The organism is Paenibacillus sp. EC2-1, from assembly GCF_049311625.1.
Lineage (GTDB): Bacteria > Bacillota > Bacilli > Paenibacillales > Paenibacillaceae > Paenibacillus_AQ.
On the sequence record NZ_CP186006.1, the window covers coordinates 4,270,932 to 4,328,602 of the forward strand.

Below are 57,671 nucleotides of genomic sequence, written 5' to 3' on the forward strand. Positions count from 1 at the left end.
CTCTTCAAGCTTGGCAAGCTCCTGTTCATGACGACTGCGAAGTTCCTCCATCTCTTTGCGAAGAACCTCTGCCTTCCCACGCTCTGTTTCGGCCGCATGACGATTCTCCTCGAGGGAGGCAATCATATGTTCAACACGCTGATCCTCTTCCTTCACTTCACCACGCGCATAATCAAGGATCATCCCTGGAAGTCCAAGACGTTCTGCAATAGCAAAAGCATTGCTTCGTCCCGGAACCCCTATCAATAACCGGTAGGTCGGACTAAGCGTATTAATATCAAACTCCATGCTTGCATTAATTACACCTTTACGTTCGTAAGCATAAGCTTTAAGTTCAGAATAGTGAGTGGTTGCTATCATGCGGCATTCCATCCGGTGAATATGCTCCAAAATAGCAATAGCAAGTGCAGAGCCTTCTGCTGGGTCCGTTCCCGCACCAACTTCATCTAGAAGTACGAGACTTTTTGGCGTCATGTTCTTCAAGATACGAATGATATTCGTCATGTGACTAGAGAAGGTGCTAAGGCTTTGTTCGATACTTTGTTCATCACCGATGTCTGCATAAATCGCGTCAAACACGCACATCTGACTTCCTTCTTCTGCAGGAATGAACATTCCAGACATGGCCATCAGATTTAGTAAACCAATCGTTTTCAGTGTAACCGTCTTTCCTCCGGTATTCGGCCCCGTAACAATAATAGAGGTGTAGGAGTTACCCAATTCGACATCTGTCGGCACAACTTGCTCTATAGGTATAAGTGGATGGCGACCTTTTTTAAGCTTTAAGTAACCGCGATCATTCATCCGCGGCAAAGAGGCTTTCATGACATGAGCAAGGCGTGCTTTAGCAAAAATAAAATCCAGTTGGCCTGTAATATCGATGTCAATGGTTAACAAATCCGCTTGATCACCTACAAGAGCAGTTAACTTTTGCAAAATAATCTCGATCTCACGTTCTTCTTTCATACGTGTTTCACGCAGCTTATTATTCATAGCAACAATCGATTCCGGTTCGATGAATAGTGTCGCACCTGAACCAGACTGATCATGAACAATTCCACCGAAATAAGAACGGTATTCTGCTTTTACGGGAATAACAAACCGGTCACCACGAATCGTTATGAGCTGATCCTGGAGCATTTTAGCAACCGACTGTGAGCGGATCATACCATCGAGTTTTTCTCGAATACGTACTTCACCATTCCTCAGTTCCCTACGGATTTGAGCAAGCTCACTACTTGCGGAATCCATGACTTCTGCGCTCTCATCAATGCAAGCTTTGATCGCATCTTCCAGCGGCTTCTGCTCTGAGATCAGGTCACTAAGGTTATATAAAATTTCAACAGGTTCATCTTCATGAATCTGTGCTATAAAACGTTTTAACCGACGTGAACCCATGATTGTATTCGCAACGGATAGCAGTTCATGAGGGTTTAGCGTCCCGCCAATTCGAGCACGCTTCAATGAATCGTTAACATCCGTTATTCCGCCGAATGATGGACTTCCCTTCAGACGATCAACGGTATATGCTTGGTCGGTCGCTGCAAGCAGCTGTTTCACATCTTCCAGTTGAACGGATGGTTTTAGTTCTTCTACAGCTTTTTTACCCATGGAAGTCTGTGTATACTGTGACAATGTATTTAAAACTTTTCGATATTCCAACGTATGCAAAATCTTGTCATCCAAGAGTTCACAACTCCTCTCAATCAATGCCTTTATTATAGCCGACACCTTCAATTTTCGCCATTTTTCAAGCTCTTTAGCGATAAATCCTTCCAGACATAACTCCATGTACAACTGAACACACTAAATTTGCGGTCAATTGCAGTTTATAAGGAGGTGCAACCAATGCAGTTTCTCGGGCACGTTGTTCGATTTATTGTTTCCGCGCTCGTTCTTATGCTGGTCGGGTGGATCGTGCCTCAGTTCAGTGTTGGCGGATTCGGAAGCGCACTACTACTCGCTTTGGTTATTGCCGGTTTGGGTTGGATCATTGAAAGCGTCTTTGGAACGCGAGTGACACCTTTCGGACGCGGAATCGTGGGATTTCTGGTCAGTGCACTTGTGATTTATCTAGCTCAGTTCATTGTTACCGATGTTAGAGTAACGGTTCTTGGATCCCTACTCGCCGCACTCGTTATTGGTATCATTGACCTGTTCATCCCTCTCGCAGCTCCTTTTGATAAAACCCGAGCCAAGTAGTACTTTCTTCATTTACACCAAGAAAGGCCCCTGTCGCATGAACAGGGGCTTATTCATGCATCAATATTCACCAATTATACATATTCATTCCTACTCACAAACCATTTATTTGAGTTATCATATATAAGATATGACACAAAATATTAATAGTTGGGAGAGAATGTTATGAGAAAAACACTTGCATTAATCGCATCCTGTATGTTGCTCTTTGTTTTGGCGGCCTGCGGTGGAGATAAAGACGCGGCGCCTTCTAATGGGACTGGCGTAACCGATACTGGGGTTGCACCTGAAGCGGAACTAACGATTACTGGCTCCAACTATCATTTTGATCAAGAGACATACACACTGAAAAAAGGCGTACCTGTCAAAATCACTTACAAAAACGAACAAGGTAACCACGGGGTATTAATCCCAGCACTCAATTTACAACTCGATAGCAAGAACAACACAGCAGTTGTAACACCAGACAAAACAGGCGAATTCGATATTTCATGCTCTGTTATGTGTGGTACAGGTCATACCAAAATGATCTCCAAATTGATCATTGAAGAATAAGGATCTAGCATCAATCATGTGGTCTTAAAGACATAACAATAACCTCCAGGAATACAAGGGAAAAGTCACTTGTGAACCTGGAGGTTTTCTGTGTTACAAAAAAAAGGATTTCCTCACGATTAACGGTGATCTTGTTCTATTAATTCAATCCATTCATTATATTCAACCTGTAGCTTAGCATACTCTTCTTGAAGCTTCTTATGCTCCTCCTGCAGCTTATCCGACTTCTCAAGCTGGATTTCTCGTTCTGCTTGAAGCAATCGATACTGATGCATAACCATTTCATACTGCTCACCGAGCTGAGACAGTTGCTCTGATGCACTGTTCTTCTCATCTTCAAGCTGCTCACAAGTCTGACGAGATGCAGCGATTTCCTGGCGCCAAGAGTCCATCTCATCTTTCAAATTGCCTTCCAGCTGCTCCCACTTCTCCCGTTCTGCAACGAGAGTTTCATATTTACCTCGCCATTCTTCCATCTCTTCTTCTGCTAACTTTAACAGCTCGCCTTGTTCCTGTTCCCGGCTATCACGCTGAGCTGATGCCTTGCGCAGCTCCGCGAGCTGATTCGAAACTGTATCATACTCTTCTTCAAGCATCACGTATAGCTTACGAGTCTCTTCATCCCGAGCTACAGCTTCTCTGCTAACTTTCTCAAGCTCTTCAACTTTGAGTTGAAGCTCACGTCTCTCTGCCTCCAACGATTGCTGTCTACCTTTATTCTCTTTGGCTTCATCCTTGAGCACATTCAGTTCTTCTTGAAGATCCTTCATACCTTCTTCTAGTGTCTCTGAAATCTCAAGTGCCTCTACCATACGCATTTCAAGATCTCCAATTTCATCTTTGCGTTGTTCAGCAAGTGTACTCCATGACTTCACTTCATCATTAAGACGCTGAATATCATCATGCAACTTGCGGGAAGTCTGATTCGCATCTACAACGAGCTTCTGCAAGCGACGGCGCTCTTCTTCTGACTTCACCGCTTCCTGTGTAAGCCGCTCGCGCTCTTCTGTAAGCTGCAAGACATTCGCTTTAGACGTCCTCAGTTCCTTAGTCGTGTTATCAAGCTGCTGTCTTGTCTGCTGAAGCGTATCTTTTAATTTGGATGTCTCTCCCTTTAACGCGGCAAGCTCTTTCTCCGTTCCAGTCAGGCGAGTCTGTAGACTGTTCCCCGTACTCTGCAAATCTGCAATCTTTTTCTCCAGAGCTTGGACCGTCGTTTTGTGCTGCTGCTCCTGCTGTGCAGCGGACTGCTTGTAATTCTGCTCCAACTGCTGAACCACCTGACTCTGCTTCTGCTCCGACTGCTGGGAAGCCCGTTTATGATTCTGCTCCAGTTGGTCTGTCTTTTGCTTATAATTCTGCTCCAGCTGTTCTGTCTTTTGCTTGTGATTCTTCTGCAGCTGCTGAATTTGCCCTTCATGCTGACGTTTCAAATCCTCGATTTCCTGCTTATGACGCTGCTCAAAATCAGCTGTCTGCTTAGCAAGACGCTGCTCTAACTCTAGCTTCTCTTTCTGAATCTTAGCTACTTGCTCCAATTCTTTATGCAAGAGCTCCTTGCTGCGCTCCACTTCAGCGGTCAAATTCGTTTTGATTTCGCCAAGCTCAGTAGCAAGAGTTGTCTGCTCTTTCAACTTCGTTTCAAGCTCTTGTTTCTTCTCTTGATAAGTTTCTTGCTGTTCTGTTTGAAGTGCTTGAATACGCGCCAACTCAGAGCGAAGTTCACTTCGTTCGGCGGTTAATAGCTTAACTTCGTTCTGGAACTGCTGCATTTGAACAGCTTCTTCAGCCATATGTACAGCTGCAAGTACAGCTATCCGCGGTGTATCTAAGCGGTTATGAGCCTTTGAAATCGTTCGCATACGATCATCGACATAATTGGCTACCTGTTTCATATATTCGCCGCTGCTGCCTACTAGTTTATAGGAAGTTCCGTAGATTTCTACGGTAACACGTGTACGATCTGGTGTAGTCACAGTTGTGCCCTCCTTCAATTGTGTGTTGATTCTATGATGTCTTTACGATCGTGCTTCTTTCTACATTATATATGAGAAAGGCCCTCTAGACGAACTTCATGAACGCTCGACCGTAATTTTCCTGTATATGATCGATCAGGAAGTCTGCTCCCCTGACCATAACGTTATTCTGAACACCTAAAAAACCGCATCGAATGTGTATTCGATGCGGCTTTCCCCAATTCCTTCTATTTTCTCAATTCTGCCCCAAAACTTTGCTCAAGTGCTTGAACAGCTTTTTCATTGGCAGCTGCAACTTCTTCATCCGTAAGCGTCCGATCCTGATGACGATACGTTAATGAAATAGCTACACTCTTTTTACCCTCACCTAGCTTGCTTCCAGTAAAGACATCAAACACCTGTACATTTTGCAGAAGTTCTCCTGCATTCTCACGAATAACCCGAATCAGAGATCCAGCTTCAACCGTCTCATTAACCACGATTGCTAAATCACGCTCCATTGCAGGGAAACGCGGAAGATCGCGATACTGTACACGATTGTTTGCAAGAAGATAAAGAGGATCAAGTAAAATTTCAGCTACATACGTATCCTCAAGATCCTTATCCTGCTGAATCTGCGGATGAAGCTGACCAAGTGTACCCAGCTTTATTTTTTTCTCACCATCTTGTACATATACGGATGCGGAACGTCCAGGGTGGAAACCGTCAGGTTGATCAGCCTCATAAGTGATTTTCTCGCTATCCATACCAAGTACATCAAACACCGCTTCAAGCGCACCCTTCAGATCGAAGAAATCAACCTTCTCAGGCTGTACATTCCACTGCTTGTTTCCAAGGCGACCCGTCAATAACAAACCAAGTACTGGTCTTTCTAATGGCTGCTTAGTCAGTGTATCTTCATGCGTGTGGAATAGGTTACCGATCTCGAACAGGGCAAGATCTGAATGTTTGCGGTTAGCATTGTAAGCGGCAATATCAAGTAGCTGAGGGATCAGACTTGTACGAAGAACACCACGATCCTCACTCATAGGCATTGCCAGCTTCACGGCTTTTCCTCCATCACCAAGAGACGTGAATTCTTCTGCTTGTTGTGGATGAATGAATGAATATCCAAGCACTTCCTGCCATCCTGCATGTGTCATAAGATGACGGATACCACGGCGAAGAGCCTGTGACTTTGTCAATGCTCCCGGCGTTGTAGGACCTTCAATAGCTGTTGTCGGAATATTATCATAACCGTACAAACGAGCAATTTCCTCAATAAGATCTACATCAAATTGGATATCACCACGACGTGTTGGGACCTGTACTTCAATCATGCCCGTATCTAAATCTCCACAAGCGAAATGAAGACGAGCAAAGATTGTTTTCACTTCCAGCAGAGACAAGTCTGTGCCAAGATAACGGTTCAGTTTCTCAAGTGAAAGTTCAATTACTTTCGGCTTCGCAGTTTCTTCACCAGCCTCCACGATTCCTTGATGAACCTTACCTCCAGCATATTTCGCCATTAGAGCAGCCGCACGATTCAGTGCAGGGATGACCATTGCCGCATCCACTTCCTTCTCAAAGCGAGAGCTTGCTTCAGAACGAAGACCCAACTGACGTGATGTTTTCCGAACCGTTCCACCATCGAATTTAGCCGATTCAAGGAAGATATTAACGGTTCCATCTGTCACTTCGGAATCCAGACCACCCATGACACCAGCCAGTGCAACAGGCTTATCTCCTGCTGTAATGACAAGCATATGCGGCTCTAGGCGTCTCTCTTGACCATCAAGCGTAGTCATCGTCTCGCCTTCTTTAGCCATCCGAATGTGTATCGCTCCGTCAGCCAGTTGATCTGCATCAAATGCATGCAGCGGCTGTCCGTATTCAAGCATAACGTAGTTGGTGATATCTACAATATTGTTGATTGGGCGAACACCTGCGGCCATTAAACGATTCTGCATCCAGAGCGGAGACGCTCCTACTTTTACACCTGTAATATAACGGGCGGTGTAATGAGGGCATTGCTCAATGGCATCGATCGAAACCGACACATGATTTCCCGCTGCATCACTAACTTCTACTAATTCTTTATCTGGTTTAGGAAGGGAAATCTCCCGTCCCAAAATAGCACTTACTTCATACGCTGCCCCAATCATACTCAGACAGTCAGAACGGTTGGGTGTCAAGTCTAGCTCAAGCACTTTATCGTCAAGTCCAAGCACCTTGGTGATTGGTTCTCCAACTTCTGTATCTGCAGGCAGTACCAATATTCCCTCCTGCAAATCTTTTGGCAACAGCTTATCGTTCATGCCCAATTCTTTTGCAGAGCAGATCATGCCCTGGGAAAGAACACCACGCAACTTCGCCTTCTTGATGTCAAACCCGCTCGGGAGTTTTGCTCCGATCATGGCTACAGGTACCTTCTGACCTGCATCTACATTCTTTGCGCCGCATACGATCTGTAGATCTTCTTCTTGACCTGCATCCACGATACAAATGTTTAGTTTATCCGCATCAGGGTGCTTCTCCTTACTCTTCACATAACCGACAACCACTTTATTGATGCCTTGATTGCGATTCTCAATGACATCAATTTCGATACCTGCCGAGGTGATGCGGGTTGCCAGCTCTTCAGCTGATACACCTTCCAGGGAAATATACGTAGACAACCATTCCGTTGATACTCTCATGACCGTTCACTTCCTTCTTTTGTTTAAAGTTATATCCGTGCAAACTGCTTCAAGAATGACATATCGTTATTGTAGAAATGACGGATGTCGTCCACACCATATTTCAGCATCGCAATCCGCTCTACGCCCATACCAAATGCAAATCCGCTGTACTTCTCAGGATCATATCCGCCCATCTCGAGCACTTTCGGGTGAACCATTCCGCAACCCAAAATTTCGAGCCATCCTGTTTGTTTACATACACGACAGCCGCTGCCACCGCATCTTACACAAGATACATCAACTTCAGCACTCGGCTCTGTGAATGGGAAGAAACTCGGACGTAGTCTGATTTGGGTGTTATCACCGAACATCTCACGCACAAATTGCAGCAAAGTTCCCTTTAAATCGCTCATGCGAATGTTGCTACCGATCACAAGTCCTTCAATCTGGTGGAACTGAAAGGAGTGAGTTGCATCATCGTCATCACGGCGGAATACCCGTCCCGGACAGATAATCTTAACGGGTGTTTCCCCCTTCATATCAAGCATAGTCCGCGCCTGAACTGGCGAAGTCTGTGTACGCATGAGCAAATCATCCGTTAAATAGAAGGAGTCCTGCATATCACGAGCCGGATGATTTTTCGGCAGGTTGAGCGCTTCGAAGTTAAAATAATCCGTTTCTACCTCTGGTCCTTCAGCTACACGGTAACCCATACCGATAAAGATATCCTCGATATCCTGAATCACTCTACTCAGTGGGTGAATAGAACCTTGAGTCATTTTGCGTCCCGGTAGTGTAACGTCAACCTTCTCTGCACGAAGACGCTCTTCCGTCTCCTTCCGCTGAAAGTCCTCTTGTTTACTTGTGATCACGGATTCAATAGCTCCGCGTACTTCATTACCGATCTGTCCAATGACAGGACGTTCTTCAGCACTCAGCGATCCCATCCCTCTCAGAATTTCGGTCAGAGCACCTTTCTTCCCCAAATACTTAACACGCAGATCATTCAGTGCTTGCGGATCTGTAACCTCCTGCAGTTGGGCCAGTGCCTCCTGCTTTAGTGCTTCCAATTTTTCTTTCATGGCCTTTCATGCCCCCTTCAACAATCTCAATTAGACATACAAGTTCAACTCAACAAAAAAAGGCCTTTTCTCCCGAAAGGGACGAAAAGACCGTGGTACCACCCTTGTTAGCCTGCTTTAAATGACAAGAATAACGATTGTCATCAAGCAATATGCTCACTTTAACCGACATAACGTGTCGGAAGCCGATATCCCCTACTTGGACAGCAAGAGCTGTGTTCAAGGAACTGCTCCGGAGCGAACTTCAACAGCCTGTTTCTGTAGAGACGCTCTCAATCATTGACGTCTCCTCCCTGTAAAGAGGCACTGCCTACTCTTCTCCATCAACGCATTTACATTGTTCAACTTATATGCCTATATTATATTCAATTATGTCTTGTATGACAAGTTCATATGCCTAATTCACCGCCTGATAAAGCGCCATATTATTGATCAATAAGCGTCTCGGTTTCTTGAACAAGCTGTCGAAGAATATCTACACCCTGACGCGTGCTTTCTTCGTGTACTGAGAGAAGAGTTATAACCTGATCAATTCTAGACTTGTAATCCTTCGGTGCAATAAGAAAATCATTTACCAGTGCCACCGCTTTTTTCTCATTCACACAATATTGCTCATTCTTAGCAAATAACACTTGATTCAAACAAGATATTGTCCGGAAACAACAACCTGCAACATACGAACTATCATCTTTGTAAACATTGCTAATTGCATGTTGTAAAGAGAATGCGGCTTCAAACCCGAAATATCCAATTAACGCATTCTTCAAAGCTTCCGGATAGGGAGTTGTCTTGGATTTCAGTTGTGCTATCTGCCTCTTCGGGTCGGATAAAACTTTACATATCGATATTTCACCCATATACATTACATTCAGAAAACCGTGCGGATGGCCAGTATGATAATGTGTCGAAACCTCGCCTGTTATACAATCGCCTACCACCTGCGACACTCGATTGATGTCACGAAGAATCAAGTCCACATGATAGCCCTGTACAACTAACCATCCTCCCGCATTCACCCAAGGCCCCCATCCACCGATCGATGTAACTAAGCCTTCTCTTTGTTCATCATCCAGCTTGGAAGCGATACGATTAATATCTTCAATATTAAACCCTAAGGACATGTCGTAATATATGCCAATATCGATATCAGAATTTGGTCCGTGATTTCCTCGGGCCCTTGATCCACCCAGAACAATCCCTACAATACCTGGTAAGCCATTCAGTGCGTTTGCGATATGATGCACAACTTCATCTGCAACCATTTGGATCAACTCCTCAACTATTGGTTCAGGCTCAATGAACATTAGACCCCATGCTCAGATTCAGTCTGAGCATGGGGCGAAGTATCGTTAACCGCGCAACTGTTCCAGCTCCTGTCGAAGCGCCCTAATTTCCGATAATTGCTGGGCTTCTTGAGCACTGCTATCCGGTGTCCTTTCAAGAAGCTCCTGAATTCTGAACTCCAGCTCCATCCGTCGATTTTCTTTTTGGCTATCTCCTCTGATCACATGAACTCGGGAATTCTGCTCCTCTTCCTCTTCGACACTGCCTTCAAACCATACAGCTTGCTCCCCCTTAGTTAATGTAAGGAGACGATTCGCAAGCTTCCGCACCAGATAACGGTCATGGGAAACGAGCGCTATGGCGCCCGGATAATCTCCAAGGACCTGCTCAATCACCTCTCTCGTATCTACATCAAGGTAATTCGTCGGTTCATCAAGAACTAAGAGATGAGCTCCACTGAAATACAGTTTAAGAAAAGCAGCTCTGCACTTCTCCCCCATGCTTAAATCACCAATCTTCTTAAACACATCATCTCGGCTGAACAGAAAACAACCAAGAAGCGTTCTTGCGCGGCTCTGAGTCATATCCGGCAGAACCAACAAACTATCGATTAGTGTGCTATCCGTATTTAATCCGCTCAGTTCCTGCGAGAAATAACCAATTTTCAAGGCAGGATGTCTTACGATCTTGCCTTGATTCGGTTCAATCTCACCCATTAGTAGCTTAAGCAGTGTTGTCTTCCCACTTCCGTTCGGCCCTCGAATTGCCAATCGATCCCCACGAGATAATTGAAACTGAAGCTTAGTGAATAAAATTTGATCACCATAACCAAAACCCATATCTTCCACACGCATTAACATACGGGCGCCTAAGGCTTCCCCACTCAGCTTCATGTTCAGTTTTGGACCATTTCGCGGCTTATCCACCGCCTCTGCATCAAGACGTTCGAGTTCCTTTTGCTTGGCATGATAACGAGAAATGTTCTTTTTGGCTTTAGCCTTGTAGAAACTTGCTGTAATTTTCACTTCATTCTGATGACTCGCTGAATTATGTGCCTGATGAAACCATTCCTGATATCTGCGGATGGACTCTTCAAGCGCCTTTCGGGCTAATTCCTGCTTCCGGTTCAGCGCTTCCTGCTCTCGTAATTCTCGTTCTTTCTCTTGCCGATATGCAGAGTATCCTCCCTTATATCGCTTCAATCCCTCGGACGTTAATTCACACGTGGCTGTAGCCACCTTATCCATGAATTCACGATCATGGGAGACAAATAATACCGTCCCCTTGTAAGCCAACAGCCACTGCTCAAGCCATATTAAACTCTCGCTATCCAGATGGTTCGTTGGCTCATCTAGGATAAGGAGCTGAGGCTCTGATACAAGCAGGGAAGCTAAATGAGTACGCGTCTTTTGCCCTCCACTTAATTCCTTGAAAGGTATATGCCATAGCTGGGGACCGATCCCAAGCATACTCATCGCCTTCTCCACTTCAGTTTCCCACTGAAAACCATTTCTTGTCTCATATTGGTCCAATAAATTCCCATACTTCTCAAGCAGCTCTGCCCCTTCATCATGACTTGGAAGCTGCATAGACTGTTCCAGCTCAGCCATTTGATGCTTCATTCGCCACAACTGTTCATTACTCTCCCGCCGAACCGTTTGAAGGGCTGATAGACTATCCTCCGACTCGTCCTGCTGCCTAAGCCACCCGAAGCGATCGCGAGAAATTCTAACCTCTACATGCCCCGTGTTAGGATTGCGATCACCCGTCAAAATAGACAAAAGTGTTGATTTACCCGAACCATTTCTACCAAAGAGAGCTACACGCTCCCCCTCAGCAATTTCTAATTGAACATTCGAGAACAACTGAACTCCCTGCATTTCAATGCTTATATCTGATGCTTTTAATATAGTCGTCATATTCCTCATCCTTTCCAAGTGAAAACTCACAAAAAAACCGCAGACGGCTGTCTGCGGCGGATGATAGGAATTGTATACCTGAAAATAATTATGAGGCTCTAGAGAATATTTCAAAGGCTGCTCATTCCACACACAGCCGCTTCTTAGATGCATCAAAGAAGCAAAAATCCCCGAACAAGTCTCAATTGATTCATACGAAGTCACCGTATCATCTTTTTCAGACACACCAAATCTTCCTCTCTACCGCCGTAGAGAAAACGCCTGCATAACATCTCGCAGTTGTCGAAAGAAAAAGGTGTCTTACTTCATCGGATTCGGTTACCTCACATTTCTTGGAATGAATTGGCCCCATTATACAATATGCTCTCCACATTGTCTACCCGCTATTTCCTATATCAATTCAGATTGACGCCAATACCAAGCCTTTGTGCCTTACGCCAATAATAACCTGCAACGCCTATGTCAAAGATCGCCAAACCCATGGGATTGAAAAATACAGTCCCCTGTACTTCACTGTTCAAAAGCCCATCACGACATACCACATCAGCAAGCGTGATAACATCCGTAGACTGCAGCCCATATTTGAGATGAAGCTGTTCCACATCCGTATTCTCACGACATACTTCCTTCCAATCATCTACCACGATAGATTGAACGTCCACCATACAATCGGCAATATAATCCCGAAGGGATACGCCAAGCAGCAATGCTCCATTTTTTGGTGCTTCGTCAATATAGCGTTTATTCGAAACCGTGCAAGTAGCTATCACATCGGATTCCCGATATGCTGTTTGCCAACGATCTGCGATGACTGTAATATTCCTTAGTTCCGCTTTGACCGTCGACAGCTCAATCCCTCGGAGGTCGTATAAAGTAACACTCTCCAGCCTTTCTCCAAGGAGAGCGGCACACATATCAAGATGGAGCCGACCAATAGGTCCCCATCCGATAATACCTAGCTTGATTCTTTCAATCTGTCTAGCCTCAATATAGGCATCGAGCATGACTCCACTTACAGCCGCTGTGCGAAGTCCACTCAATAGCCCACTATTAAGAAATGCTAGCGGCTCACCTGTCGTTGCATCATTCAAAATGAGCGTGTTATGCGCTCTCGGCAGTCCGTGGAGATGATTATTCGGAAAGCTTGCAATCCATTTCATCCCGGCCAGATCATGTGCCCCTCCGACATAAGCAGGCATCGCAATTATCCGATTCTCTGGATTTTTGAATCTCAAATAAGGTTTTAAAGGGTGTACACACTCCCCCTCATCCTGCGTTCGCATGACATCCCGTATGATATCTGTTAACTCATGCCAGTTGATACCAAGCGTCTGAATATGTGTATCATTCAAGTACAACATACACTATTCCCCCTGCATCTTTCGAGGCGAGAAACCCAGCTTACGCTCTACCCAATCGTCATTAAACACCGTATCCAAATATCGCTCCCCCCGATCAGGCAAAATAGCGACGCATACAGCTCCTTTTGGAATATTAGCTTTCATGTTAAAGATTGCTGAGATCACTCCACCTGAGGATGCCCCCGCCATAATCGATTCCCTATCGATTAATTGTCGACAGCCCTCTATGCAATCCCGATCCGTTACATACTGCACTTTATCTGCAATCCCCTGCTCAAAAAGCCCAGGAACAATGCCTGCGCCCAGACCCGGGAATTGACGTGGCCCCTTCACCCCTCCAAATATAACGCTTCCTGAGGCGTCCACTGCGATAACCTTTGTTGGTAGCTGATTTGACTTGATATAATCCGAACATCCGCGAATCGTACCACAAGAACTCACACCACAAAACAAATAATCCACAGTGTGAAGAACATCGCAAATCTCCTTCATCGTCATCTCGTTATGAGCTAGACTGTTGTCTGTATTTCCATACTGATTCGTCCAATAAGCATGTGGAATTTGTTCAACTAGCTCTTGAACACGGCGTATACGAGCCGGAAGAAATTCTCCTGTCTGTTCGTCGGGTTCGCTTACAAGATCAATCTCTCCTCCGAAGCTGCGAATGATGCTCTTGTGCTGCTCTGTCGTCCGGGGATCTACAACACATATAAAGCGTAATCCCAAATAGCGACATAATTGCGCCAGACTAATGGCTAAGTTGCCTGAGCTAGATTCTACTACTACACTCTTCTCTGTAATTTCCCCTCTGCTTATCGCTTCTTTCAATAAGTAAAGTGCAGGTCGATCCTTCGCGCTACCTCCCGGATTCATCCCTTCTAACTTTCCGTAAACATCAAAAGACTCCCCTTGAAACAATCTAGACAATCGAATGAGCGGTGTGCGTCCAACGGCGTCAACAATTCCTCCTTCAAGCTTCATCTAAGACCCCTCAACTTTGTCATAATAAATTTTTTTGTGTTTAATTCTACTGCGCTGCTCATCATCATCAAAACTGCCCCTCACCACTTGAATATGGCCCAGTATTCCTGAATGAATCATGGACCCAATGGCAGGTATGCGTTCTTCCAACGCTTGCTTTAACGCTTCGAGAACCTCTTCGGAGCCGGAATGGATGGTATCCGGATTTATAGAATCATGACCTTCAGGATTATAAACAATCACCTTCAGCCTATTTCCTTCTACATGAACTCGTACACTACTCATCTGTCCCAAATGTTGATTAACAACATTTTCAATATCGTACACACTTATTTTCTCACCATGCTTCAAATCAGGTCCGATCCGCTTCACAATACTTTGAAAGCTCATTCTCTCCATGTCATCTACTAGGATCGGACGTAGATCACGCACTACATCATAGGTTACGTAACGAATGGCAGGAAAAGCCTCTCTTACAGATGAGGTTAGAACAAGCACTTGCTCATCATCAGGTAAAGGATCAAGCCCGTCTTCGAGCAACTCTGTCCCTATACCCTCAGCAATGAGTCCATCGGCAAACAAGTAACGCCCATATTCCGGTGAATAATATGCCAGCGTCCCAATTTCAATTGACCCATACGTATCCGTAATCTGATCTTCTGTAATCCCTAAGCGATCAGCAACTTGACGTATCCAACCCCGAGGGGCCATTTCACCAACGAGAATGACATGCTTGATCCCATACAATTCTGGACGTTCAGAGCGCAACAGAATACGCTCTAAAATAGAAGGCATCGTGTAGAGTACCTCTGGCTTAAAATGCTGTAACCGTGCTAAATGCCCCTCAATAGGAAGCGTAAAAGGAATAGAATCGACCTCAAACCCCAGCTGCCTGAACACTTCTAAAGCTGTCGCCTCTGCATGCCCCGTTCCCATATCAGCTAGTGCCTTTCGATAGCCCGATGATCCTAAAATAGTACGGAATACATCCAGCTTGATTCTCATGTACGACTCTTCATCTGCTTTAGAATAATAAATGCTCTTACGTCTCCCCGAGCTCGTGCCAGAGGTGCGATATTCATAAAGACCATTTAATCTAACAAGCGGGTTGTCTGAGGCATAGTAATGCTGTTCCAGAACAGACGCCGTCATAAGTGGAAGTTGTTTCAATTCGATCTCTTTGTCCTTCTCCATAGGTCCAAGCCATGAGATATACCAAGGGCAATAACTACCCATCCGCCCAACGATCTGATTAATACGATATGACGAGACCATAGCCTGGCCTCCTCTCCCATAAGGTACAGTTGCCTAAATATACAATTCACTGTATGCAAGAGATAAGCATCTTGTTCATACGTCGATATCCAGTAATAAAAAATATAAGCATTAATCATTCATGCGTAGGCTGCGAACCATACAACCCCATGGTTCCGACCGTATAATGGACTGTTAAGCTACTCACACGCCTATTACAAAAGAAAGGAGATCGATATGACTAAAAGAAATTTAGTAAGTAAAATGCTCAAAACTAAGCTTTTACTAATCAGTCCGGAACTTGCGAAACACATCCCACTCACAAAACATTTGAACCGGTCTATGCTATCCAGCATGCTTCATGAGTATAGTATGGTCTATGTGAAGCCCGATTCAGGTGCTCAAGGAAAAGGTGTTATCCGCGTTGATAAAATAAAACAAGGTTATCGTTATCAGCATGGTTTTGATGTACACACTTTCACAACTTTTGATTCCATGTATTCTTCCATCTCTAAACATTTTGGTAATAAACCATACCTTGTGCAAAAGGGGATCCATCTGCTCAAATATAAAGGGCGTCCGTTCGATTTTAGAGTTATGATCCAGCGTAATCCGAAGCGCATGTGGGAATGCACTGGCACACTCGCACGTCTTGCTCATCCAGGAAAAGCGGTCACCAATGGGAGCCAAGGAGGCACGATCTACGATCCTTCCATATTGCTAGCTTCTTTTGCTGACAAAAAAAAGACTGCAGCTGTGCTGCGAACGATGAATAAACTTGCACATATCACAGCGCTCAAGTTAAGCCAGACAGATCCTCGACTGAACGAGCTCGGTTTAGATATAGCTCTGGACCAGAAGCTTACGCCATGGATCTTGGAAGTAAACACCTCTCCTGATGCAGCGCCATTCTCCCTATTGCCCAATCCCCAAATCATTCGAACCATTGTGGCATACGGCAAAGCCTATGGGAAACAACATCGAACGAAATGCACGAAAGCAAAAAAAGCGCCTATAAGCGCAAAAGCATGAACATGAGATTTCACCCGTAATATTTAAGAACGACGGAAGGGGAATATCGAGTGTTCGATATTCCCCTTCCGTCGTTCTGGTATAACAAAAAAAAGCCTCCAATGCTATGCTTAGCATCTGGAGACTTGGTAGTTTAAGAATGGAGCGGGTGATGGGAATCGAACCCACGCTATCAGCTTGGAAGGCTGAAGTTCTACCATTGAACTACACCCGCATAAATAACAATCGGGATGACACGATTTGAACATGCGACCCCCTGGTCCCAAACCAGGTGCTCTACCAAGCTGAGCTACATCCCGTTAACATTTACGCTGTCCTGAAGACAAGAATTAATATACCATGCGATTAAAACATTTGCAACTGGTATTTTAATACAATCAAAAAAACAGGGGGAGTTTCCCTCCCCTATGTCTTCAAGAAATTAAAAATGCTCTTTCAAAATCCCATGCACCAATCGGACGACTAAAATAATATCCTTGGCCTTCGTGACATTGTTGAATTCGAAGGAAGCTCAGTTGATCCGCCGTTTCTACCCCTTCTGCTGTAACTTTCAGCTTTAGATGATGGGCCATGGTTGCAATGGTTGATACAATAGCCGCGTTATTGTTATCATCTAATATTTCATTAACAAAAGTTTTATCTATCTTTAAACGATCGATCGGAAGGTTCTTCAGATAATGTAGGGAGCTGTATCCCGTACCAAAGTCATCAATACTAATTCGGACCCCTAATTTTTTCAGCCTGTGCATTTGATCCAGTGCTGTATCTTTATCGAGTGTCATTGATTCCGTGATTTCGAGTTCTACATATTTAGGATCAAGTTGAATCTCATCCAAGATGGTTCCAATCTGCTCTGGTAAGTTAGGTTGTATAAATTGTCCTATAGAAAGATTGATTGATACACAAATCGGCTTGTAGCCTGCCTCTTGCCACTGCTTATTTTGCTGACATGCTTGTCTTAATACCCATTCCCCTAAAGGAACGATAAGCCCGATGTCCTCTGCAATGCTAATGAACTCGCCAGGATATACAATTCCTCTCTCAGGGTGATTCCATCTTACTAACGCTTCCATCCCAACCACTTGGTTGGTTTCCAACCAAACTAACGGTTGATACTCTAGGAAAAATTCTTCTCGCTCGAGTCCACGCCGTAATTCAGTCTCCATAACGAGCCTCTCCTGAGCCTTTAATTGCATGGAAGGCGTATACCGCTGTATATTAACCTGCTGTCCCTTAATGCCATGTACGGCCGTGTCAGCATTCTGAACGAGTTGATCCGCTTCAGTACCGTCTTCAGGATAGATAGCGTAGCCCGCAGAGAGTGATAGGTGATAATCACCTGAACAGAGCTGTACTGGCTCTTTAAATAAATCAATAAAGCTGACAATCCGAGAAACGATGTGTTCGGCAGACCCTTCATTAAATAGGAGAACAGCGAACTCATCACCTCCCAAGCTGTAAACTTCTTCTCCATTCTTCACTTCGCCTGTTATACGTTCTGATGCCAACTGTAGAATACGATCCCCTGCATCACGCCCCAAAGAATCATTAATTGTCTTGAAACGATTGAAATTTAAGATGACTATGGTTACCTCATCTTCCTTAGAGCCACTATTTAATAGGGTATCCAGTCGATTTATCAGTCTCCGTAGATTAGGAAGACCTGTAAGATCATCGTGATAGGCAAGGTAGCTGATCTGAGCCTCAGTCAGCATCTGCTCCTCCTCAAACGGACTATGGAACTTTTGTTGACAGCAACCACGAAGAATTAAGTAACTCCCCACACTTCCACAGATAAGCCCTAATAGATGATTTAAATCAGAAGTAAGGAAGGATTTCATAAATAATATCTGACCCAAGATAAAGAAGCATGTCCCCCGGACGAGGAAAGAATACGAGGTTACCTGTTTATATCGTCTATGAAATGCAAATACACCCAATGCAATCAAAAAGATAACAAGGATGCATGTATCTAACATGATCTTTAACATGGTCATTCCTTGTTCATTCATAAGCAGCGGTAAATGGGACTGCAAGGCGAATAGCCCTGTTATTACTGTCACAATCGCTAACGTACCCATTATAAGCACAGCAGGCTTATGTGAAGTCTTAATAGGCTGATCTCTGAAACTAAATATAAACATAACGCCTAACGAAATTACTAATTTTGATAATAGAAGCATCCACAAAGCATTATTCTCAGATATTTTCCACTGAAACAACGGAAAACCAATTATACCTAAGGTATGGATAAGGTCAGGGATCAGTGCACTTAGGAACATCAACCCTGTATAAAGTCGGTGGCGCGACATCGGATTAGAGTTATAAGTCCAAGCTTGGATAAAAACTGCAAAGCCTAAGGCCACGTTTATAACACCAACTACTAAGTAGAGGGATTCCAATCCGTTCCAATCTTGAAGCGTTTCATTCGAGGCTTGATAAAAAATAATCAGGAGGACTACAACAATAACAGCTATACTGCTTCCCACGGTTTTTCTCTCTTCTGTATTAAAACGCATGTTTAGTTGAACCCCCGTTATGACTATAGATAACAAAATGCAATTCTAAAATAATGGATTCCACGTCTTACGCGATTCTCCTGCTTTATTACCATGTAATGGATAAAATATGCGACTATTTTCGACAAATTGTCAATAAAAATTCTTATTTTCGACAAGGTATGTACTATTAACCACCCTTAATTACACAATTATTCGAAATATATGAAAATCCCCAAAGAAAAGAAGCACCTTTCCAATATAGGAAAAGTGCTTCTAATTCCTGAAGGTAAACTATTTATCAAATGTAACCTCTGGTGTTGTCAGCTTATCATAAAACTCGACACCCTTATCCTTATTCGCTGAGGCTCTTAGTGCCATTGCAGAACGAGGATGTTCATCAAGCGTACCTGTAATCATGTAAGGGATGAGGTAGCCCCACTCTTCCTTCTCACGCAGTGGAATCATAAAACGTTCAATGATATCAAGCACAGGGCGAAGCGTGTATTTGGTCCCTTTTAAATGGGTGACCAGCAATTCGGTTGGGCAATTACCAGCAGCACGTCCCATTCCATAGACAGACGCATCTAGCAATTCCACTCCATTCTCAGCGGCAATCAATGTGTTAGAGAATGCAAGTTGCATGTTGTTATGTGTATGTACACCAAGACGTTTATTAGGCAAGTGGGTTTTAAATTTATCAACCAAATATTTAAAGTCATTATGATCTAAGCTGCCATATGAATCTACAATATAAACAACGTCTACCACACTGTCCTTAATCATTTCAAACGCTTCCAGAAGTTCATTCTCCATCACGTTAGACAAGGCCATAATGTTGATTGTAGTTTCGTATCCACGATCGTGGAAGGTCTGAACCAGCTCCAATGCTTTGTCTACATCCTTGATGTAACAAGCAACACGGATAAGGTCAAGGAGACTTTCTTCGCGTGGCAAAATGTCATCTTCATCGACACGTCCAATATCTACGAGTGCTGAAAGCTTTGTTTTTCCTTTTTGAGGAATGACCTCACGAAGGAAATCATCGTTCAGAAAACGCCATGGACCTGCTTGATCGGCACCCTTTAACAGCTTTGGTGAGTTCTTATAACCGATTTCCATATAGTCCACGCCTGCCTCATTAAGGCCAGCATATAAATTTTGTACAAATTCAACGCTAAAATCCCAGTTATTCACTAATCCGCCATCACGGATCGTACAGTCTACAATCTTCGTGTTACTACTTTTCATCCAAGCTAAACTCCCTTCACCCAAGTTTTCTCTTCATCATACTTGAACGGCTGCTTAAAAGTAAAGAAAAAAGTCCGCTGTTAGCGGACTTTATCGAATTCAAGCTTCATTATTATATTGTTCGCTTGAGCATAATCGGAGGAATGACTTTTTCCAATCGTCTTCTCTTATTTAAGTACTGGGCTTCTCTATAATTGGAAGCGTTATCACAAACTCTGTCCCAGCACCGACTTCGCTTTCCACAGCAATTGAGCCCCCGTGATTTTTAATAATACGGTAGCTTACCGACAAGCCAAGCCCTGTTCCGCCTTCTTTCGTTGTAAAGAAAGGATTAAACAGATGATTCAAGGTATTCTGATCCATACCGCCGCCGTTATCGGAAATAATGATATTGACGTGCTTCTCATCTTGCTTCAAACCAATCTCAATCATCCCCGTCGTGTGATCATCTTTCTTCTCATCGATCGCATCCAGAGCATTCTTAATGAGGTTGAGGATTACCTGCTTTATCTGCTTAACATCTACCGATATATAGCTAGGGCTTTGCTCGGTATGATGAAATATAAGCTGGCACCCCTTCATAAGTGCTTCGCTCTCCGTAAGTAGTACAACCTCTTTCAACAATGAAGCAATCGGAAGAATCGTAGTCTGCGGTGCAGACGGCTTAGAAGAATTCAGAAATTCATATATAATATCATTCGCCCGATCGATCTCCGTTAAAATAATTCGTGCATACTCGTCTTTCCCCAGTCTCATTAAATGCGGCCGTAATAGCTGAATGAAGCCTCGTATGGATGTTAGTGGGTTTCGTATTTCATGAGCAATGGAAGCGGAAATTTTACCGAGCATAGCTAACTTATCATTCTGATAAGCGGTCTGTTCAATTTGTTTAAAATCCGATACATCTTTAACGCTGATTAAAAAATCGCCTTCCATCTGATCACCATACGTCATCGTGATTAACCACGATCTTCCGTATTCATCTAATAGCTCGTGGAATCTTTTTCGGTGAAATACCGTTTCACGAAAAATTCGAAGTATCTTCTTCTTCTTAAATCTGGTGAGCTGAGGATGACGCAATAATTGCGTGAGCGTTGAGCCCGTTAATGATTTACGCGGCACTCCTAACAGCTTGGCCATCTGTACATTTACAAAAGCCAGAACCCCATCGCTATCAAAAAGGATGATCCCGCTGTCGAGATTTTCCAGTATATTCTCGTATTTTGTTCTTACAAGATGATTCGGATGAAAGGATTGAATTTCCTCCAGTTCAGTTCCTCGGAATTCGCTCAACAAGATGGCTCCCCCTTTTCTCTAAAAGATGAATACGCCAAACACATTTCATGCAGACAAACTGGTTCTTTTATGCAGAAAATCCAGTACTTGTCTCTACACGTTTTCTTCATGATAGTCACGCCTGCAGGAAAACGTCAATCAGAGATACTGTCGAATATGATCATATCTCAAAAAAACGAGTTTAACGTTTACTTCTTCGCAACTACGGCTGTGTGTTTAGTATGGCATCTTTACGAGATATGGCTGCCAATCTGCTTTCGATCTGTTCGAACTAATCTCTCAACGAAAAAGCCCTCTTGACGGAGGGCTTACCATGTAGGTTAGGCTTTTTGCTGAAGCCGAAGTCGCCGTTGACTCATTACTGCAAGTCTTCTTTTTAACTCGCCTTGCCACTTCTCGTCTTGCATCCACTTCGCAACAACTAACAAGTCAAGAGACATGTCGATCTGACTTTGGACAAACTCATGTTCATCATCGGATTCCCGGTTCACTACATTCTCAAAGATCGTTGCCTCATCTTCCATAACGTAGTCCTGAAAATCCACGTGTTCCGCACCATCTCCATGCGCGTATTCAGCCAAAATTTCATATTCATTCTCAACTCGATAATGAACTTCAACCCGTTGGCATACCGGACAAAACAACAGGGGAACATTATGCACTTGAGTTCGATAATGCTTCAACGTACCTTTTGTTCCCACCATACTAGCCCCACAGCAAAAACTCATATCGTTCACCCTCCCCTGTTTTTGAATATTGTTAGAACATTGTATTCGCTTTCATTGCTTGTAATTCCTTCAATATTTAATGCTTTGTAAAAAATTGGTTCAATTGTCCTGCCCTCAAGTAAAAAGGCCTACACATATGTGATATATGTTATATATCAACCATTTTGGCAGAATTAAACGTCTGTAAAACATTTTTTTCAAAAAAACCCCACTGTCTGTAAAATAACAGACAATGAGGGTTCATTTCAAATATTATATCATTTCACAGATACAAAACTACAGGTTGCTGTCACCTGGTTTCCAATTCATGGCGCATAGTCCACCAGATTGCAGTGCTTGCAGAACACGAAGTGTTTCTTCAACACTACGCCCAATATCATTATGGTTAACAACCTGATATTTCAGATCGCCTTCTGGATCAATAATGAATAGCCCACGCAACGCGATCCCCTCTTCTTCAATCAGAACACCATACTCTCTTGAAACACTCTTTGTGATATCTGAAGCCAGTGGAAATTGCAGTGTCCCAAGTCCATTAGCAGTCTTAGGAGTGTTAATCCAAGCTTTATGACTGTGCACAGAATCAACACTTACACCGAGTACTTCTGCATCAAGTGCTTGGAATTGATCATAGGCTTGGCTTAACGCAGTAATCTCTGTAGGACATACAAAGGTGAAATCAAGCGGATAGAAGAAGAATACAAGCCACTTACCACGATAATCAGACAAGTTCACTTTACCAAAGTCTTTACCGTCTCCGGACACCATTTCCATAATAAAATCCGGTGCCGCTTTACCAACCAAACGTTCTGCCATAATTGACTCCCTCCTTCGTTATATGTAAGAACATAACTAGTTCTGTCCTACATTGCAGCTTCATATTCGGTGTACATGCTAGAATATTGAAGTCCATGAAGGAGGGCTACACATTATCACTGCTTACTTTTATTATTTGCGGATGGCTTCAGCAATCAGATCGCCCATTTGCGTAGTGCTTAATGCAGAGCTCTTATCTACTGCAATATCAGCCGTACGATGCCCTGCATCCAGTACCTCAGCTACAGCACGCTCTATAGCATCTGCCGCTTCTGCATATCCAAATGTTAGTCGATACATCAGCGCAACGGACAGGATCGTAGCGATTGGATTCGCTAATCCTTGACCTGCAATGTCCGGAGCCGATCCGTGAACGGGTTCATACAACCCGTAATCTCCTTCACCCATCGATGCAGATGCCAACATACCGATGGAACCTGTGAGCATTGCTGCCTCATCACTCAAAATATCACCGAACATATTCTCGGTTACGATGACATCAAAGCTTGCTGGACGACGAAGCAATTGCATTGCACAGTTATCTACAAGTACGTGCTCAAGTTCAACATCTGGATATTCTGGTGCAACCCGGATTACCGTTTCACGCCATAAACGCGATGTTTCAAGCACATTTGCTTTATCTACAGAAGCGAGTTTCTTACGACGTTTCTGTGCAATCTCAAATGCTTGACGGACAATGCGTTCCACTTCTGTAGTGTTGTACACGCAAGTATCAACAGCTTCTTCTCCGTTTGCTCCTTCGCGTCTAAACTTTTCACCGAAGTAAATGCCACCTGTTAACTCCCGTACCACCATAAGATCTGTGCCTTCAAGCACTTCTGGTTTCAGTGTTGAAGCATCTTTCAAGCAATCAAAGATCACTGCTGGTCGAAGGTTCGAGAACAACCCAAGTTCCTTACGAATGCCGAGCAACCCTGTTTCTGGTCGAAGTTCCTTCGAATTGTTATCCCACTTAGGACCGCCAACTGCGCCGAGCAGCACAGCATCTGCATTTTTACATACGTTTAATGTCTCTTCAGGTAGTGGAGTACCTTTCTGATCAATCGCGATTCCCCCGAACAAAGCATGCTCCGTTGTAAATGAAAGTCCGAATACATCTTCCGTACGTTTAATAATTTTTTCCGCTTCTGCTACAACTTCTGGACCAATTCCGTCTCCCGCGATAACAGCAATCTTTTTCGTTTCTGTCATGGTTAGTCACTCCTTATAGGTATGTACATATGATTCGTCCGTTTTATCCTAGTTACTGTTGTAACATATACCTTGATGGTTTGACCAAGATATAGAATCTATGAACTTAATAAGTTTTTCCTATAAGGCATTTTTGTCTTGAATCAAATCTGCTTTAACACAGACATATTCACTTCGTATTTCTCCAGAAACACTTTAAGTAACTTCTCCTGTAACTGTTTAAACCTATCCATTCCTTTTTGCGATTCATCAGCAAGTAGCTCCTGCATAAGCTTGCTGATATATAGGCTGTTGCTGTATCCCTTCATGACTTCATCACTCTGCCAGAACAGCTCATCTGTTAAACCTGTAAGGGCGATACGATGTTGCATAATCTCTTGAACAAGTTCCCGACTCTCCGCCTCGAGATTATCATCATACAAAAATGCTCGTTGCTGGCTTACCAGATTCGCCAATTCCTCTGAAGTGACGACAATACCTGAAGACTTAGCATAGTTAACCGTTAGTTGTTCTTTAATCATGTCCTGCACGATCTCTGTGTCCAAAACTGCCTGATCACTATCATTTAATTTAAGAATGAGCTCCTTATTCTTCTTCCGGAAAATAAAATCTTTCAACATGATATTTACTTCTGGACTTTTAACAAGCCAAAGATCAAGCCCAAGCTCGTCGACCCGCTGTTCCATGCTTTCAATCTCAGTAAATACTTCACGAATTAACTCTTTGTTAGCTGGAGTCAATTCCAGTCCTTCTATGTTCCTAGTGGATTCAATTTCATGAGAAACTATATCTACTTTCTGAGCAGGTTCATTCCTTGTACATCCTAACATCGCCAATAATGTGACTGTGACTAAGGCCGCTGTAACAATTCGCTTGAGGATCTTCACACGCCCCCCTCCTTGATTCACACTTACTGGTAATAACGTTAACTGTCTTAAAAAAGTTACATACAAATGGTGAATCATGTCGGCTAACACTAAAAAATGAACATAAAAAACAGGCCTCCGAATCAAATTTCGGGAGCCTGTTTATCATTCACCTATGAATAACTAGATAATTTATAAAGCATGTTATAGCGTGACGCGATCACGCCGACCAAATGTCTTACGTTTCTCAAGCAGTTGGTTAACTGCATCTACATAAGCGCGAGCACTTGCTTCCAGTATGTCTGTGCTAAGTCCACGCCCAGTTGCCGCCACATCATTTTGTGACAACACCACATGCACTTCACCTAGAGCATCCTTACCGCGAGATACAGACTTAATGGAGTAATCGGATAGAGTGACCTCTTCGGCAGTTACCTTATCGATGGCATTGTAAATCGCATCAACAGATCCATTACCTTCAGCTTCTTCTTCGACGATTCCATTCTCTGTCTCGATCGTAACCCGTGCTTTAGGAGTCGAAGCATTACCATAAGTAACAAGCATCGTTTCGAGCTTGAACACTTCCGGTGTATCTGTCAATTTCTCTTCCAGCAAGGCTAGTAAGTCATCATCTGAGACTTCTTTTTTCTTATCAGCTAATACTTTAAACTTGGCAAATGCCTCATTTACTTGTTCTTCACTCAGCTCATACCCCAGATCCAGCAGCTTCTCACGGAATGCATGGCGTCCGGAATGCTTGCCGAGCACGAGCTTACTTTCCTTGAGGCCAATCGATTCAGGCGTCATGATCTCATAGGTTGTTTTCTCTTTCAGCATACCATCCTGATGAATCCCGGATTCATGTGCGAAAGCATTAGCGCCTACAATCGCTTTGTTACCAGGAACAACCATACCCGTAAGCTTACTGACAAGACGGCTGGTACGGGCTATCTCTGTCAGTTGCAGACCTGTCTTGGCTTGGAAGAACTCTTGGCGTGTCTCAAGAGCCATTGCAATTTCTTCTATTGCGGTGTTACCAGCACGCTCCCCAATTCCATTCACCGTACCTTCGATCTGATCTGCTCCGTTCATAATAGCCGCAAGTGTATTCGCTGTCGCCATACCCAAGTCATTATGACAGTGTGCACTTAGCTGGACTTTCTCAATATCAGGAACTGTGTCTTTCAAATACTTGAAAATTGCGCCGTATTCGGATGGGTATAAATAACCGACTGTATCTGGAATATTGACAACTTTGACTCCTTCACGTACAGCCATCCCCACCATCTCGGCCATAAAATCACGCTCTGTACGTCCTGCATCCTCAAGTGAAAATTCAATTTTGGAGAAATATTTCTTAGCGTAACGGATCGCAGCTTGCGCAGTTTCCATCACCTGTTCTTTCTCCATCCGAAGTTTAAACTTGCGGTGAATCGGTGAAGTAGCTAGGAATACATGGATACATGGATCCTGTGCACCTATAAGCGCTTCGCGGACGGCATCGATGTCCTGCTCACGCGAACGGGACAGGCCAATGACTGTCACGTCTTTCACTGCTCGCGCCACAGCGTTCACAGCTGCCAAATCTCCTGGCGATGCTGCCGGAAACCCAGCTTCCATGCGGTCAATTCCCAGCTTCTCAAGCTGATGGGCAATCTCCACTTTTTCACGGGTGTTTAAGTTCACGCCGGGTGACTGCTCTCCGTCCCGCAACGTCGTATCAAAAACATAAATTTTACGCATGCTGACACCTCCTTGAAGTTTATTGCTCTAGATAAACTTCCGGCGGCTGGAACAATAGAACGTCCCATACCGCCGGCAGTTAATAAATTAGTAATACAGTATACGCTATTACTTCTTGATCCAATGCATCATTTCGCGCAGTTGAGCACCAACAACTTCTACTGGATGCTCAGATTCGTTACGGCGAGTTGCTGTTAAGAATGCACGACCTGATTGGTTCTCCAAGATAAAGTCGCGAGCGAATTTACCTTGTTGAATGTCAGACAATACTTCTTTCATTGCTTTTTTCGTTTCAGCTGTTACAATGCGAGGTCCAGTTACATAGTCACCGTACTCTGCAGTGTTACTGATGGAATCACGCATGGAAGCAAGTCCACCTTCATAGATCATATCAACGATCAGTTTCAATTCGTGCAGACACTCGAAGTATGCCATTTCTGGAGCATATCCAGCTTCAGTCAATGTTTCGAATCCAGCTTTGATCAGCTCAGATACACCACCGCATAGTACAGCTTGCTCACCGAACAAATCAGTTTCTGTTTCTTCACGGAACGAAGTTTCGATAACGCCTGCACGTGTACAACCGATACCTTTTGCATAAGCAAGACCGATTTGCTTCGCTTGACCCGTTGCATCTTTTTCAACTGCGATAAGGCCCGGAACGCCAAAGCCTTCAACATAAGTACGACGAACCATGTGACCTGGAGATTTAGGAGCTACGAGCAGGACATCGTTTTCTTTAGGAGCAACGATCTGTCCGAAATGTACGTTAAAGCCGTGGGAGAACATCAGAGCTGCACCTTTTTTCAGGTTTGGTTCGATGTCATTTTTATAAACAGCCGCTTGTGTTTCGTCAGGCATCAAGATTTGAACAACATCCGCACGACTTACAGCTTCAGCAACTGGCAACACTTCAAAACCATCATTTTTTGCTTTGTCGAAGGATTTACCTTCACGAAGACCGATAACCACATTAAGTCCGCTATCACGCAAGTTTTGCGCTTGAGCATGACCTTGGCTTCCGTAGCCGATTACGGCAATTGTTTTGTCCTTCAGTACGTTGAATTCTGCATCTTGTTCATAGTAAGTAGTTACTGGCATTTTAAAAGTCCTCCTTTAATTTGAAACCCTTCATGAATGAGCGGGTATTTCAATAGACCCGGTTGTTCTTCCCGATCTCCTGAAACACCCGCTCCTCACGTGTCCGGGTGTGTATCTCATCTAATCGTTATAAAAATATCCAGCTATTAAGCGTTACCGCGAATCATTGCGGTCGTACCTGTACGAGTTAATTCCTTAATTCCATATGGCTTAAGCAGTTCGATCATCGCATCAATCTTCCCGGTGTCACCAACCACTTGAATCATCATGTTCACGGCTCCGATATCGACAACAGAAGCACGGAATGTATCTACTACACCAAGTATTTCCGGTCTTGCTGCTGGCTCTGCCTTCACCTTAATCAAAGCTAGCTCTCTTGCAACCATTGGCTTCGAACTCAGGTTAATAACTTTGATAACATCGATCAGCTTGTAAAGCTGCTTCTCGATTTGTTCGAGCGTTGTGTCATCTCCCGTAGTAACAATAACCATACGTGACAGACCCACTTCTTCCGATTGGCCCACCGTGATGCTCTCAATGTTAAAGCCTCTGCGGCCGAACAATCCAGCAACCCGTTGCAGGACGCCAGGCTGATCGTTTACGAGTACGGCAATGGTATGTTTTAAACTCATCATCTTACGCATCCCCCATCAGCATTTGATCAATTGTTGAGCCTTGGGTTACCATCGGATATACATTTTCGCCTTTTTCTACTACGAAATCGATTAGTACAGGTCCAGGAGTTTCCATGGCTTCTGCCCAAGCGGCACGTGCTTCTTCTTTCGTTGTAGCTCTCAAGCCTTTCACTCCGTAAGCTTCTGCAAGCTTCACAAAATCTGGGCTTCCCGAAAGATCGATGTGACTGTAACGATTGTCATAGATCAGTTCCTGCCACTGACGAACCATTCCAAGCACCTGATTGTTAATGACAACAATCTTTACAGGAATGTTGTTGATAGCACAGATCGCAAGTTCTTGCGAGCACATCTGCATTCCACCATCACCATTAATCGAGATAACTAACCGATCAGGGTGAGCCATTTGAGCACCAATCGCTGAAGGGAATCCAAAGCCCATTGTTCCAAGGCCTCCGGATGTGATCCACGAACGCGGTTGATTGAACTTGTAATATTGAGCTGACCACATCTGATGCTGACCAACATCTGTAGTTACAATCGCTTCACCTTTCGTCGTTTCATTCAGCATTTCGATAACCCACTGCGGTTTCAAAACCGTATCGGAATCCGTATATTTATACGGGTACTCTGCCTTCCACTTCCTGATCTGCTCTCTCCAAGCATCTGCCTTTGCCGCAGTAGGTGCATCTGGATTAAGCATCTCAAGTACGGTTTTAACATCCCCGACAATTGGAATGTCGGTTGGCACGTTTTTGCCGATTTCGGCAGGATCGATATCGATATGGACGATTTTTGCATGAGGAGCGAATCCATCAAGCTTACCCGTTACCCGGTCATCAAATCGTGCTCCAATGTTAATCAACAAGTCACAGTTCTGAATCGCTTGGTTGGATGTATACGTTCCATGCATCCCCGGCATTCCCGTCCATAGCTCGTGTCCACTAGGGAAAGCACCAAGACCAAGCAGCGTTGTCGTAATCGGAATTTCTGTCCGCTTTACGAATTCGTACAGTTCTTCATGTGCTCCGGAGTAGATTACTCCCCCACCTGCAAGAATCATTGGCCGCTCTGCATCTTCAATCGCTCGGCATAATTTCTCAAGCTGCAAGCGATTCGGTACGGTACGCGGATTGTAACCTCTTAGGTTAATATGTTCACCTGGGTTAAATAGCGCTTTAGCTGCAGATACATCTTTCGGAATGTCGATCAGTACAGGTCCTTTTCGCCCTGTATTCGCGATGTGAAAGGCTTCATGGATGACTCGCGGCAAGTCCTCAACATCTCGAACCAAATAGCTGTGTTTCGTGATCGGCATCGTAATACCAGTAATGTCTGCTTCTTGGAAAGCATCCGTTCCGATCAGTGTTGTTGCCACGTTACCCGTGATAACAACCATAGGAACCGAATCCATATAAGCTGTTGCAATCCCAGTTACGAGGTTCGTTGCCCCCGGCCCTGATGTTGCGATGCAGACGCCGACTTGACCACTTGCACGGGCATAACCATCAGCCGCATGAATTGCTCCTTGTTCATGACGAGTCAAGACATGCTTGAAATCCTCAAATCCATACATGGCATCGTAGATGTATAGTACGGCTCCCCCAGGATATCCAAAGACACATTCGACACCTTCCAAAAGAAGGCTCCGAAGCAAGATTTCCGATCCGGTAATCACTTCGGGCTTCATCCATTTCTCACGTAGTTGTTCTGTAGACCGCACTTCTGGAGTTTGCGCGCTCATCAGTCATCCTCCTCTCAAATATTGGGTCTTTCCCAAAGCATGAATAACAAAAAAACCTTCCGCCCTCCACACCGGACTTCTCCGTGTGAGGGACGAAAGGTTTAGCTTCCGTGGTACCACCCATGTTTGCTTCACATCTCGCAATGCAAAGCCTCAGCAGGTATGAAGCGGCAGTTAACACACCATTGCTTCAATATCTGCGGTTCGTAACGAGAACCAGACGATTTCCCCTAATAGACACTGTCATGTTAATGCGTTGAAGTATCAGACACGCGTTTTTCAGGGAAACAGCTCCGAGGTGAGCTCGTATAAAAGGGGTTTTGGTGGTGGTTGCAGCTGATCCATCCACTCTCTGAGCAAAAGAGCCCTTTAAACTTCGTCCTCTTCATAGCCGATTGAATTATTCGTTAAAATGTTTAGGAACATTATAAGATTCATTTATTCGAGAAGTCAACACATTTATTTTACTTTATGTGCCAACTCTTCACGCTTTCCCTATTCATAACCCCTAGTTTGAATCATGCTAACACGCTCCCAACCCTTACCACATATGATAATTCGAGAATTGTTTAACGGCGGTGAAGGGAGGTTTAAATTTTATGATTCGCTACCGAAATCCCCAGCTAGATGACCCTATTATTTTACAATTAATTGAATCGCAACTCGTTCCCCTATCCCATCTTAATCCAAAGGAATTAGACCTGATCCGCAAAGAAATACCGACCAGACTCCGCCGAGGTGTCACTTTTGTTGCAACAAAAAATCGGGAGGAAAAAGCCTCAGCTTTTGTCCATTTCATGCTTCACGGTGAGCTGTTATATATCGACATGCTAGCAGTTGCACCATCCGCTCAGCGGAAGCGTCTAGGCATCTCCTTAATGGAGCAAGCAGAGAACTTTGCTCTATCTCGAGGATGCAAAAGAGCCAAGGTAATGGTCGATGTGGGCAATGACAAAGGACTCTCCTTTTATCAAAAGCTGGGATACAAGATTATACGTATGATAACAACCAGTCATTGCTACGAAATGGAGAAAATCTGGTGACCCAATCACCAGAAAAACCCACCACCTGGGTATCCTCCAAAACCATAGCCACCACCAAATCCAGGGCCATACCCTGGTCCTGGACCCGGGTAACCACCATAACCAGGTCCATATCCTCCAAATGCAAACGGTGCGGTTCCTATAGCCAGCAAATCAAACAGAACAAGTGGTAAAATCGCCTTTGTCTTAACCTTTTTTCCTTTTTCAGATACAAGCACAAGACGGTCTCCAGAAATTCGAACGAGCTTACCGGTCACAAAGCCCCCGTCTTTTTTATAAGCAATAATTTCTTTACCCACGTATTGTTTAACCTCAGCTTTACTGACAGGCTTATGCATAAGATCCCTCCTTCATATACAGTTCAGTCTATTCCTAAGAAGAATGTCACGCTTGTTTTATCGCCCTGTGCCAAGTATAAAAAAGGCGGAAAACAAAAAAAGAACCGTCGAGAAATCGACGGTTCTTCTTTATGTTTATATCTTACGCGTTAATTTTTTCTTTTGCTACAGTAGCCAAAGAGTTGAACGCAGTCAGGTCATTTACAGCAAGATCAGCCAGCATTTTGCGGTTGATATCTACACCAGCCAATTTCAGGCCATGCATCATTTTGCTATAAGACAAACCATTTACGCGTGCAGCAGCATTGATACGTACGATCCACAATCTGCGGAAATTACGTTTTGTCTGACGACGGTCACGGTATGCGTATACCAAGGATTTCATTACCTGCTCGTTAGCAGTTTTAAAAATACGGTGTTTAGAACCGAAATAACCTTTAGCAAGTTTCAATACTTTTTTATGTCTACGACGAACAACGAATCCGCCTTTAACTCGTGCCATATTAAAAGACCTCCCAATAATTGTTGTTTACTATTTCAAGTTAGCCAAGCCTTGTTTCAAACGTTTAACATCTCCAGGTGCCATTACAGGGCTAGTCCCGAGGACACGCTTCGCACGCTTGGATTTGTGGGAAAGCAAATGGTTTTTGTAAGCTTTGTAACGTTTCACTTTACCAGTACCGGTAATTTTAAAGCGGCCTTTCAGGCTGCTGTGTGTTTTCATTTTAGGCATAGTAACAACTTCCTCCTCATAATGTCTCTTAGGCTTTAGGAGCCAAGATCATAATCATGCTGCGGCCTTCCAGCTTAGGCTGGCGCTCCACCACGCACAGATCAGCAACTTCAGTTTTAACGCGCTCCAAAATCTTCTGGCCAATGTTGGCATGAGTGATTTCACGACCGCGGAAACGCACGGAGCATTTCACCTTGTCGCCTTCGTTCAAAAACTTCACGACATTGCGGAACTTCGTTTGGTAATCGTGCTCCTCAATGTTAGCTCGGAACCATACTTCCTTGATATCAACGATTTTCTGGTTCTTACGGGCTTCTTTCTCTTTCTTCTGCTGCTCATAGCGGAATTTTCCGTAGTCCATGATGCGGCATACAGGCGGTTTAGCCTGAGGAGCCACGTTCACCAGGTCAAGATTAAGATCAATTGCCATTTGAAGCGCTTCGCGAGTCGATTTAATACCAATCTGTTCGCCCTCTGCACCAACCAAACGTACTTCCTTCGCCCGAATTTCGTCATTGATCATATGTTCCTTACTGATAGTACTCCACCTCCAAATATATTAATTCTATTGTCATATGACAAAAATAAAGGGATACCGATTCAATCACCGGCATCCCTATTTGATACACATCTCAAAAAATGAAGTTTATTCATTCATAGATTTCGTGATCAAACCAGCCAACATCTTGTCGGTCAGGTGAGAAGCGGTGCTTCTGCTTGCAATCAGTATTCAGTTCAACACCAAAACATTGTACCATGCCATCACGCGATAGTCAACACTTTTTTGATGTTATAACTTTATTTAGCCTTGCTTGCTCTGAACTTCTTCCAAACGAACCACACGTGTATGCTCGGTATGACTCCACTGTTTGTTATTTTGTGTGAAGAAAGCATAAACCGTAATCGGATACCAAGACAACAGGTATACCGGGAATAGAATCAGATAAGCATAAACTTTCTTAAACGTTACCTTCTCCAAAATCATAGCGATCATGAATGTAAAGATATTCGCAGCAATCGCTGTGAAGCTAAGCCATATCGGCAGATACCCATATAAATTAGCAATATGAGGGCCACCAAATAGAGCAGCATCAGCCCACAGTATCGCAGTTAATATAAACGTGAGCAGCACGATATATACATTGAGACCATAAAGTGCGAGATCGAGCTTGATAATGCTTCGTTCTTTAATCGCACGCCAGATCAGCGGGAAGAAATAACGGCGCGCAACCGTAAAGTGGCCCTGCATCCAACGCAAACGTTGTCTTGCGGAAGCTTTAAATGTCAGAGGTTTCTCGTCAAACACCTTCGCATCGTAGTTGAATTTCGGATAAATACCACGCATTGCGCTGCGCATTGTAAACTCCAAATCCTCAACGAGGCTTGTTGCTCCCCAACCAATTTCCTTGAGCAGGTTCGTCTCGAAGCACATACCCGTACCACCAAGGAAGTTAGCCATATTCAAGTTGTGACGGGATAACTGCCACAGACGGTTGATGTACCAATAGGACACACCATACGCAGCGGTAATCCATGAATCCTCAGGATTCTTCGTATCGATGTAGCCCTGGATAACCTTCGCTCCAGAACAAAGATCATTGTTCATTTCAGTCAGGAAGTCTGGGTGTGCCAAGTTATCGGCATCAAACATAACAACCGCATCGTACTGTCTAGGCATAGCCCACAATTCCTTCAGCATCCATTCGATCGCATAACCTTTACCACGGAGATTCTGATTCGTACGAACACAAGCATTCATTCCATGCTCACGTACAATGGCTGCCGTCCGGTCTGTACAGTTATCACAAATAACGAACACTTCGTATAGATCTTTTGGATAGTTAAGCTGCTTTAGATTTTCCATTAAAGCCCCGACTACTTGCTCTTCATTATGGGCTGCAACGAGCACCGCAAATGATTTTGTCGGTTCGAAATTTTTCTTTTTCTTTTTCTTGTACAGTCCAAATAAAGAGAATGCAAACTGGTACACACCAACCGCGGCTAAAAAAAGTTGAAGCGCGATAAAGATGGCGTCTGTCATGATTCTCCAAAACCCCCTTTTTTACCTCGAGAATGTAATGTTTTTTTCTATTTCTCTTAGTTTCTGTTTTCTTTCATGACCCTTTGTAACTGTCTTTGTTTAACGGCATAGCTCCAGTGTCACAGAACTGTTTCGCACGTCATATCGATTTTCCACACTTTAAGATCATTTGTCAAAAGCGTGAATAGCTCTAATTTCGAGGTATCTTGTTAAAAAGAGCTTCGCTCGCTTTCAGCATGCCAGCAAGCTTCGATTCAAACGGCATTAGTTCTTATTTTCATCTGTTTTCTTGTTTTTTATTTCTCTGCATGCCTTTTTTCTCAGAATTTTTTTTGTCCGCCACTTCTTAGACGGAATAAATGGTTAAAAAGTTTGTTTCAGACTCCAAGTCTTTTTAAACTTTTTGCAGCTCATTTGAATCATTGTAGCGGTAACTCTACTCCAAGTCAAAAGTCTATAGACCTCTATTTTCGTCAAAGTTCGAATCGCTCATCCTTACTTTTTCACACATGAAATACCCATTTGACCATTCACCACATAGCGAGTTGGGATAACAGGACCCAAGACCTTGGTCCTTGGCTATGATGATTATCATTCCATAAATTGGCGAATGGTGACATTACTCCAATGGGTCATATTGTGAATAAAACCTTTTCATACGTATGTCGGGCTCATATCGGTTGCATTCTTTTCTTAAAGTCGATATGTTATGGATAATGAATAACGCTGCAGGAACGGGTGAAATAAAGAGTGGCAAAAAAAAGAGTATTACTGTTATCGGAGGGCTTTGGCGCCGGCCATACACAGGCCGCTCATGCGCTCTCCAGCAGTTTACGGCAGTTATCGCCAAACATTCAAACAAGGGTGATGGAGCTCGGAAGCTTCCTTAATCCGAAGATAGCTCCCTTAATCATATCGGCCTATCGTAAGACACTTACGTCCCAGCCGCGACTAATTGGTTACATGTATCGTCATCAAAAATCCTTCAATCGGTTCACTACACTTGCGTTGCACCGAATCTTCTATACGAGTACTAAAAATGTTGTCCAGCAGTTACGCCCCGACATCATCGTGTGTACACACTTCATCCCGAGTGCTGTTATTTCACGCCTTAAGCGCCTAGGTACCAATGTTCCGCTATGTACGGTCATAACAGACTATGACGCGCATGATACTTGGATCAGTCCAGAGGTTGATCGATATTTCGTTTCGACTCAAGAAGTGAAACACAAGCTGCTAAACCGCGGGGTATCCCAAGCTAAAATTCAGGTGACTGGTATCCCCATCCATCCTGACTTCTGGGAGCGACCAAGCAAAGAGGATATCCGTCAAAAATTCAACCTCTCTAATATGCCTACGGTTCTTGTCATGGGCGGCGGCTGGGGAATGATGAATGATCAGGTCGTTCATGAATATTTGACCAGATGGCGCGAAGAAATACAGGTCATATTCTGCTTCGGTAATAATGACGATGCCCGTATTGAAATGGAGAACAACCCACGTTATCAACACCCAAATATCCGCTTGTTCGGCTTTACTCGTGAAGTGGATAAGCTGATGGAGGTTTCCGATCTGCTCGTAACCAAGCCAGGCGGAATGACGTGTACAGAAGGCCTCGCTAAAGGAATTCCGATGTTGTTTCACCACCCTTTACCAGGACAAGAAGAAGAAAATTTCCACTACTTTACAGCGCAGGGACTTGGCGAACCCATTGTGTCCCTGGAAGTGATCGGTAAATGGATGAACATGCTAATCAATCAATATGATCTTATCGTCAAGCGTCGTTCACAAAATTTGGAGAATATTCAACGATATCACCCGATGCAAAGCGCACGGAGTATTATCGATATGCTGGAAAATGAAAAGGTGCACTCCTGACATAGGAGGCACCTTTTTGAGTTCCGAAGAATAATATCTTCTATTATAATGCATGCAAGCGCTATCATTCATCTTCTCCACGTTTAGAGATGCATGAACTTCACTTATTTTCCATATTTTGATAGACGTTCTGTTTGATACTCCGAAAGTGCTTGTTGACCTATAATCACTTCACAACGGTGAATCTTCACACCTTGTCCAACGAATTTGGTCTCATACTCCGTCATTACAAATTCCTCATTCAATCCATCCCGGTGAAGATCGAGTGAAATGTTGGTCATTTGCAAACCGTAGTCTGCGAATGAGTTTAAAGAGAATTCAAATAAGCTCACAGAATCTGTCTTAAAATGAATCTGACCACGTTCGTTCAGAATAACGCTATATTTATCAAGAAATCTTGGGTGCGTCAGACGGCGGCGACCATGCTTGGTCTTAGGCCATGGATCACTGAAATTCAAATATATGCGCTCAATTTCACCAGGCTCAAACACGTCCTCCACATTCTCGATGTTCATCAAAGCAAGCTTTAAATTCGGAGGTGTCTCCACTCCTTCGCCTGCCCAAGCATTACGTCCCTTCTCGCTAGCACGACGGATCAACTCATCGTACATATCCACACCGATAAAATTCACATCTTGGTGCTTATAACTCATCTGGCTGATAAATTGCCCTTTGCCCATACCGAATTCAACATGAATCGGTTTATCATTACCAAATAAAGAAGCCCACTTCCCTTTATATTGCCGGGGATCCAGAACCACCAAATCCTCCTGCTGCTCCAGATTTTCCCGGATTCCTTTTCTTCCACGTAGACGCATGATATACCTCCGAAACTTATCCTATTAGTTGACTCTACTGAAATATTGTGACGAAGTTACACCCAAAAGTAAAGAGCCAAAAGAAAAAGGAACCTCTATCTTTTGCATATAGCAAAAAAAGGTTCCCTTTTCTTTATATTTGGAATTGGGGTTCCGCGATAGTTAAACTGTGAGTCGTTTACCTTTGTTCAATTGCAAAATCAAATGTCTTCTCGAATGCAGCCCGAATCTTGCGCTTCGCTGAAGCCTTGATCTCATGATTTGCATTAAACTCTACTCCTGTCAAAGCCAAGGCTTCATCCGGGGTAAACTCCACAGCGATACTTTTCTTAGGATCACTCTTGGTGGTTGGCGTTGAATTCATTCTAATCACCTCATGGTCATAGTATATCCACGAAATAACATAAATATGAATTCCACTTAATTGTTATTTAATTAACCAATCTTTGTTGTTGTGAATCCGTTACTTTTATAATAAATATAGCAATTTCATGAAATGCGATCAAGTGACGGAAATGCGAAGTTTGTGTCGAATGACGTAAATATCTCTTTTTTGATACAATAGATAATAATTTGATTTACGTAGTGTGATACATCCAATCGAATTAAAAAGGAGCAAACATGAATACACCTCTCACCCCCGCCCCGTTGCTATGGGGCGATAAACGATTTCATACATGGAATTATGAAATGCGCAGCCAGTTTCAGGAAAAAGTCTTCAAGGTTATGCTTGATGCTGGCTTCACATGCCCGAACCGTGATGGCACAATTGCGAAAGGTGGATGCACCTTCTGTAGTGCCAGAGGATCTGGCGATTTTGCTGGTCGCAGACGTGATGATCTGGTCACTCAATTTAACACCATTCGGGACAAGCAGCACCAGAAATGGCCTCAGGCGAAATATATTGGATATTTTCAAGCATATACTAACACCTATGCACCTGTAGAGGAGCTGCGCGAATATTTCGAAGTCATCCTGCAACAGCCTGGAGTGGTAGGCTTATCTATTGCAACTCGTCCTGATTGTCTTCCAGATGATGTCGTTGAGTATCTAGCGGAGCTGAATGAGCGTACCTATTTATGGGTCGAAATGGGACTCCAGACGATACATGACTCCACTTCTGAGCTCATTAACCGTGCACATGATACCGAATGTTATCTCGAGGCCGTCCAGAAGCTACGCAAGCACAACATTCGCGTATGCACACACATCATCTACGGACTCCCTCAAGAGAGTCACGAGATGATGCTGGATACCGGACGTGCGGTTGCCAATATGGACGTGCAAGGTATAAAGATTCACCTCTTGCACCTAATGCGCAAAACACCAATGGTGAAGCAGTATGAAGCAGGTCTTCTTCGCTTCCTAGAACAAGATGAGTATATTAAGCTCATCGTTGATACATTAGAATTTTTGCCGCCAGAGATGATTGTTCACCGCCTGACAGGAGATGCACCTCGAGATTTATTAATCGGACCCACATGGAGCTTGAAGAAATGGGAAGTGCTTAATTCTATTGACCGCGAGCTAAAAGAACGTGACACCTGGCAAGGTAAGATGTGGAGGAAATTCTAATGGGCTTTTTATCTGTTCTAAGTTTTGCCCACAAGCTTGCAGAAGGACGTCTTCATCCGGGTGGATTCGCTGTGGATGCCACAGCGGGGACTGGGGCAGACACACTGTTCCTTGCCAAGCTGGCTGGTCCACGCGGTCAGGTATTTGCTTTTGACATCCAGAAAGAAGCTTTAGAGCTGACCCAGCGCAGACTATCGAAGGAATCAGGCGAACGATTAGCAAATGTCTCCTTATACCAGGACAGTCACTCCAACATGAAGGAATGTATCCCGGTTGAGTACCACGGAAAAATCTCAGTGATCATGTTCAATCTCGGTTACCTGCCTTCTGAACAAGCGGATAAACATATCATTACCTTGACCGATAGCACCCTTTCTGCACTCGAAGCTAGCTTAGAACTGCTTGCTCCTGGAGGTGTTGTAACGATCGTTCTATATCCTGGTCATGAAGGTGGAGAACAAGAAGCCGCCGCTGTAGAAGCATGGGCTTCTGCTCTCCCCCAGCGTACAGCCCAAGCTATCGTGTATCGAGGCATCCAACGTCCAAATGCACCTTACCTTATTGCGCTTGAACGAAAGAAGCCGTTATGATAGCAGTAAGCTTTTTTAGCTATCATATCCAATACTATGTTTTTGAAAGGTAGATGAAGCATCATGACAAAACCGTATCCTTTATTATTTCAACCTGAATTCAAAGAACGTGTATGGGGCGGACGTGCCCTTGAGCAGTTCGGTCTTAATATTCCGGAAGGTCATATCGGCGAAGGCTGGATGATTGCTGATCATCCAAACGGTACGACTTCCGTTGTAAATGGTGAGCTTGCAGGACTTGGTCTAGACCAAGTTCGTGAACAACTTGGCTCTGAATGGTTCGGTAAGAAAGGCTTCTCTGAGGTTAACGGTCGTTTCCCTCTCCTGATCAAGCTACTCGACTGTAATGATGATCTGTCCGTTCAAGTGCACCCAACTGATGATTATGAAGGACTACCTAAAGGCGAATTGGGCAAAACTGAAATGTGGTACGTACTGGACGCGAAACCTGATGCCAAAATCATCTATGGTCTGAAAGAAGGCGTTACTCGTGAGGATCTAAGACATGCCCTTGAAAGTGGTAAAGTCATGGATTCCCTGCAAGAGGTACCTGTAAAAGCTGGCGATACATTCTACATACCAGCCGGAACAGTTCATGCACTCTGTGCTGGCGTTGTCGTAGCAGAAATCCAGCAGAACTCGGATACAACTTACCGCATATACGATTACAACCGTCCAGGTCTAGATGGTAAGCCTCGTGAGCTTCATATTGAGGATTCCTTGAATGTAACCGCATATGAGGGCTCTGGCGCTACAACGATGAGCACTGAAGGTGCAGTCGCAGGTGAATGGTTACAGCTTGCTAAGTCGCCGTATTTCATCGTTGAAAAAGGAATCGTTGATGGTCCTTGGAACCTCACAACAACAGAAGATAGCTTCACCATCCTAGTCATGTGTGACGGCGAGGGCACCCTGAAATGGGATGGCGGTTCCCAAGCATACACATCCGGACAATGCTTCCTGCTACCTGCAAACCTTGGAGCTTATACACTGGAAGGAAATTCAACAGTTCTTCGTTCTTATCTGCCTTAATTCTGTTTAGGATATAAGTAGGCTGGTAATAAATCGTTTTGTGGAGGTGCCGTAAAAGCGATGCAGTCCGAGACGTTTACAATGCTCAACAATCAGGCCATGAACATCTTTGTGTATCAATGGCTTCCTGATCCGGGTACGAGCATCAAAGCTGTCCTTCAAATCGTTCACGGCGTTAGTGAAACAGGAGCCAGGTATGCGGAACTTGCTGCTCTGCTTACACAGCATGGTTACGCTGTCTACGCCGATGATCATAGGGGACATGGGAGGACAGCTGAAAGTCTAGAAGCTTTAGGTGATGCTGGAGAAAACGGTTTCGAAGGGATGATCGAGGATATCATCCTCTTATCAGATATCATCCATGAGCGACATGCCGATCTTCCACATTACTTACTCGGGCACAGTATGGGGTCTTTCATCACACAAAGAATAATGTGCACCCATGCGAATCATTTTGACGGTTTCATCTTATCCGGTTCGAATGGGCCTCGCGGCTTGCTACGCTTCGGAGAATATCTTGCTGCTGCTCAGATCAGGATGAAGGGAGCTGTTCACAGGAGCGTTCTTATCAACGCGATTGTGTTCGGACCTTATAACAAAGGCTTTGGCTCGATTAAGACTCCTTTTGACTGGCTATCCAGAGATCCACAGGAAGTCGAACGTTACATCAATGACCCTTACTGCGGTCAGATATGTTCCGCTCGCTTCTTCCGGGAGTTCTTCCACTTACTCCGACAGATCCATACACCAGAAATGCTGAGTAAGCTTGTTAAAGATAAACCAGTCTTCATCTTCTCGGGCGATCAAGATCCCGTAGGTATGCACGGAAAAGGAGTTCGCAACCTTATCGATCTCTACCATAAGCTTGGTGTTAAGCATCTAGAGTACCGTCTGTATCCTGGCGGTCGTCATGAAATGCTGCATGAGATTAACCGTGATGAGGTTGCTGCAGATGTACTCGATTGGTTAGAAGGACAAGTAGCTGATCATGAGCAAACTTGTACTTCAGATCCTGTATTGTAAACTGGCACTCTCCACCATTTATTAACCGCGACATACAATACCCTTTAGTTATTAAGAGGCCGCCTAAAGATATATTCTTTTAGGCGGTTTTTTTATGCGCTCTCGAACCTGAAATATATGCATATTTCCCCACTCTTTATCGTTTCAGAAAATTACAAAGAGTTACATTTATCACTTTCAAAATGAAACAATCATGCTAACATGGTTGGCGATTCAAATCTTCAAAAATTCAGATATATAAAGATATGAAACCAAGGAGATAACCGTTATGGAACGAGGTATTCAACAGTTTAAGGCTGATTTTTTCAAAGCACTCGCTCATCCAATGCGAATCCGCATTCTTGAAATATTAAGTCAAGGGGAGCGAAATGTGAATGAACTCCAAGGAATGATTGGATCGGAAGGTTCTGCCGTCTCACAACAGCTCGCCGTACTTCGCGCTAAAAACCTCGTCAGTACGGTAAAAGAAGGTACTACCGTGATCTATTCACTGCGGGATCCTTTAATCAAGGACCTACTGGAGGTCGCTCGGCAAATATTCAACAACCATCTGGTAGAGTCCATATCCCTCTTGGAGGATATCAGTAAACAATCATAGGAATAACGTGATTCAAAAAATAAGAAAAGAAGGGTAGCTTTTATGAAATGGATGGGACAATTCAGTCATTACTCGGCAAATGCATTTCGAAAGGATCTAATTTCGGGATGTATCGTGGGGATCGTTGCCATTCCTTTAGGCATGGCTTTTGCTATTGCCTCGGGTGTTAAGCCGGAGTATGGTCTATATACAACAATTATCGCAGGCGTATTAATCTCATTACTCGGGGGCTCCAAGTACCAGATTGGGGGTCCGACCGGAGCTTTCATTCCAATCCTGCTCACTATTGTCCTTCAGTACGGTTATGAGAACCTGCTGATTGCCGGATTCTTGGCTGGTATATTTCTCGTACTCATGGGGCTTCTACGTCTAGGTTCCTTAATTCGATTCATACCCAAACCAGTCACTATTGGGTTTACTTCAGGGATTGCGGTCACCATATTCAGTGGACAAATTGGGAATTTCCTTGGGCTTCAGGGTGTAGAACGTCATGAATATTTTTTCGATAATATGAAGGAGATATTCCTACGGATTTCTTCGTTAAACTTATACAGTGTGGTCATTGCATTGATCTGTCTCGTGATACTTCTTGTCATGCCTAAATATTTACCTAAGATTCCAGCATCGCTTGTAGGCATTATCGTGACTACCTTGGTTGCTGCATGGCTATTCCCAGGTAAAGTCACAACTATAGGTTCAGCCTACGGCATTATCCCTGCTGGCTTGCCTCAGTTCACCCCTATGGAGATCACTTGGGATCGTGTTGTAATGATGATACAGCCCGCTCTCATTATTGCGATGCTTGGAAGTATTGAATCACTTCTGTCGGCTGTTGTAGCTGACGAAATGACAGGTACCAAGCATAATAGTAATCGCGAATTAATAGGACAAGGCATAGCCAATATGGCCGCCCCACTGTTTGGAGGTATTCCAGCCACTGGAGCAATTGTACGCACCGCGACAAACATTAAGAGTGGTGCGGTATCTAGAATATCAGGCGTTATTCATGGTGTTGTCGTTTTGTTGATTGTTGTACTGTTCGCTCCCTATGCCTCGAATATTCCACTCGCAAGTATGGCCCCTATTCTGATGGTCGTTGCTTGGAATATGAGTGAGCATAAATCATTTAGACAAATGCTTAAGACACGAACAGGCGACTCGCTTATTTTGCTAGTCACTTTCTTGCTGACGGTGTTTACAACTTTAACTCTAGCCGTTCAGGCTGGGCTGGCCTTAGCTGTTATCTTGTTCATTAAACGAATGAGCGGCATGCTGACTGTAAATAAAGTGTTACCAGACCACTCTTCACATAATGAAAAGGTGCAGGCGCATATTGTAACCGAAGATCACAACTGCTCTCAGATTGGTATTTATAATATTGAGGGTCCCTTATTCTTCGGTGCAACACACGCATTCGAAAGTTTCGGACAGAAGTTGCTTGCAGACCCTGAGCTTCGGGTCGTGCTACTTCGTATGGGGAACGTACCTTACATGGATACGTCCGGCGAATCGAACTTCTCCAGACTCGTTCATAGTCTCAAGGAACAAGGCGTCGTTGTTATCATCTCCGGGATCCGCCAGCAACCAATGAAGCTGCTTAAAAAGACAGGACTTCACGCCATCATTGGAGAAGAACATTTCTTCGAGCATACAGGTGAAGCTTTAAATTATGCTCTTCATAACATCCAGTATGACCGCTGTATAGCATGTACCCAGTGTGCATTCCGTGAGTGTACGGAGCTGCGCCGAGAGGGGAGGCTTCGTCAGAAGCAGATTTCCTAAGTTAGGATTGAGACCTATCGACTTAGTGGATGAAGCTCTTCATTATGTGCTGAATATGCTTCTATTAATCAACAAAAAGAAGCAGGCCGCCCAAAGCTGAATCTTTGAGCGCCTGCTTGCTTTTTATTTATTTACATGTAGTTCCTATAGATTCGTCAATTCTCAGATAGATCTCTTTCTTCGGGTGTCCGGTCAATGATGAACTCCGTAACCTCGGTATAGTCGCCTCGCTTCACTTCTTCTTCAGTCGCTTCCTCGCGAAGCATCACATTACGATCCATCCCAGGTGCAACGGTTGGTTCTTCTTCATCTTTGCGTCTAGAATTCATGTTATCTATCATGATCACCACTCCTCTACCCGTTAGATTGCCGGATCGAGGTCATTATTAAACCGTTTTTGTAAAATATTGTGGACGACCGTCCTCTGTTTGTTGGTACAAAACTACAAGCATTGTTCGGGAATCACGATCATTGTGATCAGCTGTCCCGCTCGTGCCTTGATGAATAACTTCTTCCAGATTGAAAGGAAGGACTTCAATCATCGCATGCTTCTGCAGCTCCCGTTCTCCAAGTCCAAGTTCAGCGAAACCTTCAGAGAAATCGGCTTGCTGTTCCGCCGCTTGTTTCAAATGAGTTGACCACTCCGTTTTATCCTGTACGAAATCCCACCAAATTTTGCGCGGCTTATATTTATGTCCCAGGAAATAATCGAATTTCATCAGTCCCAAGATAACCTCCATACGCGGAGTTTGACGGTTCTCGAGGAATGCTGTCAACCTTGTGAATAGATCCTCAAGCTGATGCCCAATTTTCTGCCAGCCTTGAGCTTCCCAATAATCTCCGAACTCCTGAAAGAAATCAAATGGTGATGTGAATTCATGTGCCATTAAATAATTAATTGTATGGTCCATCCGGTGGGCATTCCAATACTTCTCCAGTACATCCTCCAGACGTTTCAACTTCACAATGTCTGAGAAAGGCATTACATCACTGCCCAAAATTTCATATGGCGCATGATCCATATACGTATAGTTGTATTTATGAGCATCAATTCGCATACCGGTACCACGTAGCATCTTCAGGAAACCGAGCTGGAGCTCTTCCGGTCCGAGGGCAAACACATCATTAAATGTTTTCCGAAATGTATCATAATCCTCTAGTGGCAAGCCTGCGATCAAGTCCAGATGCTGGTCAATCTTCCCACTTGCCTTAATCATGTTAACGGTACGAGAAAGCTTGGAGAAATTCTGACGGCGCTTGACCAGCTGATTCGTCGGATCATTCGTCGATTGAACACCAATCTCGAAACGGAACACACCAGGAGGGGCATTCTCTGCCAGATACTCTAGCACCTCTGGGCGCATGATGTCAGCCGTAATCTCGAACTGGAACACACAGCCCTGATGATTTTCAATCAGAAATTGAAACATTTCCAGTGCATAATCACGTTTGATATTAAAGGTACGGTCCACGAATTTAATTAGCTTCGCTCCGTTCTCAATCAGATACAGAATATCCGACTTCGTCCGCTCAATATCGAAATAACGTACACCCACCTCGATACTCGAAAGACAGAACTGACAGTTAAACGGACATCCACGGCTTGTCTCAAAATAAACTACACGTTTGCCCAGATGGGGCACATCCTCCGCAAACCGGTGCGGTGAAGGTAGATCACTCAGCTCAGCTTTCGGACGTGGCGGGTTAATGATCACCTCATCGTTCTTCCGATAGGCTGTTCCGAACACAAGATGATATTTGCGGTCACCCTCTATCTCCTTCAAGAGATGGTTCAGCGTCTCTTCCCCTTCACCCATAATGATGAAATCGACGTTGTGTAGTCGCTCCATCCAATAGGTGGTATCATAGGATACTTCAGGTCCACCCAAAATGATCGTAACTTCTGGCATGACCTTTTTCACAATATCAATGACTTTAATAGTCTCTTCAATGTTCCAGATGTAACAGGAGAAGCCGATAACTGATGGTTTTCGAACAAACAGATCAGAGACAATATTCATCACAGGGTCTTTAATCGTATACTCAGTTAATTCAATGTCGAAATCCTTCTCACTGTATGCCTTCAAGCAGCGAATGGCGAGGGATGTATGGATGTACTTGGCGTTCAATGTGGACAAAATGACTTTCATGGTTCACGACCTTCACTAAAATTATTCCAGGATCTATATCAATCGTATCGTATACGCTAATCCTTACTTATCTCTTACTTATCGTTATTTCATCAATTTCATCTATTCATACCCAGGCTCATAATCATGATGGTCATCGCTCTCAGACTGTTTCAAGAAAAAATCCAGGAATGGCTTTCCATATTTACGGAATTTCACTTCTCCGACCCCTTTAACGTTCAGCATTTCATCCTCACTCTGCGGACAGACCACACTCATCTCACGCAAAGTCGCATCGTTAAAAATAATATAAGATGGCACGTGCTCGCGGCTTGCCAGTTCGCGGCGGATGAGACGCAGTTGTTCGAACACAGTCTCATTAACAGCTGATGGAGAGGTATCTCGCTTCCTACCGCTTCGCTGTCCTGCAGTTGTCTTAGATGGACGCGGTACCCGCTGCATCACTTCACGCTGTCCTCTCAGTACCTCAGCTGCAGCACTCTGCAGTTTCACTACAGGATACTGCCCCTCGGAAAGGGCGAGTAAACCTTCAGAGATAAGTACATTAATCGTCTCCGCGATTTCCTTCTCTGTTCGACTGGACATAACCCCATATGTAGGTAAACGGTCAAATCCGTATTCGAGCACTTTTTTGGCACGGGAGCCTTTCAGCACCGATGCGACCATCGATACGCCAAAGCGTTCACGCATTCGGTGGATACAAGAAAAAATCTTCTGTGCGTCCACTGTAATATCAATCAGTTCGCGATCGTCTGTGCAAGAACTACATGTTCCGCAGGGCTTATCTTCATGTACTTCACCGAAATAATCGAGCATCGCACTGCGGAGACAGCGTGTCGTATAACAGTAGTCGATCATCTGCTGTAACTTCCGGTATTCATTGTGCTTTCGTTCGGAATCCTGGGGATTCTGCTCAATTAGAAACTTCTGAGTCATAATATCCTGTGCACTAAACAACAAAATACATTGACTCTGCTCGCCATCTCGGCCTGCACGACCCGCCTCTTGAACGTAGGACTCCATATTTTTCGGCATGTTATAATGAATGACATATCGCACGTTTGATTTATCAATCCCCATACCAAACGCATTGGTTGCAACGATTACCCGGATATCGTCATACAGAAAAGCCTCCTGACTGGAAGCACGCTCTGCGTCACTCATCCCCGCATGATAACGTCCTGCCGACAATCCTTGTTGCTGCAGACGCTGACACAAATCATCGACTTCCTTACGTGTGGCAGCATAAATAATACCGGACTCATGCGTATGTGATGCAGCATAATCCAGTACATATTCTCGCTTGTTCTCCCCTCGTAGAACAGACATTTCCAGATTGTCACGTCCAAGGCCTGTGACGAACACTTGCGGATCCTCGAGACGAAGTAGCCGCTGCATATCCTCCATGACCTCTGGTGTGGCAGTAGCCGTAAAGGCTGCCAATATCGGACGATCCGGCAGGCCTTTCACAAAAGGAGCCACTGACAAATAGCTCGTCCGGAAATCATGTCCCCACTGAGATACACAGTGTGCTTCATCTACAGCTACGCAGGATATCTGAAGCTCTGCCATCTCATCCCTGAACCAGTCTAACTCTAACCGCTCTGGAGCTACATACAGCAGTTTCAGCTCGCCCCGCTTCGCCGCACGGATTCGATCATTCACTTCTTTACCGCTGAGTGTACTGTTAATATAAGCGGCTGAAACCCCAGCTGTCGTCAAGGCATCTACCTGATCCTTCATGAGTGAAATCAGCGGAGAGATAACGAGGGTTAATCCCGGACGCATCATCGCCGGAATTTGATAACAGATCGATTTACCTCCACCTGTAGGCATAATACCGAGCGTATCGCGGCCTTCCAGAAGGCTCGAGACAATCTTTTTCTGCCCTTCACGGAAATCGGGATAGCCGTAATACTTCTGCAAATATTCCCGCGCTGTATTTAAATCCATCGATTCGGAATAATCCAAATTTATCATATTAAAACTCCTAACTCTCACCTCTTGGTTCTTAGCACTACACTTGGCAACATGTTCTCTATCCTTTCAGTTTACCGATGTTTTCTTCAATGGGCAACCAATTCAACGAAGTTCGAAAGTGCCCCAAGCGTGAATACATGGAATTGCCCGCCAGTGCATGGTATAGTTGACTCTGAAATCAACTTCAGGATGGAGAATGACCATGGATAACAAACGTCGTCCCGCCAAGGGACCTAAATCATATAAACAACCGAATACACGCTCATCCGTATCACCAGAGCAAGGCGCTGACTATCAAGCGAACAAACCTCGTAAATCTGAAGATAACAAACGAAAATCTGGAGGGCGTCCTTATAAGGCCGGCTCTGGTAAGCCAGCTTCTAAACCGGTTCCGGCTAAAACCTATACGGTAACAGAACCAGCAGAATTGCTCACATTCCTACTAAACAACATTTCCAACTTAAGCCGTAACTCAATCAAGTCTCTTCTCGCTCGTGGACAAGTATTCGTAGATGGACAAGCGATCACGGCATACAACCACGCTCTTGTTCCGGGTCAGATGATCTCGCTCAGTAAAGATAAAGCAGCGGACAAGGTGGAGCTTATCGGTCTATCTATTCTACATGAGGATGATGACGTCATCGTTATTCAAAAAGATGCGGGTCTTCTATCCGTAGCTTCTCCAAAAGAGAATGAGATGACAGCTTACCGGCAGTTAATGGCGCATGTTCGGAGCCAAAATCCAAACGGACGTATCTTCGTTGTTCACCGTCTTGACCGCGATACCTCCGGTGTCATGATGTTTGCCAAAAGCGAACAGGTACAGCAGGCACTTCAGAATAGCTGGCAGGACACGGTGAAGGAACGCACCTATATTGCTCTTGTTGAAGGAGCCGTTAAGAAACCAGAAGATACGATTTCATCATGGCTAAAAGAAAGCAGCACACTGAGAATGTACTCGAGTCCTTATCCAAATGACGGCCAGCACGCAATCACCCATTATAAGACCATCGAATCGAACCGAAACTACTCCCTGCTCGAAGTCCATCTGGAGACGGGACGCAAAAATCAAATTCGCGTACATATGGAAGACATCGGTCATCCTATTGTAGGTGATAAAAAATACGGATCGAAATCGAAAATCATCGGCAGGCTCGGTCTTCATGCCAATGTTCTTGCCTTCATCCACCCAACCGACGGTCAGCTTATGCGATTTGAGAGCAAGGTTCCGAAATCTTTCATGTATCCGTTTCGTCAGATTCAGTCATGAACGACAGTCATACTGAAACAGTAGAAAAAGTCATTATGTATATGAGAGAACATCTGAATGAAGATATTACTACGAGACAGCTCGCTAATTATGCTGGCTATAGTCCTTACCACTTTTCTAGAGTGTTCAAATCCATTACCGGCATCTCGGTCCGCCAGTATCTTTCAGCCTTGCGGATCGAGTCCGGCAAGGCTTATCTATTGAAAGAGCCATCGATGCTTGTCAAAGTATTGTATTCGATCGGATTTACCAGTATGGGATCTTTTCTTACGAGGTTCAAGCAATTTGTAGGCCAATCGCCAAAACGGTTTCGAGCCTCTTCGGAATCCCTTCACAGCTACATAAATCAGTATGCGTCTACACCACTAGCCCTACCTCAGGAGCAGGAACGTCTGCTCCCCCGCATAAGATGTCAGATAACAACGCCAGATTCATTCCAAGGGTTGATCTTTGTAGGTTTATTCCCCCGTCCCGTTCCTGACCAGAGACCTGTTACTGGGACCGCGCTGAATTTTCAGAAACGAACATGCCAATTCTCTGGTATTCCACACGGAACCTATTATTTGCTAGCTGCCGGTATTCCTTGGAGCATGAATCCGAAGGATTATTTCCTGCTTGACCGCTCACTGCGGGGGAAGTATGAAACTTCTATTTTGGTTGACGAAACAACAGATATGGACCTGCAACTAACACTGAGGGAGCCACATCCCATCGATCCTCCGATTGTCGTCAACCTTCCACTTTTATTATTCGAACAAGATAAAAGAAAAAGCGCAAAGTAGGAGAATTTCCTGCTTCTGTTTCCAGTTATAATCTCAGTATAAGAAATCGAAGCTGATTCTATCATGGAGAGAGTAGGGATCTATTTGGATATCACACTTCTGCATACAGGCTGGAAAGATTCCGATGACTGGTTACGAGCTAGAGAATGGCATGTACAGGCATGGGAACAGATGCTAGGGAGCTTGAAATCGAACATCGAATCTGGTGAAGGTATGCTTTGCTGCGAATAAAGGAGACCGTACAATATGCACAACATCTGTGTTATTTCCATTAATGTGACCCATATGAAAAAGGCGGTAGCCTTTTATTGCGATATCCTCGGATTTCAAATCTCCACCGTATACGATGAGGATTACATTATCGGGTTAAAGCATGAGCACATCCCTCTCATTCTGAACAAGGTTGATACCGTAACGAAGGTGGATTATCCACACGAAGCCCAAGTCGTGCTCGGTATTCAGACGAATGATCTGAAAGCTTCCATTGCAGATTTCAAAGCTAGAGGAATTGAGGTTCTTTTTGATACGCCTCAAGCTTGTCCTCCGGGTACCTACAGTGCGATAAGAGATCCATTCGGAAATGTCATAGAGCTGCTAGAATTTGCGGGGGATTAATACGATGATCTATGAAATGACGATCCAAATACGAGTAACGGATATGCAGACAGGACAGGCTTGGTATGAGACTTTGCTGAAACGACAGCCAGATTTCGTCCCCCATGAAGGATTTGCGGAATGGGAGCTGCTTCCCGGTTGCTGGCTACAGGTTGCTGAAGGAACCCGAGCTGCAGGAAGTGGCCCCCTTCGCCTCGGGGTGAATAATCTGGATGATGAGCGCGAACGAATCATGAGGCACCTACAAGTCGAACACTTTGAGATCCATTCGCGGTCAGAGGTTCCCGTGAGGTGGGCGACCTTTACTGATCCGTGGGGAAATCGTTTGGGACTGTTTGAATATCATAACGAAGAAGATAAGGCAGAACGGATGAGAATATGCTAAAGGACACGTGATTTACCCCACTGTATACTTGAGATTCAAGAGACTTCGTCTAAAAATCATCTCTCATTTCTAAGATACAATTCATGAGTATGAGTTCGAGTTTTAAAGCTTTATGGGGCTTCGCGGAGGACATATCATCGCTAAGGGCTGGTGGAACCCTTATCTTGAGGAGCTTAACTATATGATGTTCTCTCTTTAGTAAAAGCTTTACATCAAAAGCGATTGGGCTCACTGTACATGGAGCTCTTCAATGTGTGCGAGAAAGATCTAGCGACATCAAAAATGATTACACTATAGTTATTGCTATTGAGACAGCCTCCACGGTGAATAAACTGTGGAGGCTGCTTTTTATCTCAACCCAGCTTATTACTTTTGGCTAAGATGACAATAAGCATTATAATGATAATATCAAACCACTAAAGTCATTCATTGATGATCACATACGCATTTCATATATTAATCACTTTAATCGTTCATCATGACTCACAGTATTTAGGAGGATTATATTATGGCTAAAGCTAAAGTTCCCAAGAGACCGACAAGGGACGAGTTTGTACTTGAAGAGCTTGGAAATCAACTCTCAGAAGCATTTCAGGAGGAGTCAGAGATCGAACTCACGGTGTGGGGTTGGGAAGAAACCGTTAGAGGGCAGATTATTAAGATGGATTCAAGGACCGGTCGAGTTCATGTCACTTCAAGAGGAGAGATCCTGAAGGTGCCGTTTATGGACATCATGGCAATGAATTACCCTAGAGACTAGAGATTAATAACGAAATAATAACATACCGTAAAGGCTGATCCACGATAATGTGAGATCAGCCTTTTTTTGTATTTTACTTCAATCCCACCTGTTAAAAACGAAGAGGAATCGGGTAAACACATCATATCTGCATGAATTCGATCCTTCAAGAGTAAGAAATCAGATCCGTGGAAAAGATAGGAACACCATGGGATTTAAGACAAACTTGATCATAAGGGGAAATGGTATATGAGAGCAGAATCAGAACAGCGTATTACCCTGCATGGTTTCAACAACCTTACGAAATCACTTAGTTTTAATATGTATGATGTCTGCTATACAAAAACTAAAGCTGAACGGGAAGCATACATTGAGTATATCGATGAACAGTATAACGCCAAACGTTTAACCAAAATATTGAAAAATGTTTCCGATATCATCGGAGCACATGTGCTTAATGTCGCGCAGCAAGATTATGTGCCGCAAGGTGCAAGCGTTACGGTTCTCGTCTCCGAGGGTCCTGTCATCGAGGTACCCGAAGCATCTTATGATGAATCTCCTGGTCCATTACCAGATAATGTGGTTCTACAACTGGACAAAAGTCATATCACCGTTCATACGTATCCCGAGTATCACCCGGATGAGGGCATCAGCACCTTCCGTGCGGATATCGATGTATCAACTTGCGGAGAAATCTCACCTCTTAAAGCACTGAATTATCTTATCCATTCTTTTGATACAGACATCATGACGATCGACTACAGGACTCGTGGATTTACGCGGGATATCAACGGACAAAAGCTGTTTATCGATCATGAAATCAGTTCGATCCAGAACTATATTCCAGAAGATGCTCAAGAGTTATATGACATGATCGATGTCAATGTGTATCAAGAGAACATTTTTCATACCAAATGCAAGCTCAAGCAATTCGATCTCGACAATTATCTATTCGGCTATACGAAAGATAAGCTTTCGCCACAAGAACAGCAAGAAATTACGGAACGTCTTAAGCTTGAAATGGCTGAGATCTATTATGGGAAAAATATGGACCGGAGCTATTAAGTATCCACACATGTGATAACAGTCTTCCTACCTAAAACAATGAGGCGGGGCTCACAAGAGTCCTGCCTCATTGTTTTTTCTTTCCTATATCAACGCCCATTTATGCATACAGGGTTGAAGCGTAATTTCTAACTGTTCTTTCGTACAGATTATAGCTTTATGGCTAACGAATAATGCCCTTACCCCTTGGTATCCACACGTTCCTTATAATATGGAGAAACCAAATACGGCTTTCCGGCTTGACTAACCAATTCAGTCCCACTTGTCAGACCTGCATCTCGCTCCGAAAGTAGGTCCACAAGCCTCTGCCTCCATTGCAGCAGTAACTGCTGAGCATCCTCCTGATCCACTAGGTTCCGACATTCGCCCGGATCACTACTCAGATCGAATAATTGCTCACTGTGCAGACGCGGGAACCATATATATTTGGTCTTACCATCTGTGAGGTAATGCATCTCCTGTTCATCCGAATAACAGGAGCAGTGCTCCCCATGAACGAATGCCCGCCACCCATCTGTGTCTCCAGCTTCGGCTTCGGCTTGGCCCCTCATCAGTCCTACCATACTTCGTCCATCCACGGATTTCGGGATATCCAGTCCAGCGACATCCAATATTGTCGGCATGATGTCCTGCATTGTAACCGGCGCATCAACCCTAGCTTTAACCGAACCATAACCATTCGGAAGCTTGACGATCATTGGAATATGAGCTGAGCCTTCGTAACCGTACGTTTTGCGCCAAAGATGATGATCACCGAGCATATCCCCGTGATCGGACAGGAAGACGATCATCGTGTTCCCGTACAATCCAGCTTTCTGCAAGTACTGAATTAAGCGACCAATCTGATGATCGATATGATGAATTAGACCGTAGTAGCCTGCTCGGGCACGCTTTATTTCATCCGGCTTACGTACACCCCGCCATGCAACAGGACTTACTGCATCCGCTGGTTTATCATGAATATGCGCCCAGTCTCCAATCGTAGGCTCAGGTAATTGTTTATTATCATACAAATTGAAGTAAAATTCAGGCGCGTCATAAGGCGAGTGCGGCCTAGCGAAAGATGTTTTCAGAAAGAAAGGCTTGCGCGGGTCCCTCCGCTTGAGGAACTCGATTGACTCGTTTACGGTCCAATTCGTCGGATGCAAATATTCGGGTGCATGATAAGGTCTTGCCATCCACGAATTCCAGTGAATACCATGTTCGACGTAATCATAGGGGCCTGTCTTGTTACGGTCGAACCATGCCCTATAATCGGATACAAAACCGGGGTCTTCCACGCGACCGGACTCGTCCAGCAATGTATGATGAAATCCATTTAATGAGCGTTGCGGGTAAAAATGCATTTTTCCAATCCCCTGCGTATGGTATCCCGCATTCGCCAACTCTCCGGGAAGCGTGCTTTTAAATCCGTTCTCCATCGGGCCTTGGCCTGCTCCCATGCCAAGTATTCCTGTGTGCCACGGGTCCATCCCCGTAAGTAAACACGCTCTAGCGGGAACGCAGGACGGTGAAGGTGAATAAGCGTTCTCGAACACCGTACCATCAGCAGCCAATGCATCCAGATTAGCCGTCTCAATCACTTCGTTACCATAACAGCCCAGCGTATCCCATCGCTGCTGATCTGTCATGATCAGCAATATGTTAGGTGTTTGCGTTTTAGACATATTCACGCCTCCTCTACCATCTTCACGAAAGCTCTATCACCAACCTCATAACAATTACGCATGGTGAAGACGAGGCATTGGCATCGGCTCCTTGCCCATCTCAGCCATTAAGAAGCAATGCATAAGTTTTGCTTTCAGTTCGCTGTACCGTGGGTCATCCCACAGATTACGAAGCTCACCAGGATCGTCTTGCAGATCAAACAGCTCTCCGTATGGCCTTTCATAATACACCGTCAGCTTGTAGCGTTCATCAACATACGTTTTGACATGCATCAAGGTCGGCTCGTTACGATTCTCACAGATAATGTGATTTCTTGCAGCAGATTGTTTCCCCTGCCATACCTCGCTCTGATCTACCCCTGTCATCGTACGCGGTGTCTTTCCACCAGCAAACGAGAGGAATGTTGGTGCCAGGTCGACGAGCGACTGCAGCGCTGATTCGGTCTGCCCTGCCGGAACCTTTCCGGGATAGCGAACGATAAACGGCAACTTCAGTAGGTCTTCATAATGGAACGCTCCCTTGAACTGTAAACCATGTTGACCAAAAAAATGACCATGATCTGTCGTATAAACAACGATCGTATCCTCTGACAGACCGAGCTCGTCAAGCTTATCTAGTATTCGTCCAACATACTTGTCCATAAAGCTAATCATGCCATAATAGACCGCCATATTTTGCTGCTGCTTCTCACGGGGAATAAGGTGTGTATATAAGCCATGGACCCCTTTGCCAGTCTCTTGATATAAAGAGTAATCCGGATGCTGCAGCTGTGTCATACCGAAATGCGGCGGATTCGTATCATGCTCACCGGGATGCAACTCGGGTAAAGTAAGCTTCTCTGGATCATACATGGAATCCCAAGGCTCCGGCACCAGATATGGTGGATGCGGATCGGGAAAGCTCGCCCATAGGAAAAAAGGCTCTTCGCGATCAGCATAACCTTCCATCAAATCATTCGTTCGTTCAGCAATCCATGCATTATAATGATACTCCTCTGGCAACGACCAGCGATGCTCTGCTGCAGGGTCAAGGCTGCCTGTCGGCTCTGAATAATGCGCTTTCCAATCGAATCCCTGCTCTTCCATCCAGATCGCGTAATGTTGACCTACCAAATGCTCATGAGCATGGTTTCGCAGCATTTCCGCATGCTCGAATCCATAGAACGGCCCAGTGAAATCCCGCCAAAAATCTAGATCTTGAAGCTGTGGAACCGCCTCGACGGATCGATATTCCTCGGTTGAAACCAATGGTTGAAAATGCGCCTTACCAATGAGTGCAGTCTGGTATCCTTCGGTCTGAAGGGCCTCTCCAACTGTGGGGATATTCTCGGACAGTCTGGTCCCAAGCGCCCAAGCTCCATGCTGACTTGGATACATGCCCGTAATAATGGATGAGCGGCTAGGCGTACAAGTTGGATTTGGGCAATAAGCGCGCGAAAACACCGTACCTTCACGTGCAAGACGATCCAGATTCGGTGTCGAAATTTCATTGTTTGATGCACCTATGGTGTTCCAGTGCTGTTGGTCACTTGTAATCAACAGAATGTTTGGTTTTTTGGCCACTATCGTATAACCTCCTTTTGTTTAAATCGGATATCCCTCATATTGCGGGTATCACACGCTCTCATGAAAAGAAAACAAGATTTAAGCCATTTATGATACCGCTTTCAGAAATAATTGCGCCTCTTTTGCATTTTCACAGCACTCAAAGATAATCTTTCGTAGTAATCCTGTCCTGTTTATCATATCGGTGCGATCATGAGATGAAAAGAACAAATTTCAATATTACTAAAAAAGAGACACCCTTTTCGCTAAAGTTGCAGCAAAAGTAAGGTACCCCTTCCCTATCCATTTAAAATTGCACACTAAACCCCTTAAACCGATGAATCCCCGTACCGTGACGGATGACATCTTGCTCCCGCAGCTCTTTAACCGCCGCTTGCACCTCCAGAAGTAATTCGGGTTCCAGTCCAATGGTGTTATGACCGCCAAATATTTTGTTTACTCCATTTAGCCGAGCGATTCGTTCAAGTGAGTTCACCAACTCCTCCGGATCAGTTGTCGGATAGAAGGCATACACCGGCGTCTCATCATATAATAGATCTCCCGTGAAGAGATAACCGCGGCTCGTATCAAACAATGAGATATGTCCCGGCGAGTGACCCGGCGTATGAAACACCGTCAGATTACGGTCTCCCAGCTCAACAACATCTCCATCATGGAGTAGACCCGCCCCTTGTCCCTGATATGGTTTATAGGTTTTCGGATCGAATGTATCGGGCACCGGCCTTGTAATATCCCGGGATATATCTTTTCGAATCTGCTCAATACTCAGCTTCTGAATCCCGTTTACTAGCCAATCCTCTTCAGCTTCATGAACATGAATTTTCTCGAATTGACCATGACTTCCTATATGATCTGCATGGACATGCGTCGTAAGCACCTCAATAGGTAAATCGGTAAGCTGATCGGTCATTCGCTTGATCTGATCGATGCCAAGACCCGTATCAATAAGTGCTGCCTTATCGCGCCCGATTAACAGGTAAGAATGGACTTTCTCCCAGTGACCATATTCGCTGATTACGAACGTCTCATTGTCAATTTTGGACACCGTAAACCATGCATCATCAATTACGATTGGGTAGTTGTTCATATGTACTCCTCACGATTCAAGATTCTGTATTAAGGGAATTTTTAGATTGAATTATTACGTCCGCACCATCATCGGGAAAGCCGATAAGTGATACATAATAGCTCTGATTCACCCCGATCTCGCTTGCTTCACCATTTTCAGTCTTCTTCACAAAATGTTTATCTACTAGAGTCTTGAACTCTTCAATGAAATTGGTGAAGCTCTCCTCACTTCCTCGTAGGGAATACATAGCAGCAAGGTTCTTCCTCATCGTCTCATGCTTAGAATTCAGTGCAAAAGATGAGGACGGCGCATTCATGAGCTTCTTTCTCGTTGTCTCTATTGTTTCCATGAACACCTGTCTGGACGTTTCGATTAAATCCTCACTCGGAAGAAGATGATCCTCTGGAATAAAGCGGCTTGCTACGGCACGATAATATTTCTGAACGATACCGTTCTTCTCTTCCTTCCTGACAACTTGAATTATTTCATGCTTCTCCAGCTCTTTCAGATGAAAATAGATATTGTTCCGGGTAATCTCCAGCATTTCAGCCAACTGTTGACCGGTGTATTCATGCTTCACTAGATTCATTAAAATTTTGGTTCGCAGTGGGTCTGCGATAGACTTCAGTTGTTCATGAGTTTTGATGTAATACACTCCAGTCATGGACACTTTAACACCTCACATTAATTTACCGGTAAAATTAATTTTACTGTCAAGGAACATATTACCACTCTA

The 57,671-nt window shown here is 44.3% G+C and carries 52 protein-coding genes, 2 tRNA genes and 1 other annotated feature (1 of these 55 only partly in view); of the genes, 18 read left to right on the forward strand and 36 right to left on the reverse strand.

Going from position 1 to position 57,671, the window contains the following annotated elements; genetic code table 11:
- On the reverse strand, positions 1-1,686 hold the 5' portion of the coding sequence (locus tag ACK8P5_RS19895) for an endonuclease MutS2 (RefSeq protein ID WP_422657986.1). Its footprint begins 684 nt before the window's first position; the window shows 1,686 of its 2,370 coding nt (coding positions 1-1,686); its start codon is at positions 1,684-1,686; its stop codon lies beyond the left edge, outside the window.
- A 162-nt stretch (positions 1,687-1,848) separates the two neighbouring features.
- Between ACK8P5_RS19895 and ACK8P5_RS19900 the strand changes: the two genes are divergently transcribed.
- Entirely contained in the window at positions 1,849-2,202 is a 354-nt protein-coding gene (locus ACK8P5_RS19900; protein ID WP_422657987.1) for a phage holin family protein, read from the forward strand.
- Between the two features lie 165 nt (positions 2,203-2,367).
- The gene (locus ACK8P5_RS19905) at positions 2,368-2,757 is read left to right on the forward strand and encodes a cytochrome C oxidase subunit II (RefSeq protein ID WP_422657988.1); all 390 of its coding nucleotides are present in this window, start codon (positions 2,368-2,370) and stop codon (positions 2,755-2,757) included.
- Between the two features lie 119 nt (positions 2,758-2,876).
- Here the strand turns inward: ACK8P5_RS19905 and zapA are convergent, their stop codons facing one another.
- The 8 genes from zapA to ACK8P5_RS19945 form a co-directional block, all read right to left on the reverse strand.
- On the reverse strand, positions 2,877-4,733 hold the full coding sequence (zapA, locus tag ACK8P5_RS19910; RefSeq protein WP_422657989.1) for a cell division protein ZapA: 1,857 nt from the start codon (positions 4,731-4,733) through the stop codon (positions 2,877-2,879).
- A gap of 227 nt (positions 4,734-4,960) precedes the next feature.
- Complete coding sequence (pheT, locus tag ACK8P5_RS19915; protein ID WP_422657990.1) at positions 4,961-7,411, reverse strand: phenylalanine--tRNA ligase subunit beta; 2,451 nt, start codon at positions 7,409-7,411, stop codon at positions 4,961-4,963.
- 29 nt (positions 7,412-7,440) lie between these two features.
- Positions 7,441-8,475, reverse strand: coding sequence for a phenylalanine--tRNA ligase subunit alpha (pheS, locus tag ACK8P5_RS19920; protein ID WP_422657991.1), 1,035 nt, complete (start codon positions 8,473-8,475; stop codon positions 7,441-7,443).
- A 74-nt stretch (positions 8,476-8,549) separates the two neighbouring features.
- Positions 8,550-8,811, reverse strand: a binding site (T-box leader).
- Positions 8,812-8,900: 89 nt separating this feature from the next.
- Positions 8,901-9,737, reverse strand: coding sequence for a nucleotidyltransferase domain-containing protein (locus ACK8P5_RS19925; protein ID WP_422657992.1), 837 nt, complete (start codon positions 9,735-9,737; stop codon positions 8,901-8,903).
- An 87-nt stretch (positions 9,738-9,824) separates the two neighbouring features.
- Entirely contained in the window at positions 9,825-11,678 is a 1,854-nt protein-coding gene (gene abc-f / locus ACK8P5_RS19930) for a ribosomal protection-like ABC-F family protein (RefSeq protein ID WP_422657993.1), read from the reverse strand.
- Between the two features lie 395 nt (positions 11,679-12,073).
- Positions 12,074-13,039 carry a 2,3-diaminopropionate biosynthesis protein SbnB gene (locus tag ACK8P5_RS19935; RefSeq protein WP_422657994.1) on the reverse strand — a complete coding sequence of 322 codons (966 nt, stop codon included), beginning with the start codon at positions 13,037-13,039 and terminating at the stop codon, positions 12,074-12,076.
- Positions 13,040-13,042: 3 nt separating this feature from the next.
- Positions 13,043-14,020, reverse strand: coding sequence for a 2,3-diaminopropionate biosynthesis protein SbnA (gene sbnA, locus ACK8P5_RS19940; protein WP_422657995.1), 978 nt, complete (start codon positions 14,018-14,020; stop codon positions 13,043-13,045).
- Positions 14,021-15,295 carry a CoF synthetase gene (locus ACK8P5_RS19945; protein ID WP_422657996.1) on the reverse strand — a complete coding sequence of 425 codons (1,275 nt, stop codon included), beginning with the start codon at positions 15,293-15,295 and terminating at the stop codon, positions 14,021-14,023. It lies immediately after the preceding gene.
- 216 nt (positions 15,296-15,511) lie between these two features.
- Here ACK8P5_RS19945 and ACK8P5_RS19950 point away from each other — a divergent pair, with 216 nt between their 5' ends.
- Entirely contained in the window at positions 15,512-16,306 is a 795-nt protein-coding gene (locus tag ACK8P5_RS19950; RefSeq protein WP_422657997.1) for a YheC/YheD family protein, read from the forward strand.
- Positions 16,307-16,446: 140 nt separating this feature from the next.
- Here ACK8P5_RS19950 and ACK8P5_RS19955 read toward each other — a convergent pair.
- From ACK8P5_RS19955 to ilvB, 13 genes are all read right to left on the reverse strand, one after another.
- Positions 16,447-16,520: transfer RNA gene (locus ACK8P5_RS19955), tRNA-Gly, on the reverse strand.
- 11 nt (positions 16,521-16,531) lie between these two features.
- Positions 16,532-16,605: transfer RNA gene (locus ACK8P5_RS19960), tRNA-Pro, on the reverse strand.
- Positions 16,606-16,719: 114 nt separating this feature from the next.
- Positions 16,720-18,825: a bifunctional diguanylate cyclase/phosphodiesterase gene (locus ACK8P5_RS19965; protein WP_422657998.1), complete on the reverse strand. Its 2,106-nt coding sequence runs from the start codon at positions 18,823-18,825 to the stop codon at positions 16,720-16,722.
- Between the two features lie 273 nt (positions 18,826-19,098).
- Complete coding sequence (locus tag ACK8P5_RS19970; RefSeq protein ID WP_422657999.1) at positions 19,099-20,055, reverse strand: aldolase catalytic domain-containing protein; 957 nt, start codon at positions 20,053-20,055, stop codon at positions 19,099-19,101.
- A gap of 171 nt (positions 20,056-20,226) precedes the next feature.
- Entirely contained in the window at positions 20,227-21,351 is a 1,125-nt protein-coding gene (locus tag ACK8P5_RS19975; protein ID WP_422658000.1) for an ATP-binding protein, read from the reverse strand.
- Between the two features lie 320 nt (positions 21,352-21,671).
- The gene (locus tag ACK8P5_RS19980) at positions 21,672-22,079 is read right to left on the reverse strand and encodes a hypothetical protein (protein WP_422658001.1); all 408 of its coding nucleotides are present in this window, start codon (positions 22,077-22,079) and stop codon (positions 21,672-21,674) included.
- Positions 22,080-22,355: 276 nt separating this feature from the next.
- Complete coding sequence (locus ACK8P5_RS19985) at positions 22,356-22,895, reverse strand: peroxiredoxin (RefSeq protein ID WP_422658002.1); 540 nt, start codon at positions 22,893-22,895, stop codon at positions 22,356-22,358.
- 132 nt (positions 22,896-23,027) lie between these two features.
- Entirely contained in the window at positions 23,028-24,107 is a 1,080-nt protein-coding gene (leuB, locus tag ACK8P5_RS19990; protein WP_422658003.1) for a 3-isopropylmalate dehydrogenase, read from the reverse strand.
- Positions 24,108-24,250: 143 nt separating this feature from the next.
- Positions 24,251-24,994, reverse strand: a complete 744-nt coding sequence (locus tag ACK8P5_RS19995; RefSeq protein WP_422658004.1) for a hypothetical protein — start codon at positions 24,992-24,994, stop codon at positions 24,251-24,253.
- A 183-nt stretch (positions 24,995-25,177) separates the two neighbouring features.
- On the reverse strand, positions 25,178-26,716 hold the full coding sequence (locus tag ACK8P5_RS20000; RefSeq protein ID WP_422658005.1) for a 2-isopropylmalate synthase: 1,539 nt from the start codon (positions 26,714-26,716) through the stop codon (positions 25,178-25,180).
- Positions 26,717-26,824: 108 nt separating this feature from the next.
- Positions 26,825-27,817, reverse strand: coding sequence for a ketol-acid reductoisomerase (gene ilvC, locus ACK8P5_RS20005; RefSeq protein ID WP_422658006.1), 993 nt, complete (start codon positions 27,815-27,817; stop codon positions 26,825-26,827).
- 146 nt (positions 27,818-27,963) lie between these two features.
- Positions 27,964-28,449: an acetolactate synthase small subunit gene (gene ilvN / locus ACK8P5_RS20010; RefSeq protein WP_422661527.1), complete on the reverse strand. Its 486-nt coding sequence runs from the start codon at positions 28,447-28,449 to the stop codon at positions 27,964-27,966.
- Positions 28,450-28,453: 4 nt separating this feature from the next.
- Positions 28,454-30,196, reverse strand: a complete 1,743-nt coding sequence (ilvB, locus tag ACK8P5_RS20015) for a biosynthetic-type acetolactate synthase large subunit (RefSeq protein WP_422658007.1) — start codon at positions 30,194-30,196, stop codon at positions 28,454-28,456.
- 599 nt (positions 30,197-30,795) lie between these two features.
- Here ilvB and ACK8P5_RS20020 point away from each other — a divergent pair.
- Positions 30,796-31,239 (forward strand): GNAT family N-acetyltransferase, encoded by a 444-nt coding sequence (locus tag ACK8P5_RS20020; RefSeq protein ID WP_422658008.1) that lies wholly within the window; start codon positions 30,796-30,798, stop codon positions 31,237-31,239.
- Between the two features lie 5 nt (positions 31,240-31,244).
- On the opposite strand, the gene ACK8P5_RS20025 is transcribed toward ACK8P5_RS20020, so the two are convergent.
- The 5 genes from ACK8P5_RS20025 to ACK8P5_RS20045 form a co-directional block, all read right to left on the reverse strand.
- A complete protein-coding gene (locus ACK8P5_RS20025) occupies positions 31,245-31,577 on the reverse strand; it encodes a hypothetical protein (protein ID WP_422658009.1) in 333 nt (110 codons plus the stop codon).
- A 142-nt stretch (positions 31,578-31,719) separates the two neighbouring features.
- Positions 31,720-32,079 (reverse strand): 50S ribosomal protein L20, encoded by a 360-nt coding sequence (gene rplT, locus ACK8P5_RS20030; protein ID WP_422658010.1) that lies wholly within the window; start codon positions 32,077-32,079, stop codon positions 31,720-31,722.
- Positions 32,080-32,109: 30 nt separating this feature from the next.
- Positions 32,110-32,310, reverse strand: coding sequence for a 50S ribosomal protein L35 (gene rpmI / locus ACK8P5_RS20035; RefSeq protein ID WP_046678638.1), 201 nt, complete (start codon positions 32,308-32,310; stop codon positions 32,110-32,112).
- A 28-nt stretch (positions 32,311-32,338) separates the two neighbouring features.
- Positions 32,339-32,833, reverse strand: coding sequence for a translation initiation factor IF-3 (gene infC, locus ACK8P5_RS20040; RefSeq protein WP_422658011.1), 495 nt, complete (start codon positions 32,831-32,833; stop codon positions 32,339-32,341).
- 279 nt (positions 32,834-33,112) lie between these two features.
- Positions 33,113-34,351 carry a glycosyltransferase family 2 protein gene (locus tag ACK8P5_RS20045; protein WP_422658012.1) on the reverse strand — a complete coding sequence of 413 codons (1,239 nt, stop codon included), beginning with the start codon at positions 34,349-34,351 and terminating at the stop codon, positions 33,113-33,115.
- A gap of 750 nt (positions 34,352-35,101) precedes the next feature.
- On the opposite strand from ACK8P5_RS20045, the gene ACK8P5_RS20050 reads away from it, so the two are divergent.
- Positions 35,102-36,229 carry an MGDG synthase family glycosyltransferase gene (locus tag ACK8P5_RS20050; RefSeq protein WP_422658013.1) on the forward strand — a complete coding sequence of 376 codons (1,128 nt, stop codon included), beginning with the start codon at positions 35,102-35,104 and terminating at the stop codon, positions 36,227-36,229.
- A gap of 104 nt (positions 36,230-36,333) precedes the next feature.
- Here the strand turns inward: ACK8P5_RS20050 and trmB are convergent, their stop codons facing one another.
- Together trmB and ACK8P5_RS20060 are read right to left on the reverse strand one after the other, a co-directional pair.
- Positions 36,334-37,047: a tRNA (guanosine(46)-N7)-methyltransferase TrmB gene (gene trmB / locus ACK8P5_RS20055; RefSeq protein ID WP_422658014.1), complete on the reverse strand. Its 714-nt coding sequence runs from the start codon at positions 37,045-37,047 to the stop codon at positions 36,334-36,336.
- A 178-nt stretch (positions 37,048-37,225) separates the two neighbouring features.
- Positions 37,226-37,411 carry a hypothetical protein gene (locus ACK8P5_RS20060; protein ID WP_422658015.1) on the reverse strand — a complete coding sequence of 62 codons (186 nt, stop codon included), beginning with the start codon at positions 37,409-37,411 and terminating at the stop codon, positions 37,226-37,228.
- 257 nt (positions 37,412-37,668) lie between these two features.
- Here ACK8P5_RS20060 and ACK8P5_RS20065 point away from each other — a divergent pair, with 257 nt between their 5' ends.
- The 6 genes from ACK8P5_RS20065 (at position 37,669) to ACK8P5_RS20090 (ending at position 43,647) form a co-directional block, all read left to right on the forward strand.
- Positions 37,669-38,622 (forward strand): TIGR01212 family radical SAM protein, encoded by a 954-nt coding sequence (locus tag ACK8P5_RS20065; protein WP_422658016.1) that lies wholly within the window; start codon positions 37,669-37,671, stop codon positions 38,620-38,622.
- Positions 38,622-39,212 (forward strand): class I SAM-dependent methyltransferase, encoded by a 591-nt coding sequence (locus ACK8P5_RS20070; protein WP_422658017.1) that lies wholly within the window; start codon positions 38,622-38,624, stop codon positions 39,210-39,212. The genes ACK8P5_RS20065 and ACK8P5_RS20070 overlap by 1 nt, the downstream gene beginning before the upstream one ends.
- Before the next feature lie 63 nt (positions 39,213-39,275).
- Entirely contained in the window at positions 39,276-40,244 is a 969-nt protein-coding gene (locus ACK8P5_RS20075; RefSeq protein WP_422658018.1) for a type I phosphomannose isomerase catalytic subunit, read from the forward strand.
- 60 nt (positions 40,245-40,304) lie between these two features.
- Positions 40,305-41,267, forward strand: a complete 963-nt coding sequence (locus ACK8P5_RS20080; RefSeq protein ID WP_422658019.1) for an alpha/beta fold hydrolase — start codon at positions 40,305-40,307, stop codon at positions 41,265-41,267.
- 268 nt (positions 41,268-41,535) lie between these two features.
- Positions 41,536-41,865, forward strand: coding sequence for an ArsR/SmtB family transcription factor (locus tag ACK8P5_RS20085; protein ID WP_422658020.1), 330 nt, complete (start codon positions 41,536-41,538; stop codon positions 41,863-41,865).
- A gap of 42 nt (positions 41,866-41,907) precedes the next feature.
- Positions 41,908-43,647 (forward strand): SulP family inorganic anion transporter, encoded by a 1,740-nt coding sequence (locus ACK8P5_RS20090; RefSeq protein WP_422658021.1) that lies wholly within the window; start codon positions 41,908-41,910, stop codon positions 43,645-43,647.
- A gap of 155 nt (positions 43,648-43,802) precedes the next feature.
- Here the strand turns inward: ACK8P5_RS20090 and ACK8P5_RS20095 are convergent, their stop codons facing one another.
- From ACK8P5_RS20095 to recQ, 3 genes are all read right to left on the reverse strand, one after another.
- On the reverse strand, positions 43,803-43,988 hold the full coding sequence (locus ACK8P5_RS20095) for a hypothetical protein (protein ID WP_422658022.1): 186 nt from the start codon (positions 43,986-43,988) through the stop codon (positions 43,803-43,805).
- 45 nt (positions 43,989-44,033) lie between these two features.
- Positions 44,034-45,797 (reverse strand): B12-binding domain-containing radical SAM protein, encoded by a 1,764-nt coding sequence (locus ACK8P5_RS20100; RefSeq protein WP_422658023.1) that lies wholly within the window; start codon positions 45,795-45,797, stop codon positions 44,034-44,036.
- A gap of 102 nt (positions 45,798-45,899) precedes the next feature.
- Positions 45,900-47,777, reverse strand: a complete 1,878-nt coding sequence (gene recQ / locus ACK8P5_RS20105) for a DNA helicase RecQ (RefSeq protein ID WP_422658024.1) — start codon at positions 47,775-47,777, stop codon at positions 45,900-45,902.
- 202 nt (positions 47,778-47,979) lie between these two features.
- Here recQ and ACK8P5_RS20110 point away from each other — a divergent pair, with 202 nt between their 5' ends.
- From ACK8P5_RS20110 to speD, 7 genes are all read left to right on the forward strand, one after another.
- Entirely contained in the window at positions 47,980-49,047 is a 1,068-nt protein-coding gene (locus ACK8P5_RS20110) for an RluA family pseudouridine synthase (RefSeq protein ID WP_422658025.1), read from the forward strand.
- A 41-nt stretch (positions 49,048-49,088) separates the two neighbouring features.
- The gene (locus ACK8P5_RS20115; RefSeq protein ID WP_422658026.1) at positions 49,089-49,829 is read left to right on the forward strand and encodes a helix-turn-helix transcriptional regulator; all 741 of its coding nucleotides are present in this window, start codon (positions 49,089-49,091) and stop codon (positions 49,827-49,829) included.
- 63 nt (positions 49,830-49,892) lie between these two features.
- Positions 49,893-50,060: a hypothetical protein gene (locus ACK8P5_RS20120; RefSeq protein WP_422658027.1), complete on the forward strand. Its 168-nt coding sequence runs from the start codon at positions 49,893-49,895 to the stop codon at positions 50,058-50,060.
- A 15-nt stretch (positions 50,061-50,075) separates the two neighbouring features.
- Positions 50,076-50,444 (forward strand): VOC family protein, encoded by a 369-nt coding sequence (locus ACK8P5_RS20125; protein WP_422658028.1) that lies wholly within the window; start codon positions 50,076-50,078, stop codon positions 50,442-50,444.
- Positions 50,445-50,448: 4 nt separating this feature from the next.
- The gene (locus tag ACK8P5_RS20130; protein ID WP_422658029.1) at positions 50,449-50,829 is read left to right on the forward strand and encodes a VOC family protein; all 381 of its coding nucleotides are present in this window, start codon (positions 50,449-50,451) and stop codon (positions 50,827-50,829) included.
- A gap of 508 nt (positions 50,830-51,337) precedes the next feature.
- Entirely contained in the window at positions 51,338-51,589 is a 252-nt protein-coding gene (locus ACK8P5_RS20135) for a YolD-like family protein (RefSeq protein WP_422658030.1), read from the forward strand.
- 228 nt (positions 51,590-51,817) lie between these two features.
- Positions 51,818-52,633, forward strand: a complete 816-nt coding sequence (gene speD / locus ACK8P5_RS20140; protein ID WP_422658031.1) for an adenosylmethionine decarboxylase — start codon at positions 51,818-51,820, stop codon at positions 52,631-52,633.
- Positions 52,634-52,812: 179 nt separating this feature from the next.
- Here the strand turns inward: speD and ACK8P5_RS20145 are convergent, their stop codons facing one another.
- From ACK8P5_RS20145 to ACK8P5_RS20160, 4 genes are all read right to left on the reverse strand, one after another.
- Positions 52,813-54,300, reverse strand: coding sequence for an arylsulfatase (locus ACK8P5_RS20145; RefSeq protein ID WP_422658032.1), 1,488 nt, complete (start codon positions 54,298-54,300; stop codon positions 52,813-52,815).
- A gap of 54 nt (positions 54,301-54,354) precedes the next feature.
- Complete coding sequence (locus ACK8P5_RS20150) at positions 54,355-55,863, reverse strand: sulfatase (protein ID WP_422658033.1); 1,509 nt, start codon at positions 55,861-55,863, stop codon at positions 54,355-54,357.
- 289 nt (positions 55,864-56,152) lie between these two features.
- Positions 56,153-56,953, reverse strand: a complete 801-nt coding sequence (locus ACK8P5_RS20155; protein WP_422658034.1) for an MBL fold metallo-hydrolase — start codon at positions 56,951-56,953, stop codon at positions 56,153-56,155.
- Between the two features lie 16 nt (positions 56,954-56,969).
- Entirely contained in the window at positions 56,970-57,599 is a 630-nt protein-coding gene (locus ACK8P5_RS20160) for an ArsR/SmtB family transcription factor (RefSeq protein ID WP_422658035.1), read from the reverse strand.
- Positions 57,600-57,671 lie beyond the last annotated feature (72 nt).

Bases quoted from the DNA above. Each gene is read 5' to 3' on its own strand.
- ACK8P5_RS20100 (WP_422658023.1), bottom strand. From the start codon at position 45,797: ATGAAAGTCATTTTGTCCACATTGAACGCCAAGTACATCCATACATCC.
- leuB (WP_422658003.1), bottom strand. From the start codon at position 24,107: ATGACAGAAACGAAAAAGATTGCTGTTATCGCGGGAGACGGAATTGGT.
- speD (WP_422658031.1), top strand. From the start codon at position 51,818: ATGAGAGCAGAATCAGAACAGCGTATTACCCTGCATGGTTTCAACAAC.
- ACK8P5_RS20160 (WP_422658035.1), bottom strand. From the start codon at position 57,599: ATGACTGGAGTGTATTACATCAAAACTCATGAACAACTGAAGTCTATC.
- pheT (WP_422657990.1), bottom strand. From the start codon at position 7,411: ATGAGAGTATCAACGGAATGGTTGTCTACGTATATTTCCCTGGAAGGT.
- pheS (WP_422657991.1), bottom strand. From the start codon at position 8,475: ATGAAAGAAAAATTGGAAGCACTAAAGCAGGAGGCACTGGCCCAACTG.
- ACK8P5_RS19970 (WP_422657999.1), bottom strand. From the start codon at position 20,055: ATGAAAAGTAGTAACACGAAGATTGTAGACTGTACGATCCGTGATGGC.
- ACK8P5_RS20090 (WP_422658021.1), top strand. From the start codon at position 41,908: ATGAAATGGATGGGACAATTCAGTCATTACTCGGCAAATGCATTTCGA.
- ACK8P5_RS20115 (WP_422658026.1), top strand. From the start codon at position 49,089: ATGAGAGAACATCTGAATGAAGATATTACTACGAGACAGCTCGCTAAT.
- ACK8P5_RS19980 (WP_422658001.1), bottom strand. From the start codon at position 22,079: ATGAGTTTTTGCTGTGGGGCTAGTATGGTGGGAACAAAAGGTACGTTG.
- trmB (WP_422658014.1), bottom strand. From the start codon at position 37,047: ATGCGTCTACGTGGAAGAAAAGGAATCCGGGAAAATCTGGAGCAGCAG.
- ACK8P5_RS20070 (WP_422658017.1), top strand. From the start codon at position 38,622: ATGGGCTTTTTATCTGTTCTAAGTTTTGCCCACAAGCTTGCAGAAGGA.
- ACK8P5_RS19950 (WP_422657997.1), top strand. From the start codon at position 15,512: ATGACTAAAAGAAATTTAGTAAGTAAAATGCTCAAAACTAAGCTTTTA.
- ACK8P5_RS19905 (WP_422657988.1), top strand. From the start codon at position 2,368: ATGAGAAAAACACTTGCATTAATCGCATCCTGTATGTTGCTCTTTGTT.
- rpmI (WP_046678638.1), bottom strand. From the start codon at position 32,310: ATGCCTAAAATGAAAACACACAGCAGCCTGAAAGGCCGCTTTAAAATT.
- ACK8P5_RS20000 (WP_422658005.1), bottom strand. From the start codon at position 26,716: ATGCGTAAAATTTATGTTTTTGATACGACGTTGCGGGACGGAGAGCAG.
- ACK8P5_RS20075 (WP_422658018.1), top strand. From the start codon at position 39,276: ATGACAAAACCGTATCCTTTATTATTTCAACCTGAATTCAAAGAACGT.
- ACK8P5_RS19985 (WP_422658002.1), bottom strand. From the start codon at position 22,895: ATGGCAGAACGTTTGGTTGGTAAAGCGGCACCGGATTTTATTATGGAA.
- ACK8P5_RS20025 (WP_422658009.1), bottom strand. From the start codon at position 31,577: ATGCATAAGCCTGTCAGTAAAGCTGAGGTTAAACAATACGTGGGTAAA.
- ilvB (WP_422658007.1), bottom strand. From the start codon at position 30,196: ATGAGCGCGCAAACTCCAGAAGTGCGGTCTACAGAACAACTACGTGAG.
- ACK8P5_RS19900 (WP_422657987.1), top strand. From the start codon at position 1,849: ATGCAGTTTCTCGGGCACGTTGTTCGATTTATTGTTTCCGCGCTCGTT.
- ACK8P5_RS20110 (WP_422658025.1), top strand. From the start codon at position 47,980: ATGGATAACAAACGTCGTCCCGCCAAGGGACCTAAATCATATAAACAA.
- ACK8P5_RS19935 (WP_422657994.1), bottom strand. From the start codon at position 13,039: ATGTTGTACTTGAATGATACACATATTCAGACGCTTGGTATCAACTGG.
- abc-f (WP_422657993.1), bottom strand. From the start codon at position 11,678: ATGACGACTATATTAAAAGCATCAGATATAAGCATTGAAATGCAGGGA.
- ACK8P5_RS20085 (WP_422658020.1), top strand. From the start codon at position 41,536: ATGGAACGAGGTATTCAACAGTTTAAGGCTGATTTTTTCAAAGCACTC.
- ACK8P5_RS19945 (WP_422657996.1), bottom strand. From the start codon at position 15,295: ATGGTCTCGTCATATCGTATTAATCAGATCGTTGGGCGGATGGGTAGT.
- sbnA (WP_422657995.1), bottom strand. From the start codon at position 14,020: ATGAAGCTTGAAGGAGGAATTGTTGACGCCGTTGGACGCACACCGCTC.
- ACK8P5_RS20135 (WP_422658030.1), top strand. From the start codon at position 51,338: ATGGCTAAAGCTAAAGTTCCCAAGAGACCGACAAGGGACGAGTTTGTA.
- infC (WP_422658011.1), bottom strand. From the start codon at position 32,833: ATGATCAATGACGAAATTCGGGCGAAGGAAGTACGTTTGGTTGGTGCA.
- ACK8P5_RS20120 (WP_422658027.1), top strand. From the start codon at position 49,893: ATGGAGAGAGTAGGGATCTATTTGGATATCACACTTCTGCATACAGGC.
- rplT (WP_422658010.1), bottom strand. From the start codon at position 32,079: ATGGCACGAGTTAAAGGCGGATTCGTTGTTCGTCGTAGACATAAAAAA.
- ACK8P5_RS19965 (WP_422657998.1), bottom strand. From the start codon at position 18,825: ATGCGTTTTAATACAGAAGAGAGAAAAACCGTGGGAAGCAGTATAGCT.
- ACK8P5_RS20130 (WP_422658029.1), top strand. From the start codon at position 50,449: ATGATCTATGAAATGACGATCCAAATACGAGTAACGGATATGCAGACA.
- ACK8P5_RS20155 (WP_422658034.1), bottom strand. From the start codon at position 56,953: ATGAACAACTACCCAATCGTAATTGATGATGCATGGTTTACGGTGTCC.
- ACK8P5_RS20125 (WP_422658028.1), top strand. From the start codon at position 50,076: ATGCACAACATCTGTGTTATTTCCATTAATGTGACCCATATGAAAAAG.
- ACK8P5_RS20095 (WP_422658022.1), bottom strand. From the start codon at position 43,988: ATGATAGATAACATGAATTCTAGACGCAAAGATGAAGAAGAACCAACC.
- ACK8P5_RS20020 (WP_422658008.1), top strand. From the start codon at position 30,796: ATGATTCGCTACCGAAATCCCCAGCTAGATGACCCTATTATTTTACAA.
- recQ (WP_422658024.1), bottom strand. From the start codon at position 47,777: ATGATAAATTTGGATTATTCCGAATCGATGGATTTAAATACAGCGCGG.
- ACK8P5_RS20145 (WP_422658032.1), bottom strand. From the start codon at position 54,300: ATGTCTAAAACGCAAACACCTAACATATTGCTGATCATGACAGATCAG.
- ilvC (WP_422658006.1), bottom strand. From the start codon at position 27,817: ATGCCAGTAACTACTTACTATGAACAAGATGCAGAATTCAACGTACTG.
- ACK8P5_RS20045 (WP_422658012.1), bottom strand. From the start codon at position 34,351: ATGACAGACGCCATCTTTATCGCGCTTCAACTTTTTTTAGCCGCGGTT.
- ACK8P5_RS19925 (WP_422657992.1), bottom strand. From the start codon at position 9,737: ATGGTTGCAGATGAAGTTGTGCATCATATCGCAAACGCACTGAATGGC.
- ilvN (WP_422661527.1), bottom strand. From the start codon at position 28,449: ATGAGTTTAAAACATACCATTGCCGTACTCGTAAACGATCAGCCTGGC.
- ACK8P5_RS20065 (WP_422658016.1), top strand. From the start codon at position 37,669: ATGAATACACCTCTCACCCCCGCCCCGTTGCTATGGGGCGATAAACGA.
- ACK8P5_RS20060 (WP_422658015.1), bottom strand. From the start codon at position 37,411: ATGAATTCAACGCCAACCACCAAGAGTGATCCTAAGAAAAGTATCGCT.
- ACK8P5_RS20080 (WP_422658019.1), top strand. From the start codon at position 40,305: ATGCAGTCCGAGACGTTTACAATGCTCAACAATCAGGCCATGAACATC.